At 44.3% G+C, this 55,150-nt stretch carries 59 protein-coding genes, 2 tRNA genes and 2 rRNA genes; 62 read left to right on the top strand and 1 reads right to left on the bottom strand.

From position 1 onward, the window contains the following. Window positions 1-14 precede the first annotated feature (14 nt). The 13 genes from rrf (P4361_RS04935) to rsmI all read left to right on the top strand — a co-directional run bounded on the left by rrf (P4361_RS04935) (window position 15) and on the right by rsmI (window position 8,499). A 5S ribosomal RNA gene (gene rrf, locus P4361_RS04935) occupies window positions 15-130 on the top strand. A 380-nt stretch (window positions 131-510) separates the two neighbouring features. Then, window positions 511-630: ribosomal RNA gene (gene rrf / locus P4361_RS04930) — 5S ribosomal RNA — on the top strand. A 436-nt stretch (window positions 631-1,066) separates the two neighbouring features. Next, on the top strand, window positions 1,067-1,264 hold the full coding sequence (locus P4361_RS04925) for a sigma factor G inhibitor Gin (protein WP_256227853.1): 198 nt from the start codon (window positions 1,067-1,069) through the stop codon (window positions 1,262-1,264). Window positions 1,265-1,376: 112 nt separating this feature from the next. Beyond that, on the top strand, window positions 1,377-2,816 hold the full coding sequence (locus P4361_RS04920) for an aminotransferase class I/II-fold pyridoxal phosphate-dependent enzyme (RefSeq protein ID WP_328088474.1): 1,440 nt from the start codon (window positions 1,377-1,379) through the stop codon (window positions 2,814-2,816). Between the two features lie 2 nt (window positions 2,817-2,818). Then, window positions 2,819-3,460, top strand: a complete 642-nt coding sequence (gene tmk, locus P4361_RS04915) for a dTMP kinase (protein ID WP_328088472.1) — start codon at window positions 2,819-2,821, stop codon at window positions 3,458-3,460. Between the two features lie 22 nt (window positions 3,461-3,482). Then, entirely contained in the window at window positions 3,483-3,812 is a 330-nt protein-coding gene (locus P4361_RS04910; RefSeq protein ID WP_053356283.1) for a cyclic-di-AMP receptor, read from the top strand. 18 nt (window positions 3,813-3,830) lie between these two features. Further along, window positions 3,831-4,271 carry a YaaR family protein gene (locus P4361_RS04905; protein WP_091010633.1) on the top strand — a complete coding sequence of 147 codons (441 nt, stop codon included), beginning with the start codon at window positions 3,831-3,833 and terminating at the stop codon, window positions 4,269-4,271. Window positions 4,272-4,280: 9 nt separating this feature from the next. Further along, window positions 4,281-5,267, top strand: coding sequence for a DNA polymerase III subunit delta' (holB, locus tag P4361_RS04900; RefSeq protein WP_328088471.1), 987 nt, complete (start codon window positions 4,281-4,283; stop codon window positions 5,265-5,267). A gap of 6 nt (window positions 5,268-5,273) precedes the next feature. After that, complete coding sequence (locus P4361_RS04895; protein ID WP_053356280.1) at window positions 5,274-6,101, top strand: PSP1 domain-containing protein; 828 nt, start codon at window positions 5,274-5,276, stop codon at window positions 6,099-6,101. Window positions 6,102-6,116: 15 nt separating this feature from the next. Further along, window positions 6,117-6,470, top strand: coding sequence for a DNA replication initiation control protein YabA (gene yabA, locus P4361_RS04890; RefSeq protein ID WP_053356279.1), 354 nt, complete (start codon window positions 6,117-6,119; stop codon window positions 6,468-6,470). Window positions 6,471-6,616: 146 nt separating this feature from the next. Beyond that, entirely contained in the window at window positions 6,617-7,360 is a 744-nt protein-coding gene (locus P4361_RS04885) for a tRNA1(Val) (adenine(37)-N6)-methyltransferase (RefSeq protein WP_256227856.1), read from the top strand. Continuing rightward, the gene (locus tag P4361_RS04880) at window positions 7,350-7,646 is read left to right on the top strand and encodes a GIY-YIG nuclease family protein (protein WP_256227857.1); all 297 of its coding nucleotides are present in this window, start codon (window positions 7,350-7,352) and stop codon (window positions 7,644-7,646) included. The genes P4361_RS04885 and P4361_RS04880 overlap by 11 nt, the downstream gene beginning before the upstream one ends. Next, window positions 7,612-8,499 carry a 16S rRNA (cytidine(1402)-2'-O)-methyltransferase gene (gene rsmI / locus P4361_RS04875; protein ID WP_091010637.1) on the top strand — a complete coding sequence of 296 codons (888 nt, stop codon included), beginning with the start codon at window positions 7,612-7,614 and terminating at the stop codon, window positions 8,497-8,499. The genes P4361_RS04880 and rsmI overlap by 35 nt, the downstream gene beginning before the upstream one ends. 45 nt (window positions 8,500-8,544) lie before the next feature. Here rsmI and P4361_RS04870 read toward each other — a convergent pair whose 3' ends face one another. Then, the gene (locus P4361_RS04870) at window positions 8,545-8,829 is read right to left on the bottom strand and encodes an AbrB/MazE/SpoVT family DNA-binding domain-containing protein (RefSeq protein WP_053356275.1); all 285 of its coding nucleotides are present in this window, start codon (window positions 8,827-8,829) and stop codon (window positions 8,545-8,547) included. Window positions 8,830-9,419: 590 nt separating this feature from the next. Here P4361_RS04870 and metG point away from each other — a divergent pair. The 49 genes from metG (at window position 9,420) to lysS (ending at window position 54,858) form a co-directional block, all read left to right on the top strand. Beyond that, the gene (gene metG, locus P4361_RS04865) at window positions 9,420-11,381 is read left to right on the top strand and encodes a methionine--tRNA ligase (protein WP_328088470.1); all 1,962 of its coding nucleotides are present in this window, start codon (window positions 9,420-9,422) and stop codon (window positions 11,379-11,381) included. Between the two features lie 178 nt (window positions 11,382-11,559). Next, the gene (locus tag P4361_RS04860) at window positions 11,560-12,327 is read left to right on the top strand and encodes a TatD family hydrolase (protein ID WP_053356273.1); all 768 of its coding nucleotides are present in this window, start codon (window positions 11,560-11,562) and stop codon (window positions 12,325-12,327) included. A 218-nt stretch (window positions 12,328-12,545) separates the two neighbouring features. Then, entirely contained in the window at window positions 12,546-13,742 is a 1,197-nt protein-coding gene (locus P4361_RS04855) for a ubiquitin-like domain-containing protein (protein WP_328088469.1), read from the top strand. A gap of 150 nt (window positions 13,743-13,892) precedes the next feature. Next, complete coding sequence (gene rnmV / locus P4361_RS04850; RefSeq protein ID WP_328088468.1) at window positions 13,893-14,453, top strand: ribonuclease M5; 561 nt, start codon at window positions 13,893-13,895, stop codon at window positions 14,451-14,453. Beyond that, entirely contained in the window at window positions 14,450-15,322 is an 873-nt protein-coding gene (rsmA, locus tag P4361_RS04845) for a 16S rRNA (adenine(1518)-N(6)/adenine(1519)-N(6))-dimethyltransferase RsmA (protein ID WP_053356271.1), read from the top strand. Before rnmV ends, rsmA begins: the two co-directional genes overlap by 4 nt. An 86-nt stretch (window positions 15,323-15,408) precedes the next feature. Further along, window positions 15,409-16,284, top strand: coding sequence for a sporulation peptidase YabG (gene yabG / locus P4361_RS04840; RefSeq protein WP_091010643.1), 876 nt, complete (start codon window positions 15,409-15,411; stop codon window positions 16,282-16,284). A 211-nt stretch (window positions 16,285-16,495) separates the two neighbouring features. Next, window positions 16,496-16,756: a biofilm formation stimulator Veg gene (gene veg, locus P4361_RS04835; protein ID WP_061975971.1), complete on the top strand. Its 261-nt coding sequence runs from the start codon at window positions 16,496-16,498 to the stop codon at window positions 16,754-16,756. A gap of 132 nt (window positions 16,757-16,888) precedes the next feature. After that, on the top strand, window positions 16,889-17,065 hold the full coding sequence (locus P4361_RS04830; protein ID WP_053356268.1) for a small, acid-soluble spore protein, alpha/beta type: 177 nt from the start codon (window positions 16,889-16,891) through the stop codon (window positions 17,063-17,065). A 101-nt stretch (window positions 17,066-17,166) separates the two neighbouring features. After that, window positions 17,167-18,051 (top strand): 4-(cytidine 5'-diphospho)-2-C-methyl-D-erythritol kinase, encoded by an 885-nt coding sequence (ispE, locus tag P4361_RS04825; RefSeq protein ID WP_053356267.1) that lies wholly within the window; start codon window positions 17,167-17,169, stop codon window positions 18,049-18,051. A gap of 117 nt (window positions 18,052-18,168) precedes the next feature. Further along, the gene (gene purR, locus P4361_RS04820; RefSeq protein WP_328088467.1) at window positions 18,169-18,999 is read left to right on the top strand and encodes a pur operon repressor; all 831 of its coding nucleotides are present in this window, start codon (window positions 18,169-18,171) and stop codon (window positions 18,997-18,999) included. A gap of 2 nt (window positions 19,000-19,001) precedes the next feature. Beyond that, entirely contained in the window at window positions 19,002-19,379 is a 378-nt protein-coding gene (locus P4361_RS04815; RefSeq protein ID WP_053356265.1) for a RidA family protein, read from the top strand. A gap of 160 nt (window positions 19,380-19,539) precedes the next feature. Further along, window positions 19,540-19,830 carry a septation regulator SpoVG gene (spoVG, locus tag P4361_RS04810; protein ID WP_053356264.1) on the top strand — a complete coding sequence of 97 codons (291 nt, stop codon included), beginning with the start codon at window positions 19,540-19,542 and terminating at the stop codon, window positions 19,828-19,830. 302 nt (window positions 19,831-20,132) lie between these two features. Further along, a complete protein-coding gene (gene glmU, locus P4361_RS04805; RefSeq protein ID WP_328088466.1) occupies window positions 20,133-21,506 on the top strand; it encodes a bifunctional UDP-N-acetylglucosamine diphosphorylase/glucosamine-1-phosphate N-acetyltransferase GlmU in 1,374 nt (457 codons plus the stop codon). Between the two features lie 63 nt (window positions 21,507-21,569). Next, window positions 21,570-22,523, top strand: coding sequence for a ribose-phosphate diphosphokinase (locus P4361_RS04800; RefSeq protein WP_328088465.1), 954 nt, complete (start codon window positions 21,570-21,572; stop codon window positions 22,521-22,523). A gap of 100 nt (window positions 22,524-22,623) precedes the next feature. Further along, entirely contained in the window at window positions 22,624-23,295 is a 672-nt protein-coding gene (locus P4361_RS04795; RefSeq protein WP_328088464.1) for a 50S ribosomal protein L25/general stress protein Ctc, read from the top strand. Between the two features lie 187 nt (window positions 23,296-23,482). Beyond that, window positions 23,483-24,043, top strand: a complete 561-nt coding sequence (gene pth, locus P4361_RS04790) for an aminoacyl-tRNA hydrolase (RefSeq protein WP_328088463.1) — start codon at window positions 23,483-23,485, stop codon at window positions 24,041-24,043. A gap of 72 nt (window positions 24,044-24,115) precedes the next feature. Further along, window positions 24,116-24,346 (top strand): anti-sigma-F factor Fin family protein, encoded by a 231-nt coding sequence (locus P4361_RS04785; protein WP_053356259.1) that lies wholly within the window; start codon window positions 24,116-24,118, stop codon window positions 24,344-24,346. 159 nt (window positions 24,347-24,505) lie between these two features. Then, the gene (mfd, locus tag P4361_RS04780) at window positions 24,506-28,039 is read left to right on the top strand and encodes a transcription-repair coupling factor (protein ID WP_328088462.1); all 3,534 of its coding nucleotides are present in this window, start codon (window positions 24,506-24,508) and stop codon (window positions 28,037-28,039) included. A 158-nt stretch (window positions 28,040-28,197) separates the two neighbouring features. Continuing rightward, complete coding sequence (gene spoVT, locus P4361_RS04775) at window positions 28,198-28,734, top strand: stage V sporulation protein T (RefSeq protein WP_328088461.1); 537 nt, start codon at window positions 28,198-28,200, stop codon at window positions 28,732-28,734. A gap of 350 nt (window positions 28,735-29,084) precedes the next feature. Then, entirely contained in the window at window positions 29,085-30,680 is a 1,596-nt protein-coding gene (locus P4361_RS04770; RefSeq protein ID WP_328088460.1) for a putative polysaccharide biosynthesis protein, read from the top strand. A gap of 1 nt (window position 30,681) precedes the next feature. Further along, window positions 30,682-32,133 carry a nucleoside triphosphate pyrophosphohydrolase gene (gene mazG / locus P4361_RS04765; protein ID WP_328088459.1) on the top strand — a complete coding sequence of 484 codons (1,452 nt, stop codon included), beginning with the start codon at window positions 30,682-30,684 and terminating at the stop codon, window positions 32,131-32,133. Between the two features lie 115 nt (window positions 32,134-32,248). Beyond that, window positions 32,249-32,521: an HU family DNA-binding protein gene (locus P4361_RS04760; protein WP_053356253.1), complete on the top strand. Its 273-nt coding sequence runs from the start codon at window positions 32,249-32,251 to the stop codon at window positions 32,519-32,521. Continuing rightward, on the top strand, window positions 32,522-32,803 hold the full coding sequence (locus tag P4361_RS04755; protein ID WP_053356252.1) for an RNA-binding S4 domain-containing protein: 282 nt from the start codon (window positions 32,522-32,524) through the stop codon (window positions 32,801-32,803). Window positions 32,804-32,946: 143 nt separating this feature from the next. After that, a complete protein-coding gene (yabP, locus tag P4361_RS04750) occupies window positions 32,947-33,252 on the top strand; it encodes a sporulation protein YabP (protein ID WP_053356251.1) in 306 nt (101 codons plus the stop codon). Beyond that, entirely contained in the window at window positions 33,249-33,851 is a 603-nt protein-coding gene (yabQ, locus tag P4361_RS04745) for a spore cortex biosynthesis protein YabQ (RefSeq protein WP_328088458.1), read from the top strand. The genes yabP and yabQ overlap by 4 nt, the downstream gene beginning before the upstream one ends. A gap of 10 nt (window positions 33,852-33,861) precedes the next feature. Further along, a complete protein-coding gene (locus tag P4361_RS04740; protein ID WP_062240335.1) occupies window positions 33,862-34,242 on the top strand; it encodes an FtsB family cell division protein in 381 nt (126 codons plus the stop codon). Window positions 34,243-34,308: 66 nt separating this feature from the next. Continuing rightward, the gene (locus P4361_RS04735) at window positions 34,309-34,800 is read left to right on the top strand and encodes a S1 domain-containing RNA-binding protein (protein ID WP_328088457.1); all 492 of its coding nucleotides are present in this window, start codon (window positions 34,309-34,311) and stop codon (window positions 34,798-34,800) included. Between the two features lie 78 nt (window positions 34,801-34,878). Continuing rightward, window positions 34,879-35,184: a hypothetical protein gene (locus P4361_RS04730; RefSeq protein ID WP_328088456.1), complete on the top strand. Its 306-nt coding sequence runs from the start codon at window positions 34,879-34,881 to the stop codon at window positions 35,182-35,184. Between the two features lie 65 nt (window positions 35,185-35,249). After that, window positions 35,250-35,326, top strand: a tRNA-Met gene (locus tag P4361_RS04725). A gap of 26 nt (window positions 35,327-35,352) precedes the next feature. Next, window positions 35,353-35,427 (top strand) — tRNA-Glu (locus tag P4361_RS04720). A 191-nt stretch (window positions 35,428-35,618) separates the two neighbouring features. Next, a complete protein-coding gene (gene spoIIE, locus P4361_RS04715) occupies window positions 35,619-38,114 on the top strand; it encodes a stage II sporulation protein E (protein WP_328088455.1) in 2,496 nt (831 codons plus the stop codon). Window positions 38,115-38,200: 86 nt separating this feature from the next. Beyond that, the gene (locus P4361_RS04710; RefSeq protein WP_053358408.1) at window positions 38,201-38,947 is read left to right on the top strand and encodes a VWA domain-containing protein; all 747 of its coding nucleotides are present in this window, start codon (window positions 38,201-38,203) and stop codon (window positions 38,945-38,947) included. Further along, window positions 38,913-39,890 (top strand): serine/threonine protein kinase, encoded by a 978-nt coding sequence (locus P4361_RS04705; RefSeq protein ID WP_328088473.1) that lies wholly within the window; start codon window positions 38,913-38,915, stop codon window positions 39,888-39,890. Before P4361_RS04710 ends, P4361_RS04705 begins: the two co-directional genes overlap by 35 nt. 116 nt (window positions 39,891-40,006) lie before the next feature. After that, the gene (gene tilS / locus P4361_RS04700; RefSeq protein WP_328088454.1) at window positions 40,007-41,407 is read left to right on the top strand and encodes a tRNA lysidine(34) synthetase TilS; all 1,401 of its coding nucleotides are present in this window, start codon (window positions 40,007-40,009) and stop codon (window positions 41,405-41,407) included. A 14-nt stretch (window positions 41,408-41,421) separates the two neighbouring features. Further along, window positions 41,422-41,961 carry a hypoxanthine phosphoribosyltransferase gene (gene hpt / locus P4361_RS04695; protein WP_053356243.1) on the top strand — a complete coding sequence of 180 codons (540 nt, stop codon included), beginning with the start codon at window positions 41,422-41,424 and terminating at the stop codon, window positions 41,959-41,961. 69 nt (window positions 41,962-42,030) lie between these two features. Continuing rightward, the gene (gene ftsH, locus P4361_RS04690; protein ID WP_328088453.1) at window positions 42,031-43,938 is read left to right on the top strand and encodes an ATP-dependent zinc metalloprotease FtsH; all 1,908 of its coding nucleotides are present in this window, start codon (window positions 42,031-42,033) and stop codon (window positions 43,936-43,938) included. Window positions 43,939-44,014: 76 nt separating this feature from the next. Continuing rightward, window positions 44,015-44,785 (top strand): type III pantothenate kinase, encoded by a 771-nt coding sequence (locus P4361_RS04685; protein ID WP_062240320.1) that lies wholly within the window; start codon window positions 44,015-44,017, stop codon window positions 44,783-44,785. A 41-nt stretch (window positions 44,786-44,826) separates the two neighbouring features. Next, window positions 44,827-45,708 (top strand): Hsp33 family molecular chaperone HslO, encoded by an 882-nt coding sequence (gene hslO / locus P4361_RS04680; RefSeq protein ID WP_053356240.1) that lies wholly within the window; start codon window positions 44,827-44,829, stop codon window positions 45,706-45,708. Window positions 45,709-45,844: 136 nt separating this feature from the next. Beyond that, complete coding sequence (gene cysK, locus P4361_RS04675; RefSeq protein WP_328088452.1) at window positions 45,845-46,777, top strand: cysteine synthase A; 933 nt, start codon at window positions 45,845-45,847, stop codon at window positions 46,775-46,777. Between the two features lie 178 nt (window positions 46,778-46,955). Then, complete coding sequence (pabB, locus tag P4361_RS04670; RefSeq protein WP_328088451.1) at window positions 46,956-48,392, top strand: aminodeoxychorismate synthase, component I; 1,437 nt, start codon at window positions 46,956-46,958, stop codon at window positions 48,390-48,392. Between the two features lie 25 nt (window positions 48,393-48,417). Next, a complete protein-coding gene (gene pabA, locus P4361_RS04665) occupies window positions 48,418-49,017 on the top strand; it encodes an aminodeoxychorismate/anthranilate synthase component II (RefSeq protein WP_053356238.1) in 600 nt (199 codons plus the stop codon). After that, complete coding sequence (gene pabC / locus P4361_RS04660) at window positions 49,002-49,907, top strand: aminodeoxychorismate lyase (RefSeq protein WP_328088450.1); 906 nt, start codon at window positions 49,002-49,004, stop codon at window positions 49,905-49,907. The genes pabA and pabC overlap by 16 nt, the downstream gene beginning before the upstream one ends. Then, window positions 49,876-50,739 carry a dihydropteroate synthase gene (folP, locus tag P4361_RS04655; protein WP_328088449.1) on the top strand — a complete coding sequence of 288 codons (864 nt, stop codon included), beginning with the start codon at window positions 49,876-49,878 and terminating at the stop codon, window positions 50,737-50,739. Before pabC ends, folP begins: the two co-directional genes overlap by 32 nt. Continuing rightward, the gene (folB, locus tag P4361_RS04650; protein WP_328088448.1) at window positions 50,732-51,094 is read left to right on the top strand and encodes a dihydroneopterin aldolase; all 363 of its coding nucleotides are present in this window, start codon (window positions 50,732-50,734) and stop codon (window positions 51,092-51,094) included. The genes folP and folB overlap by 8 nt, the downstream gene beginning before the upstream one ends. Continuing rightward, window positions 51,091-51,618 carry a 2-amino-4-hydroxy-6-hydroxymethyldihydropteridine diphosphokinase gene (folK, locus tag P4361_RS04645; protein WP_062240304.1) on the top strand — a complete coding sequence of 176 codons (528 nt, stop codon included), beginning with the start codon at window positions 51,091-51,093 and terminating at the stop codon, window positions 51,616-51,618. Before folB ends, folK begins: the two co-directional genes overlap by 4 nt. Beyond that, window positions 51,570-51,785 (top strand): helix-turn-helix transcriptional regulator, encoded by a 216-nt coding sequence (locus P4361_RS04640; protein ID WP_328088447.1) that lies wholly within the window; start codon window positions 51,570-51,572, stop codon window positions 51,783-51,785. The genes folK and P4361_RS04640 overlap by 49 nt, the downstream gene beginning before the upstream one ends. A gap of 14 nt (window positions 51,786-51,799) precedes the next feature. After that, complete coding sequence (dusB, locus tag P4361_RS04635; RefSeq protein ID WP_328088446.1) at window positions 51,800-52,795, top strand: tRNA dihydrouridine synthase DusB; 996 nt, start codon at window positions 51,800-51,802, stop codon at window positions 52,793-52,795. A gap of 136 nt (window positions 52,796-52,931) precedes the next feature. Next, window positions 52,932-53,354 (top strand): GreA/GreB family elongation factor, encoded by a 423-nt coding sequence (locus P4361_RS04630; RefSeq protein WP_328088445.1) that lies wholly within the window; start codon window positions 52,932-52,934, stop codon window positions 53,352-53,354. Between the two features lie 10 nt (window positions 53,355-53,364). Beyond that, a complete protein-coding gene (gene lysS / locus P4361_RS04625) occupies window positions 53,365-54,858 on the top strand; it encodes a lysine--tRNA ligase (protein ID WP_328088444.1) in 1,494 nt (497 codons plus the stop codon). Window positions 54,859-55,150: the final 292 nt, after the last annotated feature.

Genomic DNA, 55,150 nt, shown 5'->3' with positions numbered 1-55,150 from the left:
TACCTCAAAATAGGTCTGGTGGCGATCGCGACGAGGTCACACCCGTTCCCATACCGAACACGGAAGTTAAGCTCTTCAGCGCCGATGGTAGTTGGGGGCTTCCCCCTGTAAGAGTAGGACGTTGCCGGGCACGAATGAAGCACTGTTGGATTGATTCCAGCAGTGCTTTTTTGTATGTTCTTTTATGAAAATGACGTGATAGGCAAGTAAACCTTGTCGAACCGCAAGTAACGGGTGTGAAATCGCAAGTAAACTCTGTCGAACCGCAAGTAAACGAGCCAAAGCCGCAAGTAAACCCTCCAATTCCGCAAGTAACGCTCCCGGACAACAAAGCAGAACCTTCAAAACCGTATCCATTACCTACAAAAAGATGATTTTCAAAGAGAAAGCGAAAAAATAAAGCCTATATAAACTAATTACTTATTTTATTTTTCATAAAACCATCGAGGGATCAACCAAATAAGGTGGTTTGCATCCGCGCCCCCTGGGGCGAGCTCGGTGCAAGGGATATTCGGTGGTGAGCGATAGCGAAGAGGTCACACCCGTTCCCATACCGAACACGGAAGTTAAGCTCTTCAGCGCCGATGGGAGTTGGGGGCTTGCCCCTGTATAAGTAGGACGTTGCCGGGCATGAACGAAAGCACTGTTGGATTGATTCCAGCAGTGCTTTTTTGTATGTTCTTTTTTATGACAATGATGGGTTTGGCATGTAAAGGCTGGAAAGTCGCACGTAAAGTCTCCATTCCCGCATGTAAACCCTTCAAAGTCGCACGTAAAAGGGCCAAAGCCGCATGAAAACCGTACAAATCCGCAAGTAACGATCCATTTAGCCAACGGAATCCAATCATTCAGTCAGAAGCCACTACTTTTACCATCTTGTTCTTCGAGCATAGAACATTTATTTCACTGAATCGGCCGGGAAGGCTTTAATTTTCCAAGACAGACACGAACAAATTCTGTTTCACATACATTGAACTAGAGCCTAAACAGAAACGAAGATTAATAAGGTACGAGAGTATAGAGCGGAGGAACTCTGGAAAGAATGAAGTAATGGAGGTGGATGGAAATGAAATCATCATTGAAACCAACAGGGGAAATGTGTTTAATATGCGAGGAGCATAAGCAGACCGGTATTCATATTTTACATCAATACATTTGTATGGACTGCGAGAAAAAAATAGTTTCTGCTGAAACCAATGACGAGTATTACAAACACTATTTAAATCAATTAAGAAAACTAAAATTAGTTAATTCTTCTGTATAAAACAGGCCAACATGGCCTGTTTTTCTCTTTGGAGCGAAAAGCAGAGAGGTTTGAGGTATGCTAAAATAGAAGGATAAACGTAACTTCATGCAAGAAAAAAGGATTGCACATGATAAATGAACAAAGAACCCCCTTATATGATGCCCTCATACGGCATAGCCATAAAACAAAATGGTCCTTTCATGTTCCGGGTCATAAAAATGGAGCCATCGGTTTTGGCGGCAATCAAAACAAAGCCTTTGCCTCCGTTCTTCCTATAGATGTGACAGAGCTGACTGGACTGGATGATCTGCATGAACCATCTGAAGCCATTCAGGAGGCGCAAGCGTTGACGGCTTCCTTGTATGGCGTTAATTCCAGTTATTTTTTAGTGGGAGGAAGTACAGCGGGAAACCTGGTCATGCTTTTGTCCGCTTTTCAAGAGAATGATGTAGTGTTCGTTCAGCGCAATTGCCATAAGTCTGTCTTAAACGGGCTTGAGCTGGCAGGGCTGCGGCCGGTGTTTCTCTCACCGGGCATCGATCCAGTTGGCCAGTTTGCCACTGGTCTTACTCTTGAAGTGGTAAAAGAAGGTGTAAGGAAGTTTCCGGCAGCCAAAGGGATTATGCTGACTAACCCCAACTATTATGGAATGTCGGTGGATCTTAAGGAAATAATTCCTTATTTGCACGAGAACGGACTGGTTGTACTGGTGGATGAGGCCCATGGAGCCCACTTTGGACGGGATGGGCAGTTTCCCGAAAGTGCTCTTGAAGCTGGAGCTGACATGGTTGTTCATTCTGCTCATAAAACACTGCCTGCTATGACCATGGGTGCGTACTTGCATTTCAACAGTTTTCGTATTGATGAAAAGAGGGTAAAACATTATTTACAAGCCCTTCAATCCAGTTCGCCATCTTATCCCATCATGGCCTCGCTGGATTTAGCCAGAGCCTATTTAGCCAGCCTTACTCCAAGGGATTTTAATGAAATAAAAAAAGATGGTGAGCATTTCCGGAAAGCTCTGAACCGTATTCCTCAACTAAATGTGCTGCCGGCTTCTGCCGGCTGTCTGATGGACCCTCTAAAAGTTACCGTACAGAGCACGACGGGTCTTACCGGATATGAGCTGCAGGAGAAGTTAGAGGAGAAGGGGATTTTTACAGAACTCGCAGATCCAATGAATGTCCTGTTTGTTCTGCCCCTTGGAAGGATACCGGATCTCAGCGCATTGATTGAAACCATTCAAGGTGCCCTGTCAGACGGGATGTTTCACAAGGAACATTCTCGCATCCCTTTACAGAGGGAAGAGACAGGCATCAGCGCCCTTGCAGTAAGCTATAAAGAGATGCTTAAGATGGAGAGTGCAGAGATATGGATATCCCACTCTTCCGGACACATAGCTGCCCAGTCTGTTATTCCATATCCGCCTGGCATTCCTTTGATTGCCAAGGGAGAACGAATTACTGATGAACTGGTGAAAAACTATCAATATCTATTAGAGCATGGCGCCCGTTTTCAGGGCGGCCAAGGCAAAAAAATAAACGTATATGCTGAACAGAAGGAAGAATAGACGTGAACGGATTATTTATTACGATAGAGGGCCCGGATGGCTCAGGAAAATCAACACAGATTAAAAAACTGGCTGATTATTTAGAAGAAAGCCGTATTCCATATCTTTTAACCCGTGAACCGGGAGGAACAGCGGTCAGCGACCGGATCCGCTCTTTGATTTTAGATCCGGCTCACCCAGAAATGGCGGATGAGACGGAAGTGCTGCTGTATGCCGCTTCACGTGCGCAGCATGTGAAAGAAAAAATTGTTCCGGCGTTGCAAGAGGGCAAACTGGTACTGTGTGACCGCTTTGTCGATGCGTCCATTGCTTATCAAGCCTATGGACTCGGTATTCCTGTAGTGGATGTCACGGCGATCAATCGCTTTGCAACAGGTGGATTAAGCCCGGACCGAAGCTACCTCATCGATATTTCTCCTGAAGCAGGGAGGGAACGGATGGTCAGCCGATATACTGAAGAAGGACTTGACCGTATAGAGCAGAAAAAGCTGGAGTACCATGAGAGAGTAAGATCAGGATTTAGGGAAATTTATTCAGAAAACAAGGAACGTTTTCTTCTTGTGGATGGAAACCAGACTATAGACCAGGTTTTTGATGTCATCAAAAAGGATATTAAACTTCTTCTAGCGAACCGATATAACTAATAATTTACAGGAGGGAAAAAGTATGAAAATGATCATTGCAGTGGTTCAGGATAAGGATAGCAGCCGTTTGGCGGATGCGCTTGTTAAGCATGAGTTCCGTGCGACCAAGCTGGCGACGACCGGAGGCTTCCTTAAAGCAGGGAATACGACGTTCATGATTGGTGTGGAAGATCAGCAAGTGGATCGTGTAATGGACATCATCAAAGAGAACTGCAAGAGCCGCAATCAGCTGGTTGCCCCTGTATCGCCGATGGGCGGTAATGCTGATGCATACGTTCCCTATCCTGTTGAAGTAGAAGTTGGAGGAGCCACTGTATTTGTTCTTCCTGTAGAAAGCTTTCAGCAGTTTTAAAATGACGGAGGAATCAAAATGAAAATTGGCCAAGATCCCCGCCCTTTAATCGATACGAAACAAAAAGAAGGAAAGCTCAGCGGAAAAAGCGGACATGCTTTTGGGGAAGCTGTTACGAGCCATCAGGAAAAGCTGCAGTCCGATCAGCTCGGCACTCTTTTTAAGGACGTAGAGAAGCAGGGGCAGCGGCTTGCTCAGTATCAGACCATGAGAGATTTTAATCAGTATAAACAGCTTGTGCAGCGTTTTGTAAAAGAAGCTGTTGATTTTGGCATGAATCTGAAACAGAGCCGCGGCTGGAACAGCCAGGGAAGGCAGCAGACCACGAGACTTGTCCAAGAAGTAGATACGAAGCTTCTGGAAATGACAGATTTGATGTTAAAAAAGGAAGAAAAATCAATCGGCCTGCTCGATAAGATCGGTGAAGTCAAAGGTCTTTTGATTAATCTGTATACGTAGGTGGAAAAAATGAGCTGGGAACAATTAAGTGAACGGCAGCCAAGAGTTGTAAAAATGTTAACGAATAGTGTTAAGAAGGATCGTCTCGCTCATGCTTATGTGTTTGAGGGGGGGCATGGAACAGGAAAAATGGATATGGCCCTGCAGATCGCAAAAACATTTTTGTGCAGGGAAACAACAAGTGTTGAACCATGCGGAGTATGTAAGGATTGTAAGAGGATCGACTCAGGAAACCATCCGGACGTTCATATCGTCCAGCCTGAAGGGCAATCCATTAAAATTGATCAAATCCGCGGTCTGCAAAAGGAATTTGCTTATCATGGAATGGAATCAGATAAAAAAGTATACATTGTTGAACATGCCGATCGTATGACGGTACAGGCCGCAAACAGCCTGCTTAAATTTTTGGAAGAACCGACGTCATCCACGATCGCCTTTTTATTGACAGAACAGGTGCATCGTCTGCTGGAGACCATTCTTTCCAGGTCTCAGGTTGTTTCCTTTTCTCCTCTTCCGCCAGAACAGCTTATGAAATCTTTGCAGGAAGAGGATATCTCTTTGCCTATGGCTGCTATGGCAGCTGCATTAACGAGTGATAAGTCAGAAGCACTCGAAATTTGTAGGCAAGAGTGGTTTGCACAAGCACGAGACAAAGTGATACAATTAACAGAAGAGTTGAGAACTCGTCCCAGCCAGGTATTTGTTTCATTACAGGATAACTGGTTGTCGTTTTTTAAGGAAAAAGCTCAACTCGACAATGCATTAAGCCTTTTACTGATCTGGTACAAAGATCTTTTATTTATACAGCTTTCAGAGCCGGAGCACCTGGTATTTGTCGATCAGCGGCAAGCGTTAGAGCAGCAAGCTCTACATACCTCACAGAAAAGAATCAGTGAGAAAATGCTGGCTATCTTAACAGCCAAGCAACGTCTAGGTGCAAACGTAAACCCCCAGCTCCTGATGGAGCAGCTGGTGTTACGATTACGGGAGGGATAAAAGCCTGTGTATGAAGTAGTCGGAGTCCGTTTTAAAAAAGCGGGAAAAATATACTATTTCGATCCTGGCGACCTTGATATCATAAAGGATACATTCGTAATTGTTGAAACAGCGCGCGGAATTGAGTACGGAAAAGTCGTCATAGACAAGAAGCAAGTTGGGGAGAATGATGTTGTACTTCCTTTAAAAAAGGTAGTAAGAAGCGCAAACGAGAAAGATACACTTGCGGTAGATGAAAACAAAAAAGCTGCCCAAAATGCTTTTGAACTGTGTACGGAAAAGATAACCGAGCATAAGCTTGACATGAAATTGGTAGATGTCGAATATACCTTTGACCGAAATAAAGTCATTTTTTATTTCACTGCAGATGGACGCATCGATTTTAGGGAACTGGTTAAAGATCTCGCTTCCATTTTTCGGACGCGGATCGAGCTTCGGCAAATCGGAGTCCGTGATGAAGCAAAAATGCTTGGAGGCATCGGCCCATGCGGAAGAATGCTGTGCTGTTCCACTTTTCTTGGTGACTTTGAACCCGTATCAATTAAAATGGCCAAAGACCAGAATTTATCGCTTAACCCCGCAAAGATTTCTGGATTATGCGGCCGTTTAATGTGCTGTTTAAAATACGAAAATGATTATTATGAAGAAGTCAAAAGAGAGCTTCCAGATGTGGGTGAACATATCGCCACTCCAGATGGAAGAGGTCGCGTTGTTGGATTGAATATGCTCGAAAAACTTGTACAGGTCGAACTGCCGGAACTTGAAAAAGTAACGGAATATACAATTGAAGAGCTCATGAAAGAAAAGGAATTATTTACGCAAGCTACAGAATAACGAGGTGGAAAGCACGTGGAGAAAGATCAGATTTTTTCCCGGGTGACCCATATGGAGCAGCAATTGGCAGCTTTAACGGAACAAATTGGAGACTTAAAAGCAGACCTTGTCGCCTTATTGGAACAGAATCACAACCTGCAAATGGAAAATTACAATTTGCGAAGTGCTCTGAAGCCACAGGAAAAAAAAGGATCCAACTCCTCTGTTAAAAAGCGGCCATTGCCACAAGAATCGGCAGATATCGGGGAAGGCTATGACAACCTGGCCAGGCTGTATCAAGAAGGATTTCATATTTGCAATCTTCATTATGGAAGTGTGCGAACAGAGGGCGACTGCCTGTTCTGTCTGTCATTTCTTAATAAAAAATAAAGAGTCTTTCCAAAGGGGAAGACTCTTTTCTATGTTTAAAGAAAAACTCTGTTCGTCAATGTTGTTGATTTTGAGCAGGGTGTGATTAAATCAACAATATGCTTTAACAAAGCCAAAGAAAAAAGTGAAGCAGAAAGAGTGATGTAATGGAAAACCTGTTAAAAGGAGACGAACGGTTAGACTATCTAGTTGATGAATCTTTGAAAATCATACAGAGCCCATCCGTCTTTTCTTTTTCTCTGGATGCCGTACTGCTGAGCAGGTTTGCCTACGTACCCATTCAAAAGGGAAACATTATCGATCTTTGCACAGGAAACGGAGCCGTCGCCTTGTTATTGACACAGCGTTCGAAGGCTGCCATCACAGGAGTAGAGATTCAGGAACGGCTGAGTGATATGGCCGGCCGTAGCGTGGAAGTTAATGGGATGCAGGATCAGGTTTCAATACTGACAGACAACATCATCAATCTTCCTGGAAAGCTTGGTACAGGAAAGTTTGATACGGTCGTGTGCAATCCGCCGTATTTTTCCTCGGTAAATGAAAAAGATTATAATGAGAATCCCCATTTGGCGGTAGCCAGGCACGAGATTCATTGTACACTTGAAGATGTGATCTCAGTGAGCAGCAAGCTGGTAAAGCAGGGAGGTAAAGCTGCGTTCGTCCACCGTCCTCAGCGGCTGATGGATATTTTGAGCCTGATGAGAAAATATAGGCTTGAGCCCAAAAGGCTGCAGTTTGTTTATCCAAAGCATGGCGGTGAGGCGAACATGCTTCTTGTCGAGGGAATGAAGGACGGCAAGCCTGATCTTCATATTCTCCCCCCGCTGACCGTGTATGGAAAAGACGGGCAATATACGGAAGAATTGAAGAAGGTCTTCTATGGAAAATAAATTTTATGTTTATATTCTGAAGTGCAGTGATGATACCCTCTATACCGGCTATACCAATAACCTGGAAAAGCGGGTACTGGCTCATGAATCAGGAAAGGGAGCAAAGTACACAAGAGGGAGAGCTCCGCTGCAGCTTGTTTTCTCCGCTGATTTTCCAACAAAAGAAGATGCGATGAAAGCAGAATACCGAATAAAAAGAATGACGAAGAAAGAGAAGGAACACTTGATCAAGGAAGGAGGCGCTGTATACCATGTGGCAGCAGAACAGCTATCAGAGCGGTCATGAAACAGGTTTACTCTATTTAGTTCCTACGCCGATTGGAAATCTGGAGGACATGACTTTTCGTGCGATACGGATTTTAAAGGAAGCTGATTACATAGGAGCGGAAGATACGAGGCAGACGAAAAAGCTCTGCAATTACTTTGAGATCCAGACCCCTCTTTTCAGCTACCATGAACATAATAAAGAAGTGAGCGGCATGAAGCTAATCGACCTGCTGAAAGAAGGAAAAACAGTGGCACTTGTATCAGATGCAGGAACACCGGCCATTTCCGATCCGGGTTATGAACTTGTTGTGAGCGCACTGGAGGAAAAGATTCCTGTTGTTCCTCTCCCCGGGGCGAATGCGGCGTTATCTTCATTAATTGCTTCAGGACTTAATACGAAGGATTTTTACTTTTACGGATTTTTGCCACGGGGCAAGAAAGAAAAGAAAGAACAGCTTGAGCGGCTCAAGTCCTTTCCATTTACGATGATCTTTTATGAGTCTCCCCATCGGCTGAAAGAAACCTTATCCATTATGCATGACATTTTGGGTGAGCGGAGTGTTTCAATGGCGAGAGAATTGACAAAGAAATATGAGGAGTTCATCAGAGGCCCATTAAGCACGGTGGTGGATTGGACTAAGGAAACAGAGATCAGAGGCGAGTTTTGCCTGGTGGTGGAAGGCTCGTCAGATGCACCTGAAGAAAAGGCAGAATCTCAGTGGTGGGATCCTCTGACGCTTGTTGAACACGTCCAGCATTACATCGATAAAGAACAGCTAAAAAGTAAAGAAGCGGTAAAAAAAGCAGCGGCAGACCGAAATCTGCCAAAGCGAGAAGTATACCAAGCCTATCACGTTGAAAATGAAAGCTAAACACATAAAAAAGAGCCTCCTGTCATCAGGAGGCTCTTTCAATCCTTATTTTGTTGCTTGAAGTTGTTTTTGAAGTTCATTCATGATTTCTTGTGCGCCTTCTGGGCTAAGAATGATTTTGCCGCCAGCAAGTGAGTAGTTGTCATCAGAAACTTCCCCGGTTACTGCACAAGTCATATTGGGCTTGTATTTTTTAAGGATGATGCGGTCATCATCAACGTAGATTTCAAGTGCGTCTTTTTCAGCAATTCCGAGTGTGCGTCGTAATTCGATTGGAATTACCACACGTCCTAGTTCATCAACTTTACGAACAATACCTGTAGATTTCATTTTAGTAATCTCCTCCCGAATAGTAGATATTTAAATCCTAATATTAATTATATATATAATCGTCAGAATTCGACAAAATCTTACGGATTCATCATAACAATATTTCCAGATGAGGTCAACTATTTTGCAAACAAAAATTTCTCTATCTATTTACCCGTTTTTCTATAAGTTCAATCATACCAGATTATCTTTACAAACAGGTAAAAATAGGTTTAGAAAATTATTCTTGTTTTTCAAAAAAATTACTGGGAATTATTCTTGATAAATTCGTCATTATTCGACAAAACTGACTTTTAAAAAATACTCCCTTAGCCTATTCTTCACCGTACATCCTGTTTACCTTGACATGACTTTACGGGATTAGGTATATTTTGAGTGAAGAAAAGAGCATAATGAAAGTATTTACATAAGTGATTTCGCACTTGTTTTGTATTTTATGTCCCAGAACAAACATTTTTTTACACTTTTCATAGAACTGACAAATTTGAAAGTCGAAATGAGCAGTCACTTTTTTCTGTAAATAAAATGTCCCTCTTTTTGCAGGGGCTTTTTTCATAGTTTATTAAATTTTTTAACCGGAGGAATTCATTATGGGAGAAAAAACATTTTATATTACAACACCAATATATTATCCAAGCGGAAAACTCCATATCGGCCACGCGTACACCACAGTAGCGGGCGATGCCTTGGCAAGATATAAACGCTTAAAAGGTTATGAAGTTATGTATTTGACTGGAACAGATGAGCACGGCCAAAAAATTCAGCAGAAGGCGGAAGAGAACGGAGTAACTCCGCAGCAATATGTAGATGAAATCGTGACGGGGATCAAAGATCTTTGGCAGAAACTCGATATATCTTACGATGACTTCATCCGTACAACCGAAGACAGGCATAAAGAGGGTGTAGAGAAAATCTTTAAGCGGCTTCTTGATCAAGGAGATATTTACCTTGGCGAGTATGAAGGCTGGTACTGTACGCCGTGTGAATCCTTCTTCACTGAGACTCAGCTTGTCGACGGAAAATGCCCGGACTGCGGAAGAGAAGTAAAGCGCGTAAAGGAAGAGAGCTATTTCTTTAATATGAGCAAGTATGCGGACAGGCTTCTTCAGTTCTATGAAGAGAATCCGGAGTTCATTCAGCCGGAATCCCGCAAAAATGAGATGATCAATAACTTTATCAAGCCTGGGTTAGAGGATCTCGCGGTTTCCCGTACGTCTTTCGACTGGGGTGTGAAGGTGCCCGGCAATCCGAAGCATGTTATCTATGTGTGGATTGACGCGCTTTCCAATTATATTACAGCGCTCGGTTATGGATCAGAAAACGATGAAAAGTATAAAAAATTCTGGCCGGCAAATGTTCATCTCGTCGGGAAAGAGATCGTCAGGTTCCATACGATTTACTGGCCGATTATGCTGATGGCACTGGACCTTCCGCTTCCCAAAAAAGTCTTTGCCCACGGCTGGCTGCTTATGAAGGACGGAAAAATGTCCAAATCCAAAGGAAACGTTGTCGATCCGGTAACCTTGATCGACCGATATGGATTGGATGCCCTGCGCTATTATCTTCTCCGTGAAGTTCCTTTTGGTTCTGACGGCGTGTTCACGCCTGAAAGCTTTGTAGACCGGGTGAACCATGACCTTGCCAATGACCTGGGCAATCTTGTGAACCGTACGGTGGCGATGATCAATAAATACTTTGATGGCGCCATTCCTGACTACGAAGGCAATGTGACGAACTTTGATCAGACTCTTGTTGATTTTGTTCTGAATACCGTTAAAAAGGCAGAAGAATCTTTGGAGAACATGGAGTTTTCGGTGGCTTTAAGCAGCATCTGGCAATTGATCAGCCGCACGAATAAATATATCGATGAAACCCAGCCTTGGATCCTGGCAAAAAATGAAGAAGACAAAAAGGCTCTGGCAGCAGTCATGTATCATTTGGCGGAGTCCATCCGTATAGTTTCCGTATTGATTCAGCCGTTCCTGACAAATGCGCCTGCGAAAATCTGGGGACAGCTTGGGATCCAGGAAGGTGAGCTTACAGACTGGAACACCGTCTATGAATTTGGAAAACTGCCGGAAGGAACAAAGGTTCAAAAAGGAAATCCAATCTTCCCTCGTCTTGAAACTGAGGAAGAAGTGAGCTATATTCAGCAGTCTATGGGTGGTGCAACTGCTGCAGAGCAAGAAGAGAAGGCGCCAGTAGCTATCGTTGAAAAAGAAGAAACAGCTGAGATCTCGATCGATGATTTTATGAAAGTTGACCTTCGAGTGGCTCAAGTCATCGAGGCGGAGCCAGTGAAAAAAGCGGACAAACTCTTGAAGCTTCAGCTAGATCTCGGTTATGAGAAAAGGCAGGTTGTCTCAGGTATTGCAAAGTATTACCGACCTGAAGACTTGATAGGACAAAAAGTCATTTGCGTCACCAACCTTAAACCGGTAAAACTCCGGGGAGAACTGTCAGAAGGCATGATCCTCGCTGGTTCAGCCGGAGATCAGCTGACATTGGCAACGGTCGATCAAAGCTTGCCGAATGGAGCAAAAGTCAAATAAAGTATGCGTGAAAGGGGAGCCTAAAAGGGTTCCCTTTTTTAATTTTACCAGGGGTCAAATGGGGCATGTTATTTCCAGTATGTAATAAAACTGTAATGCAATTGTTATCCAGACGTCTTGGTGTTATAGGACAAAGGTATGATAAACTGTGAAAGTATTAATTAGGAGGGCTTTCTTCATGTTTGATACACACGCACATTTAAATGCAATTCAGTTTGAAGAAGATCTTGAAGAGGTAATACAAAGAGCTTTGGATGAAGGAATTTCACATATTGTTGTCGTTGGGTTTGACCGGCCGACAATCAAAGGCGCTATAAAGTTGGCTGATACATATGATTTTATCTATGCAGCTGTAGGATGGCACCCCGTGGACGCGGTGGATATGACACCGGAAGATTTACAGTGGATCGAAGAACTCGCAGCTCACCCCAAAGTGGTGGCTTTAGGTGAGATGGGGCTGGATTACCATTGGGATAAATCACCGGAAGATGTTCAGAAAGATGTCTTTCGCCAACAGATTCAACTGGCTAAGAAAGTGAAGCTTCCGATTATTATTCATAATCGCGATGCGACACAGGATGTCGTTGATATTCTTAAAAGCGAAGGTGCCGAGGAAGTTGGCGGAATCATGCACTGTTACAGCGGCAGCCTGGAGGTTGCTAAACAGTGTTTAGACATGAACTTCTACATTTCTTTTGGCGGGCCAGTTACATTTAAAAATGCCAAGAAGCCAAAAGAAGTGGCGAAAGAGATCCCGATCGACCGGCTCCTTATCGAAACGGATTGTCCTTACCTAAGTCCCCATCCGCTCAGGGGCAAGCGAAATGAACCATCATATGTAAAGTACGTAGCTGAGGCTATCGCCGAGTTAAGAGAAATGCCTCTGGAAGATTTAGTTAAAAAAACTTCCGACAATGCCAGACAATTATTCGGCATCAATCGCTGACCGGTTTTGTCGAAAAGAGAAAAAAACAGGCAAAAAACGTTGTAAATCCAGCAAAATCAACATTACGGAAGAGGAAATTGTCGAACGGTTTTCCTTCCCTTTTCACCCTTTTTCCTTACATAATTGGGCTTGTGTAATTAATTTACATAAGAGGGGGGATTTGACAACGAATTATTCAACGAATATACTTCAATCCTTGTAAAGGGGGAATGGATGACATGAACAGGAGCAAGAGTAAGCTTTTTTATGATTTCTTCACGAAAAAGCTCGTAATGGCTGCTGCCGCGATCATCGTTCTGGCTGTAACAACAGGTTTCGTAAGCTATGAAACTTCGAAAACCGACGTTATGATCATGGTTGATGGGAAAGAGAAATCGTTTAGTTCACACGCAGAAAATGTTAGGGATGCACTTTCTGACTATGGTATATCGGTTAACCGCCATGATGAGGTGGAACCAGGATTAAACGAGCCGCTTAAAAACGGCATGAAGATTGAGTATACACCTGCACATAAAATTAACTTTACGCAGGATGGAGAAAAACAATCGGTTTGGTCAACAGCCAGCACTGTTAAAGAATTTTTAGGCGAACGCAATATCAGCGTGAACCAGCATGATAAACTTAAGCCTGGTTTAGCAACGCCGCTCAAAACTCAGCAGAACATAAACCTTCAGCAAGCTGTCTCAGTTGACCTTGTTGTAGGCGGAAAAGAAAAGCAAGTTTGGACCACTTCGACTACGGTCGCTGACCTTTTAAAACAAAACAAAGTGAAACTAGGGGATCTTGACCGGGTAGAGCCCGCTAAAGAGACGAAGTTAAACAACGACATGAAGGTTAATATCATCAGAGTAGAAAAGGTCACCGATGTAGTGGAAGAAGATACGCCGTTTGCTACCGTCACCCGTAAAGACGGAAAACTGGCAAAAGGAAAAGAGAAAGTGGTAGAACCGGGCTCCAAAGGCCGGGTATCGAAAAAGTATGAGGTCGTACTTGAAAACGGGAAAGAGGTTTCCCGAAAATTAAAAAGTAAAAAAACATTGGAAGATAGTTCAGATAAGGTAATAGCCGAAGGCACAAAGCCGAAACCTGTTACGGTTTCGCGCGGAAAGAGTACTCCTTCCGGAGGCAAGGAACTTTATGTTACAAGTACCGCTTACACTGCGAGCTGCGCCGGATGTTCGGGCAAGACGAGGACAGGCCTGAACCTTCACGCCAATCCTAATGCGAAAGTCATCGCGGTAGACCCAAAAGTCATTCCACTTGGGAGCAAAGTGTATGTAGAAGGCTATGGCTATGCTATCGCTTCTGATACAGGCGGTGCCATCAATGGCAATCGCATCGATGTTTTCTTCTCCTCTCAGTCAGAGGCTGTCAAATGGGGAAGAAAAACGGTAAGAGTTAAAATTATTAAATAAAGCTAAATTCCAGATATAGAAGAGAAGCAGGGGAGCTGTGTCCATACCCGCAAAAGCGGGTATTGATGCCAATCCTCTGCTTTTTATTTTCCTTAAGGGAAAGTAAGGGTATACTAGGAAGTAGTTTTTTGCATGACCTGGGAGGAAATCATGAAAATTAAAGAAATAATTGTGGTTGAAGGCAAAAGTGATACCATCGTGATACAGAATGCGGTCAATGCGGACACCATTGAAACAAACGGTTCAGAAATAAGTGATGAAACGATAGAACAGATCAGGCTTGCTCAGGAAAAAAGAGGGGTTATCGTGTTTACAGATCCTGATTATCCGGGGGAGCGCATCCGGAAAATTATTTCAAACAAGATACCCGGTTGCAAGCATGCATTTCTTCCCAAAAAGGAAGCGATGGCAAGAAATAAAAAAGGCATTGGAGTGGAGCATGCCTCAAAGGATTCAATAAGAGAAGCACTGCGTCATGTAAAAGAAGAATATATAGAAGAAACGGAAAAAATTTCATGGAACGATCTTGTAACAGCAGGGCTAATCGGCGGACAGCAGGCAAAAGCCAGAAGAGAAAAGCTTGGAAAGAGCTTAAAGATCGGATATATGAACGGAAAGCAGCTGCACAAGCGCTTGATGATGTTTCAGATTACTGAACGGCAATTTGCTGATGCCATGAAGGAAATTTTACAGGAGGAACAGGAAAGATGAAGGATATCTCAAATCCGCAAAGTACAAAAGCCATACTGAAGAAACATGGCTTCACATTTAAAAAAAGTCTCGGTCAGAACTTTTTGATTGACCGTAATATACTGAACAATATCGTTGCCCAGGCTGATTTAACAGAGGAATCCGGGGCTATAGAAATCGGGCCGGGAATTGGTGCGTTGACAGAGCATATCGCTCGCCAGGCAAAAAAGGTCGTTGCTTTTGAGATTGACCAGCGGCTGCTTCCCATCTTAAGCGAGACGCTGGAGCCTTATCCTCATGTAAAAGTTATTCATTCTGATATTCTTGAGGCGGATGTTTCTCAAGTGATAGGACAAGAGTTTGAAGGGATAGAGGATATTATGGTTGTGGCAAATCTTCCTTATTATGTGACCACACCAATCATTATGAAGCTCTTAACGGAAAAGCTTCCGATCCGGGGAATCGTCTGTATGATCCAAAAGGAGGTAGCGGACAGGCTTGCAGCTAAACCGGGAACGAAGGATTACAATTCCTTGTCGATTGCTGTACAGTACTATGCGGAAGCAGAAACGGTTCTGAAAGTGCCTAAAACGGTTTTTGTGCCGGCGCCTAACGTGGACTCTGCCGTTATCAGGCTGACCCTGAGAAAAGAGCCGCCTGTTCAAGTGAAGGATGAAACCTTCTTCTTTGAAGTGATTCGTTCCTCTTTTGGCCAAAGAAGAAAAACACTTTGGAACAACTTGCTGAATAACCTTCCATTAAAAGAGAAGAGAGAAGAGCTCCAAGAAGTTTTTGATGAAATTCAGATCGATCCAAAACGAAGAGGCGAGACCCTGACCATCGAAGAATTTGCAAAACTTGCAGACGCTTTAGCTCCCCTTCTAAAATGAGACTCATGTTTCTAATCCCGGCGACATATCTTTAAAAAGGATGATGTAACTGGGATTTGTACTTTTCTCCAAACAGGGGGAGTTCGATGAAACTTGAAATCGGATCAGTGGTTGGCAGGACGTCATATAAATGTGATCTATTGTTTCGAATTGTAGGGTTCAATGAAGATAAAACAGTGGCAGATCTTGCCGGTGAAGAGATGAGACTAATTGCCGATGCTCCGGTTGCTGATCTTGTAACCATGTCTCCGCAGCAGCAGCACGAAAGGCGGCAGGCGGGGCAGGAAAAGGAAGAGTCCTCCTATAAACTGTTCAGGCAGGATTACTACCTGCTCAGGCAGAAGAGAGAATACCTTTCAACAAACGGCTATGAATATGACCAATCGTATTTCGAGCTGCCCGGCCGGGTTCTTCACGTAGATGGTGATCCCCTCTATTTAAGCAAATGCCTTGAGCTCTATAAGCGGCTTGGTGTTCCTGTATATGGGATCCATCTGAAGGAAACAGAAATGCCTGAAAAAGTTCCCGCTCTTGTTGATGAAGTGCGGCCGGATATCCTGGTCATCACCGGGCATGACGCCTACATGAAGAACAAAGGATCAATTGATGATATGCAGGCTTATCGGCATACTAAATTCTTTGTAAGAACTGTAAGAGAAATTCGGAGAAATTATCCTCAGCTTGATCATTTAATGATTTTTGCAGGAGCATGCCAATCTCATTTTGAGTCATTGATAAAAGCGGGCAGTAATTTTGCAAGCTCACCGGCAAGGATCAATATACACGCCCTGGATCCTGTTTATATCGTATCCAAGATCAGCATGACTTCCTTCATGGAACATGTAAATGTGATGGACGTCCTGCGGAACACGCTCACGGGCCGGGAAGGATTGGGCGGGGTCGAAACAAAAGGATTCTTGCGGACTGGCATGCCGATTAAATCACAAACCTATACCCAATAAGAAAACTCCAGCCTGTTTGCTGGAGTTTTCTTATGCTTAAAAAAAGATTATTGGCAAGCATACATACTTTTTACAATTTCCCACATAATAAAAGTGAAAAAAGGATAATTTTTCATTGACATGACAACTTCAATATTGCTATAATTTTAGTTTTAATTTGACAAAAAGTAGCGATTTGTGTTACAATTTGTCTAAGTGAGGTGGAGCCGATATGGGTAAAACAATTGTGGACATTAGACGAATTTTAGAGTCTAACGTGGGTAAAAGACTTTCTCTAAGAGCCAACGGAGGTCGTCGCAAAACGATTGAACGACTTGGTACCTTAGAAGAAACATACCCTGCCGTATTTATTATTAAACTGGATCAGGACACCAACGCTTTTGAACGTGTTTCTTACAGCTACGCTGACGTATTAACGGAAACCGTTGAACTAACTTTCTTAGAAGAATCCCAGGTGGTTAGCGGGCAGTAAGAATCCTTACTGCTTTTTTTTTGCCTTTTTTTCAAAAAACGAAGACTTAAGCAAACCAATGGTTGATACATAACATTTTATAATCCGTAAAATACTACCCTTATCGCTTATTTTTGAGAGGGGTATTGCATCATGAGCCGTAGACGTGGAATGATGTCTGAACAATTCAAGATGGAGCTTGCAAAAGACCTTGGGTTTTATGATACGGTCCAAAAGGAAGGCTGGGGCGGCATTAAGTCCAAGGACGCAGGCAATATGGTAAAGCGCGCTATAGAAATGGCGCAGCAGAACCTGTCCCGACAGCAATAAAATATGCGAGACGCCGGAGCCATGCTCCGGTTTTTTGTATATAGAGGCGCTTCCCGTTTTATGATAGTATCAAATTATCTTAAAAATATAGGGGAATCTTTATGAATGATAATAAGATATCCATCAAGGCTCCGGCAAAAATCAATTTGTCTCTGGATGTTCTCGGTAAACGGGAAGATGGGTACCACGAAGTAAAAATGATTATGACGACGGTAGACCTCTCTGACCGTGTGGAACTGACACTCCTTGAGGAAAATCGAATAACGATTGAATCTACAGGCGGGTTCGTCCCCCTCGATCAGCGGAACCTGGCTTATCAAGCAGCTTTGCTTCTCAAGAAGACCTTTGGGGTTAAAAAAGGAGTCGGGATCCACATTGCTAAGAATATTCCTGTTGCAGCTGGACTTGCAGGGGGGAGCAGCGATGCAGCCGCGGCATTAAAAGGCCTGAATGAGATCTGGAAGCTCGGACTTTCTCTGGATGAACTGGCTGTACTTGGGGCAAAGATCGGTTCTGACGTATCCTTTTGTGTTTACGGCGGTACCGCTATCGCTTCTGGCAGAGGGGAACATATTCAGCATATTAAAGCGCCGCCGCCTTGCTGGGTGCTGCTTGCCAAACCCCCAATCGGTGTATCGACTGCCGAAGTGTACCGAAGGCTTGATACCAAAACCATTGATCATCCTGACATTGAGGCGATGGTTCATGCAATTGAAACGAATGATTATGAAGGTGTCTGCGGCCAGCTAGGAAACGTTCTCGAAACGGTTACACTTCCCATTTATCCGGAAGTAAAGCAGATCAAAGATCAAATGCATCGGCTCGGTGCAGATGGTGTGCTCATGAGCGGAAGCGGCCCAACCGTTTTTGGACTGTTTCAGCATGAGTCGCGGGTTAACCGTGTGTACAACGGCCTGAGAGGTTTTTGCCATGAAGTTTACGCTGTACGCCTGCTGGGTGAGGGACAGGAAGACTTTAAATACTAATGTTCTTTCGCCCTCTTTAAAAAAACGGATAATTTGAACGATTTTCATTTGTATGTTGATAAAAACCGTATGAAAATGGTATATTAACTTCAAATATTCGGTTTTTGGAGGCGCAGGATGAAGTTAAAACGAAGCGGAAGAATGGTTGACTTAACCACATACCTATTGCAGCATCCACATCAGTTGATTCCATTATCATACTTTGTGGAGAGGTATCAGTCTGCCAAATCATCCATCAGCGAAGACTTGGCCATCATTAAAGAAAATTTTGAATACCAAGGGATTGGCTCTATCATTACAGTGGCTGGCGCAGCCGGCGGCGTAAAGTATATTCCTTCTGTTTCTAAAGCGGAAGCAAAAGAGATCATTGAAGAACTGACCGGGATGCTTGAAGATCCTGACCGGCTGCTTCCCGGCGGTTACCTTTACTTAACGGACATCATTGGAAATCCTAATCTGGTCAACCAGGTGGGACGGCTTTTTTCCTCCGTTTTTTCGCTTCAAAAAATTGATGCCGTCATGACCGTGGCGACAAAGGGGATACCTTTGGCGTATGCAGTGGCCTCGCAGTTGAATGTTCCTGTCGTAATCGTACGCAGCAACAGCAGAGTGACGGAAGGGTCTACTGTCAGTATCAACTATGTATCGGGATCAACGAAACGCATTCAAACGATGGCGCTGGCGAGAAGAAGTATCAAGAAGGGTGCCAACGTACTTATTATTGATGACTTCATGAAGGCTGGCGGCACAATCCGCGGCATGATCAGCCTAATCAAAGAGTTCCAGGCGGAAGTGGCTGGAATCGGTGTACTCGTTGAGGCACAGGATGGAGCAGAGAGGCTCGTGGATGATTATGTTTCATTAACCCGGCTGGCCAGTGTGAATGAAAAGGAACAGAGGATAGAGGTTGAGGAAGGAAATTACTTCATTCAAAAGGAGAAGAGATAACGATGAACAAGGTACAGACTGCAAAAGCACCTGCAGCTATCGGCCCGTATGTACAGGGGATGGTTGTTAATAATCTTTTTTACAGTTCAGGCCAGATTCCTCTGACAGCAGAAGGCACCTTGGTGGAAGGCGATATTGCTGCGCAAACCCATCAGGTTTTTAAAAACCTTCAGGCTGTTTTGGAGGAAGCGAACTCTTCATTCGAGCAAGTAGTAAAAACGACTGTCTTTATCAAAAATATGGATGATTTTGGAACCATTAATGAAGTATACGGAGAGTATTTCTCTGAACACAAGCCTGCCCGTTCTTGTGTGGAAGTTGCCCGCCTGCCAAAGGATGTGCAAATTGAAATTGAAGTCATTGCCTTAGTCAAAACATAAAAATAAAAAGATAGGAAAATAGCACCTTTTCATTTGAGAAGGTGCTATTTTTTATTTTACATAATTTTTTAAAAATTTTTATTATATATAGAAGGATTTTGAAAAAGAATGAAGAAATGTTGTTATACGTTCTTATTTATGGAAAAAGGTGGTGTTTGGAATGGAAGTGACTGATGTAAGACTTAGAAGGGTGAATACAGAAGGACGTATGAAAGCGATTGCTTCGATTACGATCGATCATGAATTTGTTATCCATGACATTCGTGTGATTGATGGGAATAACGGTATGTTCGTTGCTATGCCTAGCAAAAGAACGCCGGATGGGGAATTTAGAGATATCGCTCACCCGATTACGTCCAGTACACGCGAAAAGATTCAAAACGCGGTGTTGACGGAATATCACAGAATGGGTGAAATGGAATCTGCTTTTGAAGAAGCAGGGGCATCCTAAACAGCGTATAAAAGAACTCCTTACTCAAGGAGTTCTTTTTTTATGCTTTTTTTAGCCTGGGTGGTTTTAAGACAGGAATGAAAAGGGAAGTTCCAATGATGTATCTAGTCATTAAAGTACTGCAAGGATAGCTATATTCATAGCCAATAGTAATGTCATTATGAGTATTAATGCTTGAGTTATTGGAGCTTTTTAACAATACATTGACAAATCCTTCACACTCCTTGAAATGACTGTGATTATAAGATATATTCGTAAGGGAATATCAGCAGAGTAATAGTAAATAATAGTGGAGGTCATTTATGAGTAAACGCTTCGCAGTAGTGTTAGCTGCAGGTCAAGGAACGAGAATGAAATCCAGTTTATATAAAGTACTGCATCCTGTCTGCGGCAAACCAATGGTACAACACGTGGTCGATCAGATCTCTCAATTGGACATGCAGAAGATTGTAACGGTAGTAGGCCATGGCGCCGAAAAGGTTAAAGACCAGCTAGGAGACCGTTCAGGATATGTACTTCAGGAAGAACAGCTAGGAACAGCGCATGCAGTCATGCAGGCTGATGATGCCCTGTCAAAAGAGGACGGCATTACGCTTGTTGTATGTGGCGACACTCCTCTGATCACTGCAGAAACGATGCAAAAGCTGATTGATGAGCATCAGGCCGCCGGCGCGAAAGTCACGATTCTTACTGCGAAAGCAGAAGATCCAGCAGGTTATGGACGTGTACTTCGCAATGAGAGCGGAACGGTTGAAAGAATCGTTGAGCATAAAGATGCAAGTGACGAAGAAAAGAAAGTACAGGAAATTAATACGGGAACCTACTGCTTCGATAACCAGTCCTTATTTGAGGCTCTTTCTTCTGTCAATAACGATAACTCTCAGGGTGAATACTATTTGCCAGACGTAATCGAAATTATTCAGAAGAAAGGTGAAGTCGTAGCAGCTTATCAGACTCCATCTTTTGATGAAACGCTTGGTGTCAATGACCGTGTAGCCCTTTCGCAAGCGGAAAAAACGATGAAAAAACGAATCAATGAAGGGCATATGAGAAACGGTGTAACCATCATTGACCCTGAACAGACGTATATTTCTTCTGACGCAGTCATCGGAAGAGACACCATTCTTTATCCGGGCACAATGATCAATGGATCTTCTGTCATCGGTGAAAACAATATCATTGGACCAAACAGTGAAATTAAGGACAGTAAGCTCGGAAACGGAAATACGATCAAACAGTCCGTCGTTCATGACAGTGAGGTCGGTAATGAAGTAAACATCGGGCCGTTCGCCCATATCCGCCCAGCTTCTTCTATTGAAGACCAGGTAAAGATTGGTAACTTTGTGGAAGTGAAAAAATCGGTAATGGCACAAGGAAGCAAGGCTTCTCATCTAAGCTATATCGGTGATGCGGAGATTGGCAGAGAGGTGAACCTCGGCTGCGGATCGATTACCGTGAATTATGATGGAGAGAACAAGCATCTAACGAAAGTTGAAGACGGAGCTTTCATCGGCTGCAACTCCAATTTAATCGCTCCTGTAACAGTCGGGCAAAACGCCTATGTCGCTGCAGGATCTACGATTACTGATGATGTTCCAGGTGAAGCATTCTCGATTGCGAGAAGCAGACAGACAACTAAAGAAGGTTATGTTTCAAAATTAAAGAACAAAAAATAAAGCATAAAGCTGTTTACAAGAAAATTGAGCAAGTAGTTTAAAAAACGGAAGGAATAGGTGTTAATGGCTACTAGTTATGTTGATTCTACGTTAAAGGTTTTTACGTTAAATTCAAATATTGAACTCGCACAGGAAATTGCGAAGCATATTGGAATTGATCTTGGAAAAAGCTCTGTAACCCACTTCAGCGATGGCGAAATCCAAATCAATATCGAAGAAAGCATCCGCGGGAGCGAAGTTTATATTATTCAGTCTACAAGCGCCCCAGTTAATCAGCACTTAATGGAATTGCTTATCATGATTGATGCGCTTAAACGTGCTTCAGCCAAAACGATCAATGTGGTCATTCCTTATTACGGGTATGCCCGCCAGGACCGCAAAGCGCGTGCGCGTGAACCTATTACAGCAAAACTAGTAGCAAACCTTTTAGAAACTGCAGGGGCGACAAGGGTTATTACTATCGACCTTCACGCTACCCAAATCCAGGGATTCTTTGATATTCCAGTGGATCAGCTTCTTGGTGTTCCGATTCTTGCCAATTACTTTGAAGATAAGAAACTTAATGACATTGTCGTGGTTTCTCCTGATCACGGTGGAGTAACACGTGCAAGAAAAATGGCAGACCGTCTGAAAGCTCCTATTGCGATCATTGACAAACGTCGTCCGCGTCCGAATGTGGCTGAAGTCATGAACATCGTTGGTAACATTGAAGGAAAGACGGCGATTTTGATTGATGACATCATCGACACTGCAGGTACGATCACACTTGCTGCAAACGCGCTTGTTGAAAACGGTGCAAAGGAAGTCTATGCGTGCTGTACACACCCTGTATTGTCAGGTCCTGCAATGGAACGCATCCAGAACTCCAGGATTAAAGAACTTGTCGTGACGAACACGATTGTCCTTCCAGACGAAAAACGCACGGACAAAGTTACTCAGCTATCTGTGGCTCCATTGCTTGGAGAAGCGATTATTCGCGTTCACGAACAGCTTTCTGTTTCCAAACTATTTGATTAATAGACAGCTTTCGGAGACATGGTTTTTGCTTGCTTGGTTTTAAACTTCGTAAAATAGGGTAATTCTTATAGAGACTTATATTTAGGAAGGGTGAAATAATATGGCAACAGAACTCAAAGCCAATAAACGAAATACCACAAAGCGTTCTTATATCACTCAACTAAGACAAGAAGGGAATGTGCCTGCGGTTGTTTACGGCAGCGGCACAGAACCTCAGTCTATAGCTGTTACAGAAACAGAGTTTATAAAAGTAATAAAAGACCATGGACTAAACGGGGTTATTTCCCTGGTTACAGATGATAAGAAAAAATTGTCGGTAATGGTTCAGGAAGTACAAAGAGATCACTTAAAAAATGAAGTCAGACATATTGATTTCATCGTGGTTGACCTTAAAAAAGAAATCGAAGCTGATGTGCCTCTAACGGTTACAGGCGAATCTCCGGGAGTGAAAGAAGGCGGTGTCCTTCAGCGTATTCTTCATACGGTGACGGTAAAAGCCAAGCCGAATGATTTCCCGGATCATATTGAAGTCAATGCAGAAAATCTTAACATTGGAGATTCCCTCCTTGTAAAAGATCTTCCGGCCTCATCTTCTTATGAAATTGTTGATGACGAGGAAGAGGTTGTTCTGACTGTTACACCTCCGGCCGTTGCTGAAACGGAAGACGAAGATGCTGAAGATCGAGAAGAAGCAGAAGCGGATCCAGGCGGAGATGCAGAAGGAAAAGCTGTGGATAATGAGGACAAGGGTTCCGGCGGGCCTAAAGAATAATTAATAGCAGAAGATAAGGAACGGCGCAGCTTGCAGGCTGCGCCGTTTGTTTTGATTGGTGCCTGGCTCAATGAGCTTTTCTGTAGGTGTTCTTAATTAATGACCAGCACAGTTTAGTGTATAATATGAGGTAGCATCATCATAGGCTGTTGGTGTAAGACAGCGGCCATGAAAGTGAGGATTTCATGTGAAATGGTTTGTAGGTCTCGGAAACCCGGGCAGAGAATATGAAAATACACGCCACAATGTGGGCTTTTGGGTGATCGATGAATTATCAAAGCGTTTTAACATTCCTTTAAACCAATCGAAATTTAAAGGGATTTATGGGACTGGTGTAATTAATGGAGAAAAGGTGTATTTGTTAAAGCCTTTAACGTATATGAATTTATCAGGAGAAAGTGTCCGCCCTTTTAAAGATTATTTTAAATTGGCTGTTGAGGACATGGTGGTCATTTACGATGATCTGGATACCCCTGCAGGCAAACTGAGGCTGAGGGAAAAAGGAAGTGCCGGCGGCCATAATGGGATGAAATCTATTATCGCCCATATTGGCACTCAGGAGTATAACAGAGTCCGATTCGGAATTGGAAGGCCGTCCAATGCCCAGCCTGTACCGGATTACGTTCTCAGTCCGTTTTCTAAAGAGGACACTCCTCTTATTGAATCAGCTCTTCAACGGTCATCTGATGCGTGTGAAGCCTTTCTGTCTATGCCGTTTTCACGCGTCATGAATAAGTACAACGGCTGAATAGAAATCCCCTGTTCCGTTCATAATGGGAGTAACATAACATAATATGAACCGGATAAGGGGGCTGTGTCATTGGCTATTCATTATCATTGCCGCCACTGTGGAAAGCACGTGGGAAGCCTGGAGCACCAGAATCTTACTTCAGAACAGCTTGGTTTTCACGAGCTTACTTCTGAAGAAAGGCAAGCGATGCTCGAGTATGACAAGCAAGGGCATTTACAAGTCAAAACCATTTGCGAGGATTGTCATGAAGCGCTTGAGAGAAACCCGGATTACTATGCGCTCCATTCTTTTATTCAATAAGAAAGTCGCTTTGGCAGCTGGCCAAGGCTTTTTCTGTTTGAAGCAGAATAGAATATTCATATCATAAACGGGGAAAGAGCAAGAAACACCATCAGTAAGCATATACAACATAGTACTGAGGAATACACGGGTTTGTATTTCATCAGGGGGGAGGTTTACATGTTAGGACTTAAAAAGCTCTACAGCAAGGGCGATGATTTTCAGGCTGTACTGACAGGTTTAAAGGAAAACCTGAAAGAACAGCTGGTCGCCGGATTATCCGGATCGGCAAGGACGCTTCTAATTGCCTCTTTATATGAGCAGACGGGACAAACACAATTCGTCATCACTCATAATCTTTATCAGGCTCAGAAGCTCTATGAAGATCTATGCAGCCTGCTTCCGGAAGAAGAGGTTTTTCTTTATCCGGTCAATGATTTGATATCTTCAGAAATTGCAATTGCCAGTCCCGAGTTAAAAGCTCAGCGGTTAGAAGTGCTTAACTTTCTGACTCATAAGGATAAAGGCGTCATTATAGCTCCGATTGCCGGTGTCAGGAGATTTCTGCCGCCGAAAAGTTTATGGAAACAGAGTCAGCTTGGATTTGAAACAGGAATGGATCTTGAGGTAGAACACGTATTGAACACACTCGTGGCCATTGGGTACGAGCGGGTAAGCATGGTTTCCTCACCAGGAGAGTTCAGTATGCGCGGCGGAATTCTGGACATCTATCCTTTAACAGAAAGACTGCCGGTCCGAATTGAGCTGTTTGATACGGAAATCGATTCAATTCGCTTTTTTGAAGCGGATACGCAGCGATCTGACAAAAAGACAGAAAAAATATTGATCGGGCCTGCACAGGAGATCCTGCTCTATAGTGAACAATTTGAAACAGCGGTTCAAAAGATGGAAGCCGGAGTGGCCTCCACACTAAAAAAGATTAAAGACAAGCAGGTTAAAGAAACACTTGTTGAACATACGGCTTATGAAATCGGCCAATTTAAGGAAAAGCAGCGCTACCAGGGGATGTATAAATATATATCCTTATTTTATGATGAGCCTGCCAGTCTGCTGGATTACGTGCCAAAGGACAGTATTATCGTAATGGATGAAGTCAGCCGTGTTCAGGAGATGTCGAACCAGCTGGAAAAAGAAGAAGCAGAATGGCATACATCACTGCTGATGCAAGGGGAAATTCTGACGGATATCCGTTTATCACAAGAGAGCGATATCCTACAGCAGGCACCATTCCATAAAATTTATCTATCGCTTTTCCTGCGCCATGTTCCGCACACCAATCCGCAGAATATTGTAAATGTCGAAAGCAAAGGAATGCAGAATTTCCATGGGCAGCTACAAGTCCTGAAGGGTGAACTGGAGCGGTGGAAGAAAACAGGATATACAGTCGTCTTTCTTGCCGCCAATGAGGAGCGGGCAAAGCGTCTGGAAAGAGTGCTGGCTGACTACGAAATGGAAGCGAGCCTTATTTCTGGCGATACCGTACTTAAGCCGAAAGTGAATCAAATTTTGATCGGTGACCTATCGAGTGGTTTCGAATCACCGAAACAGAAGCTTGCCGTCATCACAGAGGAAGAAGTCTTTACAAAGAAAGCAAGACGTCCAGTACGCTCTCAAAAAATGTCCAATGCCGAACGGATCAAAAGCTACTCAGAACTTAAAGTCGGCGATTATGTTGTACACGTTAACCATGGGATTGGGAAATACTTAGGGATTGAAACCCTTGAAATAAAAGGGGTCCACAAAGATTATCTTCACATTCGGTATGCCGGAAATGACAAGCTCTATGTGCCTGTCGAGCAGATCGACCAAGTGCAGAAGTTTGTCGGTTCTGAAGCGAAGGAACCGAAAATCTATGCCTTGGGCGGAAGTGACTGGAAGAAGGTCAAAAGCAAAGTTAAGTCTTCGGTGCAGGATATTGCGGATGACTTGATCAAGCTCTATGCTGAACGCGAAGCCAGTGTTGGTTATGCGTTCGGAAAAGATGGAGCTGAACAGCAGGAATTTGAGTCCTCCTTTCCTTATCAGGAAACAGACGATCAGCTTCGGGCTATTAATGAAATTAAGGTCGATATGGAAAGGACCCGCCCCATGGACCGCCTTCTTTGCGGGGATGTCGGCTATGGCAAAACGGAGGTGGCTATCCGTGCCGCCTTTAAAGCAGTTATGGACGGTAAGCAGGTGGCATTCCTCGTTCCAACGACGATCTTGGCTCAGCAGCACTACGAAACCTTCCGTGAACGTTTTGCCGAGTTTCCGATTTCCATTGGTTCACTCAGCCGGTTCCGTTCTAAAAAGGAACAGTCGGAAGTGACGAAAGGGCTTAAGAACGGAACTGTTGATATTGTCATCGGAACACACCGTTTACTTTCCAAGGATGTCCAGTATCATGATCTGGGCCTTCTGATTATTGACGAGGAACAGCGGTTTGGGGTTACTCATAAAGAAAAAATCAAACGGTTAAAATCTAACGTTGATGTACTGACGTTAACGGCGACCCCTATACCGAGGACGCTCCATATGTCCATGCTTGGTGTAAGGGACTTATCAGTCATTGAAACACCGCCTGAAAACCGTTTTCCTGTTCAAACCTATGTAGTGGAATACAACGCATCCCTTGTGAGAGAGGCGATCGAGCGCGAACTTGGGCGCGGCGGCCAGGTTTACTTTTTATATAACCGAGTAGAAACGATTGATCGGATGGCCGAACAGATATCAGCTCTCATACCTGATGTCCGGGTAGCTGCGGCTCACGGACAGATGTCGGAGAACGAACTGGAATCTGTCATGCTTGATTTCCTTGAGGGCAATACAGATGTGCTAGTGTCCACGACCATTATAGAGACGGGTGTAGACATACCGAACGTCAATACATTGATTGTCTATGATGCTGACAAAATGGGCCTCTCCCAGCTTTATCAGTTAAGAGGGAGGGTTGGGCGCTCCAACCGGGTCGCTTATGCTTATTTTACCTATCAGCGGGATAAAGTGCTTACGGAAGTGGCTGAAAAAAGACTTCAGGCAATCAAGGAGTTCACAGAACTTGGCTCAGGCTTTAAAATTGCAATGCGTGACCTGTCGATCCGAGGAGCGGGGAACCTTCTTGGGGCTCAACAGCATGGTTTTATTGACTCTGTTGGATTTGACCTCTATTCTCAAATGCTGCAGGAAGCCATTGAAGAAAGAAAAGGCGACAAGCCGAAGAAAACTGTGCCTGTGATTGATATTAATATTGAAGTGGATGCCTATATTCCTTCGACCTATATCGACGACAGCAAACAGAAGATCGACATGTACAAGCAATTTAAGGCGGCGAACTCCCTTGCTGATGTCGATGAGCTTCATGACAGTCTGATCGACCGTTTTGGCGATTATCCGGTTGAAGTGGAATGCTTGCTGTTAATTGCGAGGATTAAAGAGCTGGCCAAACAAGAAAGCGCGGACAGCATTGAGCAAAAAGGCGATACGGTAACCATCATGCTGTCGCAGGAAGCGACAGAGAAAATAGATGGTGCCAAGCTGTTTGATATCGTCAACAAGCTCGGCCGGTTCATTAATCTTGGTGTGGAAAAAGAAAGACTTAAAATATTATTTAACAAAAAACGCATCTCGGATAAAGAACTGCTTCAGGCAATGGAGCAGGTACTGAAGAAGCTAAAAAGCGTCAAAAAAGATAAAGCCAAGTCCAGATCGTAAAGAGAAGCGGCACCCGGCCAAAAACAAAATGCTTTTGATGAATAGAACTCGCAAGGTAACAAATAATACTAGCAGGGAATGGAACAATCTTCAAAAGAAGGTTTCATTTATGTATTACATCCAGTGAATACACCATATGAAAGCGAGGGCATTATTCTATGAAAGCAACAGGCATTGTACGCCGTATTGATGACCTTGGCCGGGTTGTTATACCGAAAGAGATTCGCCGTACGCTCCGCATCAGAGAAGGAGATCCACTTGAAATTTTTGTGGACAGGGATGGCGAAGTGATATTAAAAAAATATTCACCGATCAATGAACTCGGTGATTTTGCAAAAGAATATGCTGAATCCTTGGCTGACAGTTCGGGACATTTAGTTCTCATCGCTGACCGTGATACTTTTATTGCGGTAGCTGGCGGATCAAAGAAAGACTATCTGAACAAAAGCATCGGCAAAATGATTGAATCATCAATGAACGACCGAAAATCACTGCTTGATTCCAAAGGAAGCGAAGTAGAGATCGTAGATGGAACGAAAGAGTCATCATCCTACGTTATTGCACCGATTGTAGCGAGCGGAGATCCGATTGGAGCCGTTGCTTTAATATCAAAAGAAGGCAAGAAAATCACAGAACTCGAGCAAAAGCTTGCAGAGACTGCAGCGGGCTTTCTTGCCAGACAAATGGAACACTAAAAGAAGGAAGCTGAGGCTCCTTCTTTTTTTCTGCTATTAACCAGGCGCTTCAGCTTTTCTTGATCCAGCTTCAGCCGCTAGAGACTCGACCACTTCGGTCTTTGTCAGAAAACAAAAAGCGTTTTATGCCAAAGACCTCCAGTGCATTTCGTCTCTAAACAGCGGCTTCAGCTTTTCTTGATCCGGCTTCAGCGCCTAGAGACTCGAACGCTTCGATCTCCCACCTCAACACAAAAAACGTGTTGCTGTGTGAGAACTCCAGCGCTTGTCGTCTCTAACCAGGCGCTTCAGCTTTTCTAACTATGCTATAATACTTATACTTTTATTCGATGCAGTGTTTAGGAGCAGGTATGGACGAACAATCGAAACGGATTTGGCATGGGGCATTTTTGTTGACCATCGCCATGTTTATCGTAAAAATTCTAAGTGTGGTTTACCGCATTCCTTATCAAAATATAACAGGCAATACGGGGTTTTATGTGTTTCAGCAGGTGTATCCGTTTTACGGCATCGCCTCAGCGTTTGCGCTGGCCGGGTTTCCTGTTGCTCTTTCCCGTCTTCTGTCTGAAAGGTCAGAAGGTCTTTTAGAAAAGGAGAGAGGCACGATCATCCGAAGTGCATTTACTGCATTTATTGCGGCGGGCTTGCTTCTTTTTCTTCTGTTGTTTTTTGCATCAGCCAAGATTGCAAGCTGGATGGGTGACCCGGGGCTTCAGCTTCCGATTCAGGCGACTTCGCTGATCTACTTGACCGTACCCTTTGTGGCCGTTTTCAGGGGAATCTTTCAAGGATTTGAACAAATGAAACCCACAGCTTTTTCCCAGGTGGCAGAACAGTTCATCCGGGTCGCCTGTATCATTGGGTTTTCCTATTATTTTATTTCACATGGCTATAATGTCTATATTGCTGGTGCGGGAGCTTCCGCTGGCTCTGCTGTCGGTTCTTTGGCAGGGCTACTCGTTTTAGTTCTCTATTTCTACCGATCCGGGAGCCGGAAGAAAAGCTGGATAGTGGGGTCCAAGCCATCAAGAAAGATAGGTTTTCAGCTCCTTTCAGCGGGGCTTCTATTATCATTGAGCTCAATGATTTTACTTTTATTCCAGCTGGCGGATGCGTTTACGTTCGTAAATCTTCTGCAGCAAAATGGGGTGACGCTAGGGGAGGCAAGAAGTTTAAAAGGGATCTTTGACAGGGCGCAGCCGCTCCTTCAGCTGGGTACGGTCATTGCAACATCCATTTCCCTTGCTGCTGTCCCAGCGGTGGCCGCGGCAAAAGTACGTTTGGACTCTGCCAGAATTCAAAAAATATGCGGTATCTCGATAAAGGCTGTTTTTATTATCGGTCTAGCCGCTTCGGCAGGCCTTGCCGTGATTATCGAGCCTGTAAACCGGATGCTTTTTGAGAGCGCGGAAGGATCCTTGGAAATCGCAGTCCTGGGTATCTCTATCCTGACCGTTTCCCTTTTCCTTGTATCCACCGGCCTTTTGCAGGGGATGGGTTACAGTACCTATCCTGTGATGAGTGTATCAGCTGCTTTTATTGTTAAAGTGGCAGGAAACCTTGCTATGATGCCGTTATGGGGTCCAATGGGAGCAAGTTTTGCCACTGTATTGGCATCCATTGCCGCAGCGGCAATAAATCTTATCATATTAGAAAGAACAACAGGCTTTGCTGCTGCTGAAAAATTTTATGGCATACGCATCGGCGGCGCTGCGGCTGTGATGTCGCTTACGGCATGGCTCATAAAATCAGGATTGGATCGTGTGATGACAGAATCCAGATCGGCGGATGCTGTCATTTCACTGGCTGCCAGTGCAGGCGGCGGGGTCGCTCTTTTTGTGGCACTCACAACAGCTAAAGTATTTAAGGTGGAAGATCTGGTCCGCATTCCTAAACTACAAAAATTACAGCATATGTTGAAACGCTGGAAAGAAAGAAGGAGTTAACATGCCTTATTCGATAACAATACTTGGACTGGGAGCAGGGGACCTGGATCAGCTCACTGTAGGAGTGTACCGGATGCTGCTTAAGGCAGAACATGTCTTTGTCCGTACAAATGATCATCCAGCTGTAGCTAAGCTGGAGCAGGAAGGCGTCAAGATGACTTTCTTTGATGACATCTATGAAAAACATGATGCTTTTGAAGATGTTTATCGTGAAATCACTTCTGTTTTATTCCAAAAGGCTTCTTCAGATCACATCATCTATGCCGTGCCAGGTCATCCGCTTGTTGCCGAGCAAACCGTTCAGCTGCTGCTGAAGGAAGCTGACAGCCGCGGCGTTGAAGTGAAAGTGGCGGGAGGCAAAAGTTTTCTGGATGAGATGTATACCGCTTTAAAAATTGACCCGATTGATGGATGTCAAATCTTGGACGGCACCAGCTTGAAGAAGGAACACATCCAGATCCGCAACCACCTCATCATCGTGCAGGTGTATGATGGATTCATCGCTTCAGAAGTAAAACTGACGTTAATGGAAAAGTATCCGGATGACTTTAAAGTTGCTGTTGTGACCGCTGCAGGAAGTGCCGAAGAATCCATTCAGTGGGTTCCCCTCTATGAACTGGATCGTTCTGTCACGCTCAATAATTTGACGGCCGTCTATGTTCCTCCCGTTGATAAAGAGGAAATGCTGTACCGGGATTTTGAGTATCTGCGGGGTATCATCAGAGAACTGCGCGGGCCGGACGGCTGTCCATGGGACAAGAAACAAACGCATGAATCGTTGAAAAAATATTTAATCGAAGAAGCCTATGAAGTGCTTGAAGCCATCGATGATGAAGATGATGAGCATCTAGCGGAGGAATTGGGGGACGTTCTCCTTCAAGTCTTGCTGCATGCCCAAATCGGTGAAGATGAAGGTTATTTTTCAATGGATGAAGTGATCTCGAGTCTGGCAGAAAAAATGATCAGGCGCCATCCTCATGTATTCGGTGACGTAGAAGCCGATACAGCGGATGAAGTGCTTCAAAATTGGGAGCAGATCAAATCTAAGGAAAAAGGAAATGAGCACCGCCGCTCGCTCCTTGATGGGGTAGCAAAAGGGCTTCCTGCAATGCACAAAGCTTATGATTATCAGAAAAAAGCGGCAAAGGCCGGTTTTGACTGGGATGAGGTCACGCCTATTTTAGATAAGTTAAGGGAAGAGTTCGATGAATGGAAGTCCGCAGAATCCGACGATGAGCGCCGTAAGGAATTTGGGGACATGCTGTTCACCATGGTGAACCTCGGACGTTTTTACGGCATCCATCCGGAAGAAGCACTGGCTCTGACGAATCAAAAGTTCTATGCCCGGTTCCGCTATATCGAAAATGAACTAAGCAAAGAAGGGCTAACTCCAGAGGAAGCCTCTCTGGAAAAGATGGACCAGCTCTGGAATCAGGCGAAAGAAAATTTGTAAAACCGGGAAGGAATCTGTTTTTTCTTAGAGAATATTGTTCGAGAGCAAGCAGAACCCTTAAGTTTTCTGGACTTTGCCCGAATCTTTTGAAAGAATGCTAAGGAGGTTTTTAAAAATGAACAGAAATGAACTAGTGACAAATATTGCTGAGAAATCAGGTTTAACCAAGAAAGACGTTGAAGTGGTAGTAAGTGGTCTTGTTGATGAGATTACAAATGCGTTGAAGAGCGGAGACAAAGTACAATTCGTAGGATTCGGAACGTTTGAAACAAGAGAGCGTTCAAGCCGTACAGGGCGCAACCCGCAAACTGGAGAAGAGATCAGCATCCCTGCCTCTACAGTTCCGGCTTTCCGTCCAGGGAACAAGTTAAAGGAAGCCGTAAAGTAAATGCGTCTTGATAAATTTCTTAAAGTCTCCCGTCTTATTAAAAGAAGGACGGTAGCAAAGGAAATTTCTGATCAAGGCCGCATCGCCATCAACGGCAAACAGGCCAAATCCTCTTCGGTTCTGAAAGCCGGTGACGAACTTTCTATCCGCTTCGGACAGAAACTCGTGACCGTTCGCGTAGACGAGCTAAAGGAGTTCACTAAAAAAGAGGAAGCTGGCCAAATGTATACCATCATCAATGAGGAATCACTTCAATCAACGGAAGAAGAGCCTAAGTTCTAGGCTCTTCTTTTATTTAGCTCTTGTTTTCAGCTTAAAACATTAATTTCATCCCTAGTCCTCGGAGGATGCGCTTTTCTTTGTTTAGTCCAAGTTCTAAAGTTGTCCCTCTTTTCATAAACATAAAGCGAAAGAGGGGGATTAGAATGGACCAATATCATAACTATGGCTCCTTAAATAATGCGAACCTTCCAGATCATGACGTGAAAATGGTTGGCCGGAAAAAACTTGAGATCACTGGTGTCAAACAGGTTGAAAGCTTTGATAACGAGGAGTTTCTACTGGAAACAACGATGGGCTTTCTTGCAATCCGGGGTACCAACCTGAAAATGAAGAATCTGGATGTGGAATCCGGCATGGTGTCCATAGAAGGGAAAGTATTTGACCTTGTTTATCTTGACCAGCAGAGCGGGGAAAAAACCAAAGGATTTTTCGGCAAGCTTTTCAAATGACCTTATCTGTACAATTCCAGACGATGCTGTCCATGGCAGCCATGGGAATATGGATCGGGATGGCGATTGATACGTATGGCCGTTTCGTCCATGAACGCCGAAAATGGTACTGGCTGCACTTTATCAATGACTTGATTTTCTGGCTTCTGCAGGCACTGATCGTCTTTTATGTTTTGCTTCATGTGAACCATGCCAATCTCCGTTTGTATATTTTTGCGGCTCTTTTGTGCGGCTTCAGTTTTTATAAAGCGTTGCTGCAAACAGGCTATAAACGTGTGCTGGAAGTAATGATCCGCATTGTCACACAATTGTTCCGCTTTTTCGTACGGCTTTTCTATGGACTTATCATAAAGCCTGTAAAATGGGTAATCTCTATCATTTTAGCTATAGGCATTTTGGCGGCAAGATGGGTTTGGGCCATTGTTTTCACGCTGCTCAAGATTGTTTTTTCTCCAATAAAATGGTTATTTAGACTGATTTTGCGTTTCATTCCTAAGCAAACATGGTATAATTTAAAAGGTAAATGGCTAAAAAAAGCAGGGATTCTTATTTCTCTGAAGAATACAGTCAAAAATTGGTTCCGCAAACAGGAGAAATAGGAGGGTGGGCATGGTCCAGTTTAATAAAGAGAAGATTACTGAATTAAATACGGGCTACGTTAAAGAACATCATCTCCAGCAAAAGATCGACGCGAAGAAGAAACGTGGTTTATATCGACGCCTGGCAGCTTTTATGGTGGTTTTTTCGTTTTTTGCCTTTATGCTGATCTCAACCATCACTTCCCAAATGGTCTCACTCGAGGATAAGGGGAAGCAAGAAAAACACCTGAAGGCCAAATTAGAGCAGACGAAAAATAAGAAGTCACAATTAAAAGATGAAGTGCATAAACTAAAAGACGTTGATTATATCGGGGAGATTGCAAGGCGTGATTACTTCATGTCAAAAAAGGGGGAGACCGTATTTAAAGTACCAGGGTCTTCGTCGGATTGACATCCCGAATTTTTCACATGTATAATAAAGTAAACTTATGAATACCTAAGGAGGAGCATTTTCTTCATGTCAATTGAAGTAGGCAGCAAGTTGCAAGGTAAGGTTACAGGAATTACTCATTTTGGGGCGTTTGTCGAGCTGCCAGGAGGAACAACCGGACTTGTGCACATTAGTGAAGTTGCAGACAATTATGTTAAGGACATTAACGACCACTTAAAAGTCGGTGATGAAGTCGAAGTTAAAGTCATGAATATCGAAAAAGACGGCAAAATCGGCTTGTCCATTAAAAAGGCGAAAGATAATCCTGCACCGGTGAGAAACAACTACGGAGCAAACAAAGGAAACTTTGGTGCACCGAAAAGCGGCGGATTCGGCCCGTCAAAAGGCGGATTCAATAAACAGCGCAAAGGTTCTCCTCGCGGCAATGGTGGTTTTAACACGGCTGTAACATTTGAAGATAAAATGAGTAAATTCTTAAAAGACAGTGAAGACCGTCTGGCAACATTGAAACGCCAAACAGAGTCAAAACGCGGCGGACGCGGAGCTCGCCGAGGCTAATAGGCTGCTGACTTGAATGCTCAAGCTTCACAACCTTATATAAATACAAAGACATCTCTCAAGGGATGTCTTTTCTTTTTGATTTTTTCATTGCTTTTGGGAGTGGTTGATTTCCGTTTCAGGATGCTCGCTTTCTGCGGGGCGTGCGGTGAGCCTCACCGGCGCCAGCGCCTACTTTCTCGACGCATGCGTCTGTGGGTCTCACCTGTCCCGCTGCTCCCGCAGGACAAGGAAAGCTTCGGCAGCGTTATATCGCACGAAGAAAATGTGAAATTCATTTTCGAGGAGTCTCGCACCTTACACTCCAATCAACCTATCAATGAAGCTTCTTTACAAGAAGGTCCCCAAAGCAACAATCTTTTAGAAAACAGCTTTTATTTTTAATCTTTTTTGAAAAACGTTGACAGGTGGTATGGATTCTTGTAATATACTACTTGTGTCTTTAACATGGCGGTGTAGCTCAGCTGGCTAGAGCGTACGGTTCATACCCGTGAGGTCGTGGGTTCGACTCCCTCCGCCGCTACCATGTTTTTCTACAAAAAAAATAAGACTGGCCCGTTGGTCAAGCGGTTAAGACACCGCCCTTTCACGGCGGTAACACGGGTTCGAATCCCGTACGGGTCACCAATTACATATAATTATCAACCCTGTATTTTTATAAAAAAATACAGGGTTTTTTGTATTTGTCCAAGACAATACAGATTTTTTGTATTTGTACGTCGAGAAGTTTTTTGAACATGCTCTAATCGTTTGACAAAAAATGTGAATTACCTGTGGGTATAATGATACACACAAAAACTATAGGGGTGGTGTGGAGGATGTATCAAAAGGCGGACAGAAATGTAATGGGACCTCTTCGGGTGATGGTGTGGTTTGAGAAGACGCAGAATCTTTCAATCGGCATGAGTAAACGCTTCATGCACAGGCTGGAAAGTGTGCTTTTAAACTGGAGACTGTTGTTGTTTGCTGTTGGTTTTTTACTTGGACGAGCTATGATTCTATCAGAGATAACACCTTTTGCCCTGCCGCTGATCGCTTCAGTATACATTTTGCGGAAGGAACGGACAGGTATTGCGATTCTTGCACTGGTGGCCGGTGCGCTGTCCCATATGCCCATCAACGCATTTTACATAATAACGGGAGTTGTCATTTATGCTGTTTATCAAAAGGCAGCTGACCTGATGACAAAGAACCGTGCCAGATGGGTGCCGGCCGTCGTATTCTTGACAAGCATAACGGCCAGGCTGGCGACCATCTTTCTTACGTCAGGAAACCCTCAAATCAGTGAGTACATGATGGGAGCTGTTGAAGCGGGCCTTTCACTCGTACTTACCTTGATCTTTTTGCAAAGTATTCCTCTATTGAACTTCAAACGAATTCCACAATCGTTAAAGAATGAAGAAATCATTTGTTTTATGATATTGCTGGCTTCTGTCATGACCGGGACCATCGGATGGGAAATTCACCATTATTCGGTTGAACATATCGTTTCAAGATATTTAGTTCTGATGTTCGCGTTTGTTGGCGGAGCGGCGATCGGCTCAACGGTCGGCGTCGTAACGGGGTTGATTTTAAGTTTGGCCAATGTAGGCAGCCTCTACCAAATGAGCTTGCTTGCTTTTGCGGGTCTCTTGGGAGGGCTGCTGAAAGAAGGGAAGCGGCTTGGTGTCGGTTTCGGCCTGTTAATCGGCACATTACTGATCGGTCTGTATGGCGAAGGAAATGTAGCCATTATGCAGACGATGATTGAGTCAGGTATTGCCATTGCTCTTTTTTTACTCACGCCGAATGCCGTGATTTCGAGCATTGCCCGCTATGTGCCGGGATCCCGGGAACATTCTAATGAACAGCAGCAGTATGTTAAAAAGATCAGAGACGTGACGGCGAACCGTGTAGAACAGTTTTCGTCAATGTTCCAGGCGCTGTCTCATTCCTTCTCTTCCTATGGAGAAGATGAATATGAAGAGAGCAACGACCGCGAAGTTGATTTGTTTTTAAGCAACATCACAGAAAAAACGTGCCAGACTTGTTTTAAGAAGGAACAGTGCTGGGCAGTTAATTTTACTAAAACGTATGAGATGATGTCCCAAATTATGTACGAGCAGGAGCAATATCAGGAAATAAAAGATCGGCGGCTTAAACTAGAATGGGAAAAGCATTGTGTGAAGCCTCAAAAGATTACAGATGCTATTTCGAAAGAGCTCTCTCAGTATCGGGCCAGCCAGAAGCTGAAGCAGCAGGTGCAGGAAAGCCGGAAGCTGGTTGCTAATCAGTTGCTTGGCGTATCGCAGGTGATGGGGGATTTTGCGAAGGAAATCCAACGAGAGCATGCCAACCATCAGGTGCAGGAGGAGCAGATTAAAGAGGCGATCCTGCATGCGGGCATTGAGCTGGGGCATATCGACGTATACAGCCTTGAAGCGTCCAATGTGGATATTGAATTGAGCCTCCCATATTGCCAGGGCACCGGGGAGTGTGAAAAAATCATTGCCCCTCTTTTATCAGATATCCTTCAGGAGACGATTGTTGTAAAAAAAGAGGAGTGCAGCTATTACCAGAACGGCAATTGCCATGTGTCGTTCGGATCGGCACGTGAGTTTATCATTGAAACAGGCATTGCTTCGGCGGCAAAGGGAGGAGCATGGCTATCCGGCGACTGCCATTCCACGATCGAGCTTGGCGGCGGAAAATATGCCATTGCGATTTCAGACGGCATGGGAAATGGAGAAAGGGCTTTTAAAGAGAGCAATGAAACACTGGAACTGCTTCAAAAGATATTAAAATCAGGAATCGATGAAGAAGTGGCTATCAAATCGGTCAACTCAGTTCTTTCTCTTCGCACGACAGATGAGATCTTTTCCACACTGGATCTCGCTATGATTGACCTGCAGGATGCTTCACTGAAATTTTTGAAGATCGGCTCATCACCAAGCTTTGTCAAACGCGGTGACCAGGTAAGAATGATTGAGGCAAGCAACCTTCCCATTGGAATCATTGAAGAGTTTGAAGTCGATGTGGTCAGTGAGCAGCTGAAGGCAGGGGACCTGCTCATCATGATGAGCGACGGAATCTATGAGGGGCCAAAGCATGTGGAGAACATTAATGCGTGGATGAAGCGGAAGATCAAAGAGATGGGGACAGACGATCCTCAGGCCATGGCAGACTTGCTTATGGAAGAGGTCATTCGCACAGGATCGAATTCGATTGAAGACGATATGACGGTGGTGGTAGCGAAAATAAACCGTAACATTCCGAAATGGGCATCCATACCTCATTTTCCGAAAATCAATATTAAACGCCCGAAAGCTCAATAATTTCAAAGAATAAAAGTATAAATCCCCTCATCGATGACAAGGATGATAACAGCAAATCATGATGAGAGGAGACGATTTATATGGACATAAAAAAAGGGACACTGCGCCAGGTGCTTCTAATCACAGATGGCTGCTCAAACCAGGGCGAGGATCCGGTTGCGATGGCGGCGCTTGCACGCGAACATGGCATTACGATAAATGTAATCGGCATTATGGAAGAGAACAGTCCTGAATACCTTCATAAAGGCTTGAAAGAAGTGGAGGATATATCCTTGTCAGGAGGTGGTGTGAGCCAGATCGTCTATACGGCACAGCTTTCCCAGACTGTTCAGATGGTCACGAGAAAAGGGATGGCACAAACGATTCATGGCGTCATCAACAGCGAACTTCAGCAGATTCTTGGGAAAGATTCGACTATCGAGGACCTTCCGCCAGAAAAACGGGGGGAAGTTATGGAAGTGGTAGATGATCTCGGGGAAACCATGGATCTGGAATTGCTTATTCTCGTAGATTCGTCCGGGAGCATGGAGAAGAAGCTGGCTACTGTACAGGAGTCGCTCATTGACTTATCCATATCCCTGAACTCAAGGATGGGCTACAATCAATTCGCTCTGTATGCATTTCCGGGCAAGAAGGATGATACAGAAAAGCTGATCGATTGGACCCCTCAGTTAAATTCGATCACGAGTGCGTTCAGCAAGCTTTCATCGGGAGGTATTACCCCGACCGGTCCGGCGATAAAAGCCGCGATCAATGAATTTACGAACAGGCGTTCAAAAAGGAGATTGATCACCGGTGATGAAGAAGAATACTTCGAAGGGTCAGGTTTTTAAGCTCAGGGCCGGTGAACTGGTTACCGGCAAATGGCACCGAAACGAGTATTCCATCATTAGAGAGCTGGGCTCAGGGGCTACAGGAACTGTGTATCTTGCTGCCGGAAGAAACGGCAAGGTCGCTGTTAAAACAGGCCATGACAGCATGGCGATTATTTCGGAAGTCAACGTGTTAAAACACTTTTCAAGGGTCCAAGGCAAAATCCTTGGGCCTTCTTTAATCGATGTGGATGACTATCTTCAAGGACAGCAGCAGATCCCCTTTTATGTGATGGAGTATTTAAAAGGAGATACATTGTTTCACTTCATGAAGAACCATAAAGAAGAATGGGCGGCCATCCTCCTCGTCCAGCTTCTCACGGATCTGCAGATGCTTCATCAGGCCGGGTGGGTATTCGGCGATTTAAAGCCCGACAACCTGCTCGTCGTAGGGCCTCCGCACCGCATTCGCTGGATCGATGTGGGAGGAACGACTCAAATTGGGCGGTCGATCAAGGAATATACAGAGTTTTTTGACAGGGGCTACTGGGGTCTTGGTACCCGGAAGGCTGAACCCTCCTATGACCTGTTCGCTGCAAGTATGATTATGATCAACCTGGCGTATCCCCAACGGTTTGATAAAAGGAAGGACGGGGGACAGCAGCTGAAGAACGCTGTCAAAAACAGCGCCATGCTGTCTCCCTTCCAATCTGTTCTCCTGAAAGGCTTGTATGGAAAATATAAAAGCGCCGAAGAGATGCGCAATGAAATGGTTTCCACCCTGAACAATAAGGGAAGAAGCAAAATGCCGGCCCAGCCTGTAAACGGACAGCGGTCAAGCAGACGGTCGGGACAGAGGATCATAAAGAAAAAGAGGAAAAGAGCGGTCATGTTCGAAACGGTTCTCTTGGGCTCATTTCTGTTTATCGTCTATCTGTTTTACCTTGTTAGCCAGTCCATGTAGCGGCAGTTTCAATTCTTTACAGGGACATCCTTGTTTTTGGTATACTACCCGAGAGGCTGTTCATGAAAAAATGGACGAAGGCAAGGTTGAGCCGCATAGGATAAGGAGAGAAGGGAATGCTTCAGGCAGTCGAACAATTTATTAAAAAGCATCAGCTGATTCAACGGGGACAGACAATCGTTGTTGGTGTATCAGGCGGCCCTGATTCCATGGCATTGCTTCATTATCTTTGGAACCGCAGAAAGGGGGATGAGCTGAACATTATTGCTGCCCATGCCGACCACATGCTGCGGGGCAGAGAGTCGGAAGAAGACCTTTTGTACGTGCAGTCCTACTGCCGAGAGCATGATATTCAGTTTGAGGGCAAACGTGTGGATGTCGCTTCCTATAAAAAGGAGAATCAAGTGACGAGCACTCAATTGGCTGCGAGAGAATGCCGGTATGCATTTTATGCTGAAGTCATGGCAAGGCATAATGCCGATTCACTCGCATTGGCTCACCATGGAGATGACCAGACGGAGACCATTCTGATGCGGATGACAAGGGGAAGCTCAGGAACCGCGCTTGGCGGTATGCAAGCGAAACGCTCTTTTGAAGGCCGATGTATTATTCGTCCTTTTTTAGGAATAACGAAGGACGAAATAGAGCATTATTGTAAAGTACATACGATTTTTCCGAGAAGGGATCCGAGCAATGAGGCGGATGACTATGTAAGAAACCGCTTCAGGCATCATGTGCTGCCTTTTCTTAAAGAAGAAAATCCGAATGTTCATCTTCGATTTCAGCAAATAAGTGAAACTTTTTATGAGGATGAAACGTATTTATTGGAACAGGCAAAAAGAAGCCTGGAAGCTGTTGTAACAGTGAAAAAGGCATCGTTGATTGAAGTTTCGGCTGCTAAATTTCTCAACATGCCTATTCCTTTACAAAAAAGGGCGATTACACTAATATTAAACTATCTATATAAGCAAACACCTTCATCTCTTTCCTCACTACATAAGGAAAGCTTTTTAACTTTGCTCGGAAGCGAACATCCATCTGGAAGGCTGGATTTCCCCCATGGTTTGCAGGTAATCCGTTCCTATGACCGGTGCAGGCTGGCGTTTGGGGAAGCCGAAAAGCAGGAAGGCTATCAAATGGAATTGAAAGTGCCAGGAACGCTCGAACTTCCTGTAGGTTTCATCACCGCTGAGTATAAAGAAGAGTATCCGGATGGAAAAAAGGGAAAAGATGTTTTTGTATGTGATGTTAAAAGTGTAAGTTTGCCAATCATTGCGAGGAGCCGCAAACCCGGTGACCGGATGGCCATTCAAGGGGTAGGCGGAACTCGGAAGGTCAAAGATATATTTATCGACCAAAAACTTGAGAGGGAGAAACGCGATGTATGGCCCGTCCTGCAAGATGGGAGGGGTAACATTATCTGGATTCCGGGTATAAAGCACGCCCTCGTTCCACACTCAAGCAAACCCAAGCAATGGTTAGTCTTACAGTTTCAAAATTTCTGCCAGGACGTCTAGGAGGCCAAAGCAGCATGCATGATGAAATTAAAGAAGTATTAATTTCCGAGGAAGTTCTCCAGGAAAAGATCAAGGATCTCGGAAAGCAATTATCAGAGGATTATCAAGATCGATTTCCGCTTGTTGTCGGAGTATTAAAAGGAGCCCTTCCTTTTATGGCGGATCTTATCAAACGGATGGACATCCACCTTGAAATTGACCTCATGGCTGTTTCAAGCTATGGAACATCCACTGTTTCTTCAGGGGAAGTTAAAATAATTAAGGACCTGGATACATCTCTTGAAGGACGAGATGTCATCATTGTCGAAGATATTATAGACAGCGGTCTGACGTTAAGTTATCTTGTTCAGCTTTTCAAAACCCGTAACGCCAATTCGGTTAAAATTGTTACTCTGCTGGATAAACCGACTGGCAGAAAAGTGGATATCAAACCGGATCTTACAGGTTTTATCGTACCGGATGCGTTTGTTGTCGGTTACGGCCTGGACTATATTGAGCGCTATCGCAACCTTCCTTATATTGGGGTTCTGAAGCCTGAAGTATACGAAAAGTAATCCTGTTTATTTGTTAACATGCAATAATAAATGTATTTCATCGTCTCATTGTCGTTGAGGAGGTAAGGAATGAATCGGATCTTCCGGAACACCATATTTTACTTGTTAATCTTTTTAGTTGTAGTTGGTGTCGTCAGCTTTTTTAACGGAACCAACAATGAAGTGAAGAAAATTCGTTATGACCAATTAACGAATTACATTCAGGATGGGCGCGTAAAAAGCATTGAGTACCAGCCTGAAGGCGGCGTTTATGTTGTTAGAGGAAAGCTGCAGAATGCGAAACAGGGTGAAGTGTTTGAAACATATACACCAGACTCTGAAGAATCCATCAAACAGCTTAACCAGCTAGCTAAAACATCTGACGTTGACATTAAACCAGAAGAGCAGACGAGCGGTTGGGTTACGTTCTTTACATCCATTATTCCGTTTGTCATTATTTTCATCCTGTTCTTCTTCTTGCTCAACCAAGCTCAGGGCGGCGGAAGCCGAGTGATGAACTTTGGTAAGAGTAAAGCCAAGCTCTATAACGAAGAAAAGAAAAAAGTGACGTTCAAAGACGTTGCCGGAGCGGATGAAGAAAAGCAGGAACTTGTTGAAGTGGTCGAATTCTTAAAAGATCCGCGAAAATTTGCTGCATTAGGAGCACGTATTCCAAAAGGGGTTCTCTTAGTAGGACCTCCAGGTACTGGTAAAACGTTGCTTGCCCGTGCGGTTGCAGGGGAAGCGGGAGTTCCTTTCTTCTCGATTTCAGGTTCTGATTTTGTTGAGATGTTCGTTGGGGTCGGTGCATCACGTGTACGTGACCTGTTTGAAAACGCTAAAAAGAATGCACCGTGTATCATCTTTATCGATGAGATCGATGCAGTCGGACGCCAGCGCGGTGCCGGTCTTGGCGGCGGACATGATGAGCGGGAACAGACGCTTAACCAGTTACTCGTTGAAATGGATGGATTCGGAGCTAATGAAGGAATCATTATCATTGCTGCGACCAACCGTCCGGATATTCTTGACCCTGCTCTTCTTCGTCCGGGACGATTTGACCGTCAGATTACGGTAAACCGCCCTGATGTAAAAGGAAGAGAAGAAGTACTGGGTGTACATGCACGCAATAAGCCATTAAGTGAAGAAGTAAACTTGAAAACCATTGCCATGCGGACTCCTGGCTTCTCCGGTGCCGATCTTGAGAACCTGCTGAATGAAGCAGCTCTTGTGGCAGCGCGGCAAAACAAGAAGAAGATTAACATGGACGATGTGGATGAGGCGATTGACCGAGTCATCGCGGGTCCTGCGAAGAAAAGCAGGGTTATCTCACAAAAAGAAAAGAATATCGTTGCCTACCATGAAGCCGGGCATACCGTCATCGGTCTAGTGCTGGAAGGGGCAGATACGGTTCATAAAGTAACAGTAGTGCCTCGCGGCCAGGCAGGCGGATACACCGTTATGCTTCCAAAAGAAGACCGGTACTTCATGACAAAACCGGAACTGCTTGATAAGATCGTCGGTCTCCTTGGCGGACGTGTTGCCGAAGAGATTACCTTTAATGAAGTCAGCACAGGTGCTCACAATGACTTCCAGCGTGCTACAGGCATTGCCCGTCGCATGGTTACGGAGTTCGGGATGAGTGACAGACTTGGACCGATGCAATTTGGCTCAAGCTCTGGCGGGCAGGTATTCCTTGGACGCGATTTCAACAATGAGCAAAACTACAGTGATGCCATTGCCCATGAAATCGACATGGAAATCCAAAATATCATTAAAGATTCTTACCAGCGCTGTAAACAAATCCTTACAGAGCATAATGAAAAGCTTGAAATCATCGCTCAAACTCTTCTCAATGTAGAAACATTGGATGAAGAGCAAATTAAGGAGCTTGTAAAAACAGGACAGCTTCCTGAGCGTAAAGTCATTTCTTCTCCGGAAAATGATGTAAAGGTTACAATTCATAAAAAAGACGAAGAAGAACGCAAGGAAGATTAAAACGAAGGATGCCTCTAACTCAGAGGCATCCTTTTTAAAAGTAAAAAATCAAATCAAAAGTAAGCGAGGCATTTCCATGATCTTTGTTTTTGACGTAGGAAATACGAATATCGTACTTGGTATGTATGACGGAGATGATCTGAAACATCATTGGAGGGTCAGTACTTCCAGAGAAAAAACAGAAGATGAATACGGAATGCTGATTCTCAGCCTGTTTCAGAATGCGGAGATTGAAAGAAAAGAAGTTGAAGGGATTATTATCTCATCTGTTGTGCCTCACATTATGGCGACGCTTGAGCGGATGTGCCTCAAATTTTTTCATAAAAAACCGCTGGTGATCGGGCCTGGCATAAAGACCGGTTTGAATATAAAATATGAAAATCCAAGAGAAGTGGGGGCTGACCGGATTGTTAACGCCGTTGCAGCGATTCACAATTACGGTAAACCGCTCATTATCGTTGACTTTGGTACGGCCACGACATATTGCTACATCAATGAGGCGGGCCATTATATGGGGGGCGCTATTGCCCCGGGAATTAATGTAGCGACAGAAGGCCTCTATAAAAATGCGGCGAAACTTCCGAGAATAGAGTTTGCCAAACCTGAGAACATTATTGGAAAAAATACGGTAAGTGCCATGCAGTCAGGACTTTTATTTGGATATGTTGGACAGGTTGAGGGTATTGTTAAAAGGATAAAAGCTCAGGAGAAAACGAGTCCAAAGGTAGTGGCCACTGGAGGAATGGCAGGTCTGATCGCAGAGGAATGCGAGCTGATCGATGTGGTTGATCCTTATTTAACCTTAAAGGGCCTGCAGCTGATCTACTTAAAAAACAATCGGAAATGAACGAGAACTACTGAGTTAATACATGAGGACAGGTGATAAATATGTCGGATTATTTAATAAAGGCGCTGGCTTTTGACGGGCAGATACGCGCGTACGCTATGAGCGGTAGTGAAATGGTGGGTGAAGCGCAGCGCAGGCACCAAACCTGGCCGACGGCTTCAGCAGCGTTAGGCCGTTCGATGATGGCGAGCACGATGATGGCATCCATGCTAAAAAGTGATAAGCACAAGATGACGGTAAAGATTGAAGGAGGAGGCCCAATTGGTGCTATTGTTGTAGACGCTGCACCAAGCGGTCATACAAGAGGATATGTAACGAACCCGCAAGTCCATTTTGATTTGAACCAGCACGGAAAATTAGATGTTGCACGTGCCGTGGGTAAAAATGGATTTTTATCAGTAGTCAAAGATCTTGGTCTGCGTGATAACTTCACCGGCCAGGTTCCGCTTGTATCCGGGGAGATCGGCGATGATTTCACTTATTATTTCGCAGCCTCTGAACAAGTGCCTTCATCAGTGGGTGTAGGTGTTCTCGTTAACCCGGATAACAGCATTCTTGCTGCAGGAGGATTTGTGATCCAGGTGCTGCCAAATGCATCAGATACAATTATTGATCTTTTGGAAGAGCGGATTTCTGCTATTCCGCCGATCTCTAAATTAGTTGAAAAAGGCCTGACCCCAGAAGAGATCCTGTTTGAACTGCTTGGGAAAGAAAATGTAAAAATACTGGATAAGATGCCGGTTTCCTTCCAGTGCACATGTTCACGGGACCGCATTGCCAATGCACTTGTGTCATTGGGAAGAGAGGAAATCCGTTCAATTATTGAAGACGAAGGGCAGGCTGAAGCCCACTGCCATTTCTGCAATGAAACTTACTTATTTGCAGAGGATGAACTGGAAGAGCTTTATAACGAAAGCAGATAAATTTAAAGAAAATCGATCAAACTTAGAATGCTTTGGGTCTATAGGTCTAAAGCAGTGCATATGAATTGACAGACGATTCGTACTGTTGTTAAACTTAAACCAATGTATTTACTCGGAATTAGGAGAGTGATTAAGGTTGGCGAGAATAGCAAATTCAATTACAGAGCTTATTGGACAGACACCTGTTGTTAAACTCAATCGTATTACAAATGATACTCATGCAGACGTGTATTTGAAACTGGAATTCATGAACCCGGGAAGCAGTGTTAAAGACCGCATTGCTTTGGCTATGATTGAAAAAGCGGAAGCGGACGGCAAACTTAAAGCAGGCGATACGCTTATTGAACCTACAAGCGGGAACACGGGTATCGGGCTTGCAATGGTAGCCGCAGCTAAAGGCTATAAGGCAATTCTTGTCATGCCGGACACGATGAGCTTGGAGCGAAGAAATCTGCTGCGCGCTTATGGAGCGGAGCTTGTTCTGACACCTGGCGCTGAAGGAATGGGCGGAGCAATCCGCAAGGCGGAAGCTTTATCAAAAGAACACGGCTATTTCTTGGCACAACAGTTCAACAATGAAGCGAACCCGGAGATCCATCGGCAAACCACAGGGAAAGAAATTCTTGAACAATTTCCGGACGGACTGGACGGTTTCATTTCAGGAATCGGTACAGGCGGCACCATCACCGGTGTTGGGGAAGTGCTGAAAGAAGCTTACCCTGAGATTCGATTATACGCCGTTGAACCATCTGATTCTCCTGTACTGTCAGGCGGAAAGCCCGGTCCTCATAAGATTCAGGGAATTGGCGCTGGATTTGTTCCGGAAATCTTAAATACGTCTGTATATGATGAAGTTATCCAGATTACAAATGATGAAGCTTTTGAATTTGCACGCCGTGCGGCTAAAGAAGAAGGAATCCTTGGGGGGATCTCCTCAGGAGCTGCTATAGCTGCTGCTCTTAAAGTGGCTGAGAAGCTGGGCAAAGGCAAAAAAGTGCTCGCCATCATTCCGAGTAATGGTGAACGGTATTTGAGCACACCGCTATATCAATTTGATGAAACAGAATAACAAGAGATGAAGCTGACAATTTTGTCAGCTTTTTCTATGCATGGGAGTATGGTCTAGCGCAAGCGCCCATTAGCAGGGCGCTTGCGCTTTTCTCAAAAGTAATTGGATTTTTATCCCCACATTAATCACTGCATCAGTTACAATAGTATCCATAAGAAAGATCAGGAGCGTGACAGGTGTGCCTTACCCAATTTGTGAAGAACGACAAATCATCTTTGAAAAAATTCCCCTAGCCAAAAGCGAATGGTTCAGCCGTTATAGGAGCCTTTCGGGCAGTGAAGAAAACCACGTTCTCCTTGAAAGCGGACGGAGCGGAAAATACAGTATCATGGGCCTTACTCCAGTTGCTTATATTGTAGGTAAAAACAATAAAGTTTCTATTGAATATAAAGGCAGCAATACCACGAGAGAAGGAAAACTCCTTCCGATCATTAAAGATTGGCTTAGTTTGTTTAAGTGCGATGTTCCGGCAGGGCTTCCTGAATTTAACGGAGGAGCTATCGGATATTTTAGTTATGATGTGGTCAGGGAGATTGAGAAGCTTCCTCAAAAAGCAGAAGATGATCTTCAACTTCCGGATGTTTCTCTCATGGTATTTGATGATGTATTCGTATATGACCATGAAGAAGAATGTTTATGGCTTATTCTTCACTATGAAGAACAGCATAAAAAAAGGGCTGAATTAAGACTGGAACAATATCGAGCGGAATGGACTGCGGCAAATCACAGCGGCATTTCTGCAAAGAACGAAAAGGCGCCCTTTTCATTTTTGCAGGAATCGGTATCCATGTCTGAAGAAAAGTTTGTGCAGGCAGTAAAACAAGTCAAAGACTATATTGCTGCAGGCGATGTCTTTCAGGTTAATCTATCTGTACGGCAGTCAAAGCCCCTTCTGTCGATGCCATTTGAAATTTATAATGAACTTCGCCGTTTTAATCCATCGCCGTATATGGCTTACTTTCATACTCCTGATTTTCAGCTCGTCAGCGGTTCACCTGAATTATTAGTGAAAAAAAAGGGAGAACATATCAGTACCCGCCCGATCGCCGGGACACGCTCAAGGGGCAAGACGGAAGAAGAAGACCGTAAGCTCGCATTAACACTGATCGAAAATGAGAAAGAACGCGCGGAACATGTGATGCTGGTTGACCTGGAAAGAAACGACCTGGGCAAAGTGAGTAAGTATGGCAGTGTTGAAGTGGATGAGTTTATGACGATTGAAAAGTACTCCCACGTCATGCACATTGTCTCGAACGTCAGGGGAACACTTCGTGAAGACTGCGATGCGTTTGACCTGATTGCAGCCATTTTTCCAGGTGGGACGATTACAGGGGCTCCGAAAATACGCACAATGGAAATTATTGAAGAGCTTGAGCCTGTGCGCAGAGGAGTATATACTGGCTCTATCGGCTGGATTGGATACGATGGTGACATGGAATTGAATATCGCGATCCGGACGATGGTCTGCAAGGACGGAATGGCCCACGTACAGGCTGGTGCCGGCATCGTTATCGACTCAGATCCCCAAGCGGAGTATAAAGAGTCGCTGAAAAAAGCCGCTGCTTTATGGCGGGCCAAAGAATTAAGTGAAGAAAGCAAGTACGAGTTAGTTTAGCTGAGCTTAGAGGAGGAAGATGAGAATGATTTTAATGATTGATAACTACGATTCATTCACGTACAACCTTGTACAATATTTAGGAGAGCTGGGAGAAGAGCTTGTCGTCAAGAGAAACGATGAGATCACTCTCAAAGAAATCGAGGCGCTTCAGCCAGATTTTTTGATGATCTCTCCGGGCCCTTGTTCACCGAACGAAGCTGGAATCAGCATGGGCGCCATTAAGCGCTTTGCAGGTGAGATTCCAATTTTCGGGGTATGCCTAGGGCATCAATCCATCGCCCAAGTATTTGGAGGAGATGTCATTCGCTCCGAACGCCTGATGCATGGAAAGACCTCAGAGATCTCACATGACGGAAAGACCATTTTCAGCGGGCTTGAAAAAGTATTTACTGCTACGAGATACCACTCTCTCATTGTAAAGAAAGAAACACTTCCAGAATGTTTCAGTGTGTCAGCATGGACCCCGGAAGGAGAAATTATGGCCATTCGCCATAAGACGCTTCCGGTAGAAGGTGTACAATTTCACCCTGAGTCGATCATGACAGAAGCAGGCAAAAAGCTGCTGCGGAATTTTATCGACCAATACAAAAATAAAGGGAACATGGTATGTACCTCTCAATAGATGGAAAACTTGTAAGTAAAAATGAAGCTTCTATCTCTCCGTTTGATCATGGATATATGTATGGCCTTGGTGCATTTGAAACCGTCAGAGTCTACAATGGACATCCATTTCTTTGGGAAGAACATATGAAGCGTTTAAAAGAAGCGCTTGTTGAGCTGAATATAAAGCATGAACCGGACAGTACGGCTGCCTGGATCGACACAAGGCGTTTAATGCGGCGGAACAAATGGAAGAATGCTTATATCCGCTTTAATATATCAGCAGGAGCCGGTGAGATTGGCCTGCAGACAGACCCTTATTTAAATCCGACTGTCATTATTTACGGCAAACCACTGCCGGAACAGGGCCCTTTTAACGAGAAAGAGCTTGTCGTGCTTCAGACAAGGCGGAATACCCCGGAAGGAAGAATCCGCTTGAAGTCCCATCATTATTTGAACAGCATCCTCGGTAAAAGGGAGTTGAACAGGCCGCATGAACAGGAAGGCCTGTTTTTGACAGAAGATGGATTTGTCAGCGAAGGAACCGTTTCAAATGTTTTTTGGGTAAAAGATGGGGTACTTTATACCCCTTCCGTAAATACAGGAATTCTGAACGGAATCACGAGGCAGTTCGTCATGGCCAGTGCGGCCAAGATGGGAATGCCGGCAGAAGAGGGTCTATATTCGCCCCTTGATGTACAAAATGCGGACGAGATTTTTTTAACGAATTCGATTCAGGAAATCGTCCCGGTTCGCGCCTTTCAGGGAAAGAATTTTCCGGGTGCTGGCGGGCAGACGGCCCAATCGCTTTTATTTCTTTATCATTCATGCAGCAAAAGTCTATGGAGCATTGATGAATTGTTTGAAGGGAGAACCTATTATGGGACAGACAATAACAGCCAAGAATATTAATCATCTCATATCCTGTGGCCCATACACGCTGGATCTATCCAAGAAAACCTATGTCATGGGAATATTAAATGCCACTCCGGATTCCTTTTCTGATGGCGGCAGATACAACACGATTCAACGAGCAGTTGAGCATGCTAAGCAAATGGTAGAAGACGGAGCCGATATTATTGATATCGGGGGAGAATCCACTCGTCCAGGCGGTGAGAAGGTTGGAGCAGAGGAAGAGTTAAGGCGTGTCGTCCCGGTAATTGAGGGAGTCTCCCGCGAAGTAAGCGTTCCGATTTCCATCGATACGTACAAAGCAGAAGTCGCTGAAAAAGCCATTCTTGCCGGAGCCCATATCATTAATGATGTATGGGGAGCTAAGGCGGATGAACAGATGGCCTCCACAGCAGCAAAGCTCAACGTACCCATCATCCTTATGCATAATCGGAGTGACCGTGATTATGCAGAATTGATGCCTGATATCATTGCCGATCTGAACAAGAGCATCGCCATTGTTTCGAAAGAAGGCGTGAGACCAGAGAACATCATTTTAGATCCTGGAATCGGTTTTGCCAAAACATATGAGCAGAACCTTGAAACGATGAGGAACCTCGACCAGATCGTGGCGATGGGATATCCCGTACTCCTAGGAACATCCAGAAAATCCATGATCGGGAATGCCCTCGATCTTCCGGTGGATGAACGAATGGAAGGAACGGGCGCCACAGTATGCCTTGGCATTGAACGGGGATGTACGATTGTACGCGTCCATGATGTAAAAGAAATGAGCCGCATGGCAAGAATGATGGATGCCATGCTCGGAAAAGGGATGAAGACGCTTGGATAAAATATATATGAACGGCCTTTCGTTTTATGGCTATCATGGAGTTTTTCCTGAAGAGAATAAACTGGGCCAGCGGTTTTTCGCCGATCTGATTCTTGAGATGGATCTTCAGGCAGCCGGTACGACGGATGACCTTGAAAAAACGGTGAACTACGGTGACATTTATTCAACGGTAAAAGAAATTGTAGAAGGCGAACCAAAGAAATTGGTTGAAACGGTAACGGAAAGTATTGCCTCTTCCCTTCTTTCCAGTTACCCGCTGATTCATCAATGCACGGTTAAAGTTACTAAACCGGATCCGCCTATCCCGGGCCATTATGACTCTGTTGCCATAGAGATAACCCGGAGCAGAGCCTGATGAATAGTGTTTACCTTTCGCTTGGTTCCAACCTTGGGAACCGGGAAGAGTATATCCGGAAGGCAATCGATGCATTAAATGACCATCCCGCTATTAAAGTAGAAAAGATATCATCACTGTATGAAACAGAACCGGTCGGCTACACCGATCAGCCTCCTTTTCTGAATCTGGCGGTAAAACTGCAGACGAGCCTGTCTGCTGAAGCTTTACTGAGCATAACCCAGGAAATCGAGAACCAGCTGGAAAGAATACGGAAAATCAGATGGGGTCCCAGAACAATCGACCTTGACATTTTGTTGTATAATAGTGAACGTATACAGTCAGAACTGCTGCACATTCCGCATCCCCGTATGCTGGAACGTGCTTTTGTGATGATTCCGTTGTTTGAGATTGCTCCATATCTCACATTCCCAGATACAGACGTATCATTGGATGACGTCTTCAGACAGCTGCAGAATAAAGAAGGTGTGCATATATGGAAGAGGAAAAGTGGGGCAGGAGAATACGGGCCTTTCGAAAACTGAAAGGTTATACACAAGAAGGCCTTGCGAAGGACTTGGGGATTTCTGTTTCTATACTTGGAGAAGTAGAACGCGGAAACCGCAAACCAAAGGAAGAACTTATGATTAAGATTGCAACGATCTTTCAGGTTTCTATAGATGAATTAACGCAAGACCAAGTTCATAAATAAGCGAGGTGAAAAGAATGTTGAAAATCGGTGGTATTACCATGAAGAATCCCGTTGTGCTTGCACCTATGGCAGGTGTCTGCAACCCGGCATTCCGCCTGATCGCCAAAGATTTCGGAGCGGGGCTCGTTTGTGCCGAAATGGTAAGCGATAAAGGTATTCTTCACGAGAACGAAAAATCTTTAAAAATGCTGTATGTAGATGAGAGGGAAAAACCGCTCAGCCTTCAGATCTTTGGAGGAGAACGCGAATCTCTTGTTGCGGCAGCAAAGTATGTAGATAAAAATACAAATGCCGATATTATAGATATCAACATGGGCTGTCCAGTGCCTAAGATCACGAAATGTGATGCTGGAGCAAGATGGCTGTTAGACCCAAACAAAATCTATGAGATGGTTGCGGCTACAGTAGATGCTGTGCAAAAGCCGGTTACTGTAAAAATGCGTGTCGGCTGGGATGAAGACCATATTTTCGCTGTGCAAAACGCACAGGCGGTGGAACGTGCCGGCGGTGCTGCAGTATCTGTGCACGGGCGCACGCGCGTGCAGATGTATGAGGGAAAAGCGAACTGGGACATTATCAAGCAAGTAAAAGAAAATGTTTCGATTCCGTTAATCGGAAACGGAGATATCTCTACTCCGCACGATGCCAAACATGCGCTTGAAACCTATGGTGTAGATGGCGTTATGATCGGCCGCGCGGCGCTTGGCAACCCATGGATGCTTTATCGCACCGTTCAGTTCCTCGAAACAGGAGAAATTCCTGCAGAACCGACACCAAGAGAAAAGATCGATATTTGCATGCTTCATATGGACCGCCTCATTGACCTCAAAGGTGAAGATGTGGCCGTTCGTGAGATGCGCAAACACGCTGCATGGTATTTAAAAGGCCTTCCTAAAACAGGAACGGTCCGAAACGAAGTAAATACAAAAACAACAAGGGATGAAATGAGCAAGCTCCTCTACGGCTATATTGAAGAAGTAGAGGCTAAACAGCAAGGAAAAGCGAGCTGAGCCAATCGCCCTATTGAATCTTACTAACAGCCAGAACCTAATTCTGGCTTTTGTTGCACTTGTGTTTTCTAAATAATTAAGGCTACCTGGTGTTTTCAAAATTATTATTTTTAATAATGATATGGAGGAAAAGCAAATGAACCATGAAACGGTTTTGCTTACGAACGAAGGCACCAGGAGGCTAAAGCATGAGCTTAGAAGTTTAATTGAGGAAAAAGAACACTGCCGCACTGAGGATGAAGGCCTGTTTTTGGACAAGAGGATCAAACAGCTCGAACAAGTCCTGTTCCATGCCCAGATTCTCTCCAGTGAAAAGGAGCCCGGACAAACGGCGGAAGTAGGTTCTACGATCACATTGCTGGAACTTGAATTTCAGGATGAGATGACGTATACGATCGTACATCCATTTGAAGCCGATCCGAGAGAGTTTAAAATTGCCGCGGATTCCCCGGTGGCCCAAGCGGTAATCGGCAAGCCTCTGAACGCTAAGATTCACATCTCCCTTCCAGGGGGCCATATTTCATATAAAATTATAAACATACAAAATTTCAAAAGGTAGGAGAGTTTTCATGAGCCAGGATTTAGAATTAAATGATTTGCTGCGTGTCCGCAGAGAAAAAATGAACAGCATCCGTGAAAGCGGGAAAGATCCGTTCGGCACTAAATATATCCGCACCCATACAGCGGCAGACATTACTGAGCAATATCAGGATCTATCGAAAGAAGACCTGGAGGAGCAAGGCATTGAAGTAACCATTGCTGGACGCATCATGACCAAGCGCGGAAAAGGGAAAGCTGGATTTGCCCACGTTCAGGATCTGACAGGACAAATTCAAATCTATGTAAGAACCGATGCAGTAGGCGAGGAGCAGTATGAGCTGTTCAACACGATCGATATCGGTGACATTGTCGGAATTACAGGTACGGTCTTTAAAACTAAAGTTGGAGAGCTTTCTGTAAAAGCGAAAGACTTTCAGCTGCTTACGAAATCACTTCGTCCGCTGCCTGACAAATTCCACGGCCTTAAAGATGTGGAACAGCGCTATCGCCAGCGTTATGTAGATTTAATCATGAACCCTGAAGTAAAAGACACGTTCATCGCCCGCAGTAAAATAATCCGTTCAATGAGACGCTACCTGGATGATCACGGCTACTTGGAAGTAGAAACGCCAACCATGCATTCTATTCCTGGCGGTGCATCTGCACGTCCGTTCATTACGCACCACAACGCGCTTGATATGGAGCTTTACATGCGGATCGCTATCGAGCTTCATTTGAAACGCCTGATCGTCGGCGGTTTGGAAAAGGTTTATGAAATTGGCCGGGTATTCAGAAACGAAGGTGTATCTACTCGTCATAATCCTGAATTTACAATGATCGAACTTTATGAAGCCTATGCAGATTATCATGATATTATGGAACTTACTGAAAATCTTATCGCTCATATTGCTAAAGAAGTACACGGCAGCACGACTGTTAAATACGGTGAGTACGAAGTTGACCTCAAACCGCGCTGGAAACGAGTGCACATGGTCGAGGCAGTAAAAGAAGCAACAGGTGTAGACTTCTGGCCGCAGATGAGCAGGGAAGAAGCATTCACACTTGCTAAAGAACATAATGTTCCTGTGACAGAAAACATGTCTTATGGGCATATTGTGAACGAGTTCTTTGAACACTTCGTCGAAGAGACGCTCATTCAGCCTACATTTGTATATGGCCACCCAGTAGAGATCTCTCCGCTTGCTAAGAAGAATCCTGAAGATGAAAGATTCACTGACCGATTTGAATTGTTTATCGTCGGCCGTGAGCACGCTAACGCATTCTCTGAGCTTAATGATCCAATCGATCAAAGAGAGCGCTTTGAAGCACAGCTCAAAGAGCGTGACCAAGGGAACGATGAGGCTCACATGATGGATGAGGACTTTGTAGAAGCACTTGAGTACGGTATGCCTCCTACCGGCGGCCTGGGGATCGGAATCGATCGCCTTATCATGCTTTTGACAGACTCACCTTCAATCCGTGATGTACTGTTATTCCCGCAAATGCGCCATAGCGACAAGTAATAACAAAGGAATTTAACACCGCCTGCATGCAGTGTGCAGGCGGTGTTTATATGTTTTTACACGAAATTGAAACTTTTTTCTTAAATAGTATTGCAAGGTGTTTAAATAGGTGGTATATTATTACCTGTCGCTGCAAAGCTTATGAAAATGTTCAACAAACTTGATAAAAACTTTTTAAAAAGAATGTTGACAGGCTGGTGACAGCATGGTAATATAATAAAGTCGCCAATGAGCGACGGCAAACGACAACTTAAGCGTTGAAGTTTGACACAAAATGTTCTTTGAAAACCAA

The organism is Fictibacillus sp. B-59209, from assembly GCF_036216745.1.
In the GTDB taxonomy this organism is placed as follows: Bacteria; Bacillota; Bacilli; order Bacillales; family Fictibacillaceae; genus Fictibacillus_C; species Fictibacillus_C marinisediminis.
Note: the sequence above shows the minus strand (reverse complement) of the source record. Positions and strands in the feature narration are given on the sequence as shown.

Bases quoted from the DNA above. Each gene is read 5' to 3' on its own strand.
- P4361_RS04925 (WP_256227853.1), top strand. From the start codon at position 1,067: ATGAAATCATCATTGAAACCAACAGGGGAAATGTGTTTAATATGCGAG.
- P4361_RS04910 (WP_053356283.1), top strand. From the start codon at position 3,483: ATGAAAATGATCATTGCAGTGGTTCAGGATAAGGATAGCAGCCGTTTG.
- P4361_RS04905 (WP_091010633.1), top strand. From the start codon at position 3,831: ATGAAAATTGGCCAAGATCCCCGCCCTTTAATCGATACGAAACAAAAA.
- holB (WP_328088471.1), top strand. From the start codon at position 4,281: ATGAGCTGGGAACAATTAAGTGAACGGCAGCCAAGAGTTGTAAAAATG.
- P4361_RS04885 (WP_256227856.1), top strand. From the start codon at position 6,617: ATGGAAAACCTGTTAAAAGGAGACGAACGGTTAGACTATCTAGTTGAT.
- P4361_RS04880 (WP_256227857.1), top strand. From the start codon at position 7,350: ATGGAAAATAAATTTTATGTTTATATTCTGAAGTGCAGTGATGATACC.
- rsmI (WP_091010637.1), top strand. From the start codon at position 7,612: ATGTGGCAGCAGAACAGCTATCAGAGCGGTCATGAAACAGGTTTACTC.
- P4361_RS04870 (WP_053356275.1), bottom strand. From the start codon at position 8,829: ATGAAATCTACAGGTATTGTTCGTAAAGTTGATGAACTAGGACGTGTG.
- metG (WP_328088470.1), top strand. From the start codon at position 9,420: ATGGGAGAAAAAACATTTTATATTACAACACCAATATATTATCCAAGC.
- P4361_RS04860 (WP_053356273.1), top strand. From the start codon at position 11,560: ATGTTTGATACACACGCACATTTAAATGCAATTCAGTTTGAAGAAGAT.
- P4361_RS04855 (WP_328088469.1), top strand. From the start codon at position 12,546: ATGAACAGGAGCAAGAGTAAGCTTTTTTATGATTTCTTCACGAAAAAG.
- rnmV (WP_328088468.1), top strand. From the start codon at position 13,893: ATGAAAATTAAAGAAATAATTGTGGTTGAAGGCAAAAGTGATACCATC.
- rsmA (WP_053356271.1), top strand. From the start codon at position 14,450: ATGAAGGATATCTCAAATCCGCAAAGTACAAAAGCCATACTGAAGAAA.
- yabG (WP_091010643.1), top strand. From the start codon at position 15,409: ATGAAACTTGAAATCGGATCAGTGGTTGGCAGGACGTCATATAAATGT.
- veg (WP_061975971.1), top strand. From the start codon at position 16,496: ATGGGTAAAACAATTGTGGACATTAGACGAATTTTAGAGTCTAACGTG.
- P4361_RS04830 (WP_053356268.1), top strand. From the start codon at position 16,889: ATGAGCCGTAGACGTGGAATGATGTCTGAACAATTCAAGATGGAGCTT.
- ispE (WP_053356267.1), top strand. From the start codon at position 17,167: ATGAATGATAATAAGATATCCATCAAGGCTCCGGCAAAAATCAATTTG.
- purR (WP_328088467.1), top strand. From the start codon at position 18,169: ATGAAGTTAAAACGAAGCGGAAGAATGGTTGACTTAACCACATACCTA.
- P4361_RS04815 (WP_053356265.1), top strand. From the start codon at position 19,002: ATGAACAAGGTACAGACTGCAAAAGCACCTGCAGCTATCGGCCCGTAT.
- spoVG (WP_053356264.1), top strand. From the start codon at position 19,540: ATGGAAGTGACTGATGTAAGACTTAGAAGGGTGAATACAGAAGGACGT.
- glmU (WP_328088466.1), top strand. From the start codon at position 20,133: ATGAGTAAACGCTTCGCAGTAGTGTTAGCTGCAGGTCAAGGAACGAGA.
- P4361_RS04800 (WP_328088465.1), top strand. From the start codon at position 21,570: ATGGCTACTAGTTATGTTGATTCTACGTTAAAGGTTTTTACGTTAAAT.
- P4361_RS04795 (WP_328088464.1), top strand. From the start codon at position 22,624: ATGGCAACAGAACTCAAAGCCAATAAACGAAATACCACAAAGCGTTCT.
- mfd (WP_328088462.1), top strand. From the start codon at position 24,506: ATGTTAGGACTTAAAAAGCTCTACAGCAAGGGCGATGATTTTCAGGCT.
- spoVT (WP_328088461.1), top strand. From the start codon at position 28,198: ATGAAAGCAACAGGCATTGTACGCCGTATTGATGACCTTGGCCGGGTT.
- P4361_RS04770 (WP_328088460.1), top strand. From the start codon at position 29,085: ATGGACGAACAATCGAAACGGATTTGGCATGGGGCATTTTTGTTGACC.
- mazG (WP_328088459.1), top strand. From the start codon at position 30,682: ATGCCTTATTCGATAACAATACTTGGACTGGGAGCAGGGGACCTGGAT.
- P4361_RS04760 (WP_053356253.1), top strand. From the start codon at position 32,249: ATGAACAGAAATGAACTAGTGACAAATATTGCTGAGAAATCAGGTTTA.
- P4361_RS04755 (WP_053356252.1), top strand. From the start codon at position 32,522: ATGCGTCTTGATAAATTTCTTAAAGTCTCCCGTCTTATTAAAAGAAGG.
- yabP (WP_053356251.1), top strand. From the start codon at position 32,947: ATGGACCAATATCATAACTATGGCTCCTTAAATAATGCGAACCTTCCA.
- yabQ (WP_328088458.1), top strand. From the start codon at position 33,249: ATGACCTTATCTGTACAATTCCAGACGATGCTGTCCATGGCAGCCATG.
- P4361_RS04740 (WP_062240335.1), top strand. From the start codon at position 33,862: ATGGTCCAGTTTAATAAAGAGAAGATTACTGAATTAAATACGGGCTAC.
- P4361_RS04735 (WP_328088457.1), top strand. From the start codon at position 34,309: ATGTCAATTGAAGTAGGCAGCAAGTTGCAAGGTAAGGTTACAGGAATT.
- spoIIE (WP_328088455.1), top strand. From the start codon at position 35,619: ATGTATCAAAAGGCGGACAGAAATGTAATGGGACCTCTTCGGGTGATG.
- P4361_RS04705 (WP_328088473.1), top strand. From the start codon at position 38,913: ATGAAGAAGAATACTTCGAAGGGTCAGGTTTTTAAGCTCAGGGCCGGT.
- tilS (WP_328088454.1), top strand. From the start codon at position 40,007: ATGCTTCAGGCAGTCGAACAATTTATTAAAAAGCATCAGCTGATTCAA.
- hpt (WP_053356243.1), top strand. From the start codon at position 41,422: ATGCATGATGAAATTAAAGAAGTATTAATTTCCGAGGAAGTTCTCCAG.
- ftsH (WP_328088453.1), top strand. From the start codon at position 42,031: ATGAATCGGATCTTCCGGAACACCATATTTTACTTGTTAATCTTTTTA.
- P4361_RS04685 (WP_062240320.1), top strand. From the start codon at position 44,015: ATGATCTTTGTTTTTGACGTAGGAAATACGAATATCGTACTTGGTATG.
- hslO (WP_053356240.1), top strand. From the start codon at position 44,827: ATGTCGGATTATTTAATAAAGGCGCTGGCTTTTGACGGGCAGATACGC.
- pabA (WP_053356238.1), top strand. From the start codon at position 48,418: ATGATTTTAATGATTGATAACTACGATTCATTCACGTACAACCTTGTA.
- pabC (WP_328088450.1), top strand. From the start codon at position 49,002: ATGTACCTCTCAATAGATGGAAAACTTGTAAGTAAAAATGAAGCTTCT.
- folP (WP_328088449.1), top strand. From the start codon at position 49,876: ATGGGACAGACAATAACAGCCAAGAATATTAATCATCTCATATCCTGT.
- P4361_RS04640 (WP_328088447.1), top strand. From the start codon at position 51,570: ATGGAAGAGGAAAAGTGGGGCAGGAGAATACGGGCCTTTCGAAAACTG.
- dusB (WP_328088446.1), top strand. From the start codon at position 51,800: ATGTTGAAAATCGGTGGTATTACCATGAAGAATCCCGTTGTGCTTGCA.
- P4361_RS04630 (WP_328088445.1), top strand. From the start codon at position 52,932: ATGAACCATGAAACGGTTTTGCTTACGAACGAAGGCACCAGGAGGCTA.
- lysS (WP_328088444.1), top strand. From the start codon at position 53,365: ATGAGCCAGGATTTAGAATTAAATGATTTGCTGCGTGTCCGCAGAGAA.